Here is a 57671-nt window from a genome sequence, read left to right as displayed (position 1 = left end):
ATAAGCTAGACATGTAGGCTTGTCAACATCAATTCCACCGGTCTTTTTAACAAACTCCATCAGCATATTGTGTCCATTTTTGGAGCCTCTGGCTTTGCCAATAACCTTAACGCCGCCACCTTCTATAGTAATTACAGGCTTTATCATAAGCGCATTTCCTATGAAAGCTGCCGCAGCTGAGATTCTTCCACCAAGCTTTACATACTCAAGGGTGTCAAACACTGCAATTACGTGAGCTTTTGGAATATCTTCTTTCATAATATCCACTATCTCTTTGGCTGTTAGTCCCTGATCACGAAGCTGCACCGCACGCTGAACAATGATGTACTCTGATATACAGAACTGCTTGGTGTCAACTACATACACACAGTCAGAAAATTCCTGTGCTACCATGCATGCAGACTGATAGCACCCTGATACTCCGGATGAAATGGTAAAATAGATAAGCTCATCCCCTGCTTCCTTAGCTGCTCTAAACTCCTCTTCATACTGATAAGGAGGAATCTGGCTAGTCTTAGGAAGCTCATCTGTTTCAATGAGCTTTCTGTAGAAATCCTCACTGGATAAAGTCACTCCATCCAAATACTCTTCATCCCCAAATCGAACAATCAGGGGCATAACCTTTATCCCCCACTCTTTTGCCTTTTCCTGCGTAATATCACTTGCTGAATCTGTTATTATCCTCACTCCCATTTTTAACTCCTCCAATCCGGTAAAAGAAATAGCAAACACGTGCAAAAGGTTGTGTACAACCTTTTATATAATCGCGATTATATTCTTGCGCGCCAGTTTCCTGTATTCTCTGTTATATTCTGACTTATAGTCATTATTATTTTTGTCAGTTCCCAAAACTAGCACCAAGAATAACACAAAAAAATAAGAGCTGCAACTTAATTGCATGCTCTTATTGAATATTTAAAGATATGATTTAATACGATAATAACTGCTATAACAGGCTTAGCCTCTGGGAAAATCATCGTATTTTAGATTGTCCCTCACATCAGAATACTCATCGTATTCCTCATAGCCTACGCCTTCCGATAGCTCTTTTGTAAACCTTGGATCAACTAATATCTGCCTGAACAGTCCATGGCATCCTTCACTACAGTCTATCCAGGTAGCATCAAAGTTCCCTGTATACCAAGGGTCTGCCACATCACCATCTCTGTCAGTAAAGTCCAGCATCTTATAAATCTTTTTATCCGGATCTCCACCAAATAGCCTGTTCAAGTCTCTGATATTGGCACTGTCCATTCCAATAATGAAATCAAACTTATCATAGTCAGTTCTGGAAGTAAGCCTTGCCCTCTTCTGACTAACTCCAAGCTCATTATCATTAGTTCCAATTCCATGTTCTCTAAGCTTGGCTCTGGCCGGAGGATACACCGGGCTTCCCATACCATTCCAAATTTCATCCGTGTGTGTTGCAGAAGACTCAATGTGGAAACAATCAAGTAATCCCTGTTTATTTACAATATCCTTCATAATAAACTCGGCCATTGTTGATCTACAAATATTGCCGTGGCAGACGAACAGTATTCTTATCATCCCTGTATTCTCCTAACTTTTGGCTCAACCATGCGGTCTAGAGCACATTGTTATTTTATAGCTATTTGGCATATCTTTGCAAAAATCGGCATATTTTTGCCTGCAAAAGTTGTAAAAAAGTTGTAAATTAATTGCTCCGTACAACTCAGTATTTATCAGGCATTTGCACAGATTCTTCCCATCTCTTCTTTGGCATCATCGATAGAAAAATGTGTATAAGTATTAAGCGTTACACTCTTCGGTTCGTAAGCCTTGTGTTTATGCATAATTAAGGAAACTATTTCGGTTCAAGTTCCCCTCTCGCTACTAAAAAGGAAGCGTTTATCGCTTCCTTTTTTTGTGTCTTCTGGCGTTGCTAATTTGCATCGCAGCTTGCTCGTCACCCCCGCAATCTCTTCCGCCGGCGTCACTTGGAAATATTTCCTGGAAAAAGAAAAATATTACCTTGTTCCCATCATTTTGAGATAAACAGTACTCCCAATGTTCCTGGACCACAATGAGATGAAACAACGCTTCCTGCGCGGGTTTCAAGAATTTCTTTAAACACGCCGAGGCCGCTAAGATACTCTCTTACAGCTTCAACAACTTCCCTGTCGCATCCTGAATGGGTTATGAACACACGCTCAGGTCTGGCATTCTCTAGATCAGCCTCCATGTCTTTGACATAATCAAGCACATAGCGTCTGCTGGATCCGCGATATTTCTTTTCCGGGTGCATTGCTCCGTCAGTTACTGCAATGCGTGGATGGATCTTTAATGTCGTACCAAAGAAGGCTGCAAGCCCCGAACAGCGACCACCTCTATGAAGGTAGACAAGGGTATCGATTACAAAACTTGCTCTGACCTTATCCCTGGTATTCTCTATCTCTTCAACAATTTCTTTTGCTGCCTTTCCCTCTTTATCCAGTTCTGCCGCATATACTACCAACAGGCCAACTCCGGTGGAAAGATTGGCTGAATCTATGACATGAACTCTGTCAGACATGCCAAGTTCCTGCGCCGCAAGCCTTACATTATTGAAGTTTACTGACATGGACGAAGATATAGTAAAAACAATATATTCATCCGAACCCGCAGGATCCAGGAATTTTGAGATATCTTCAATGCTGGCTGCTGCTGTCTTGGGCGTTTCCCCATGTTCATCAGACCACTTATAGATCTGTTCAGGAGTAATATTGACGCCATCCAGGTACTCCTCATCTCCTAGTCTTACATAAAGCGGAATTATTCCTATGTTGTATCTCTGAACCAGTTCCTTTGACAGATCACAAGTACTATCTGACAGTATTTTTATCATTTTCTTTTCCCCAACAATCAAGCGCCTCTGTTCTCTTTTTTCTTGATTAACAAAGTCTCAGGAAATTCCAACTTCTCGGCGCTTTCTATATTTTCTTTTGCATAGTTTTCGTATGCTTTTCTATAGTGCTTCTGGCGAGCCCAGATATCATCTGCTACAGGTCCCCACTCTTTTGAATAATTATCGCACTTTGCGCAGAGGTGCTCAACGCTTTCCTCTGATTCTTCATTGGTACCATGGGCTCCGGATCTTGCCACCATCTCACGAAGAAGCTCAGGATTTTCAAGCATTGGGCATGGTCTTAAATGGTTCTTATTGAAAGGCTGTCCCTTGTGATATTCCATGAAAAGAGGGCTCTGAAGCATCTCAAGTATTGAATGAGTATGAATATTAGTGTTGGAGAAGTGGATAAATACGCAGGGCTCTGCATCTCCACTTGAATTGATGTGGAAGTAGTTTCTTCCGCCAGCGATACAGCCACCAACTGCCTCTCCATCATTCTGGAAATCCATAGGGAAGAACCCTATATCGCACTTGTCACTTCTAAGGTATCTGATTTGATCTACCATCTTTCTTCTCTGCTCTACAGTAGGCATAAGCTCTGGTACCGCATTATTTCCTACTGGCATATAGTGGAAAAAGAATCCGAATCTTGCGCCTTTTTCAGCTATGAACTCGATGAACTTAGGGTCAGTTACTGCCTCGATATTATTTCTTGTATAGCAGATGGAAGTTCCATAGACAATTCCGTATTTCTTAAACAGGTCCATGGCTTTCATTACAGCGTCATAATGACCAATTCCACGTCTCGCATCATTTGTTTCAGGAGTACCCTCGATAGAAAGCTGGAACGTGATATTTCCAAGTCTTACAACTTCCTTACAGAAGTCCTCATCAATTAAAGTGGAGTTGTCAAAAATAGAGAACTCAACATCATTGTGCTTTTCAGCAAGACGCAGTACATCCTTTTTTCTTACAAGAGGCTCCCCGCCTGTCATCATGTATAGGTAAACACCAAGCTCTTTTCCCTGGGTAACGATCTTATCCATGTCTTCAAAAGACAGGTTGTGCTTAGGGCCATAAGTACCGGACCAACAGCCCTGGCAATGCATGTTGCAGGCACTTGTAGGATCAAAGAGAATAAGCCATGGGATATTGCATCCGTACTTTTCCCTGTTTGCCCTGATCATCTTGGTACCTCTGAAAAAGGCCTCATAACCAAGGTTGAGCATTGTCATCTTGGCAACGTGAGGATCTGTCTCATCAACTACTTTATTTATAAACTTGACCCATCTATTGTCAGGGTCCTTGAAAGCTGCTCTTACCTGATCAAGCTTGTCCTTTCTTGCTCCATCTTTCCCCCAGAATTTCTCTGCCTGATCTACGAGTTTTAAATACGTTTCTGTTCTGTTCTCAGCTTTGTCGAGATTTGCAAGAAATCTATCGATCAATAGGCTAAATGCCTGTCTCTGCGCTTTGTGAGATAAGTTTTCTACTAATTCCATACTTGTTATTCCTCCCCTTTAAGTGTTACAATCGTTTTGATGTTACAAGTGTAACGCCGCAGGAGATGCAATACAACGGCTCTACTCTCGGACATGACAGTAGAAGTGTCAATTGGCGCGGCGTGACATAATCACTTATTTTGTAACAACAGGGGAAAAGAAATATGAAAGCCACTAAAGAGCCTTTGACAGAAATGCAAAAAAAAGAAGTTCTGCGAATGAATAACAAAGAGTCTAACCAGCTGACCAGAGAATGCCTTCAGCTTGCGCTTATGCACCTAATGGGCGAACACCCGTATGAAAAGATCACTGTCAGTGAGATCGTGCGTCGTGCTGGAGTTTCACGTACTGCCTTCTACCGCAACTATACTGACAAGGAAGATATTTTGCATGAACTCGGTAACAGACTGATAAAACGCATAGCAGAAATTTGTGAAAAACCAGAACTGCATGAGAATCCTCATCAGTGGTTTGAAGATGTTTTCCGTACCATCCGCGAGGATAAAGAAACCATTGCCCTGTTTGATCAGGCAGGTATATTGAAACGTGAGCTCTTTTCCGGCAGGGACATATCAGAACTTCTGTATCCTACAACAGATACAGAGATCAAATACATCAAGCTTGCTTCAGAAGCAGCTTTTTTCCAGATACTTATCAGCTGGTTCAGAGAAGGGATGCAGGAAAGCGAACAGCGCATGGCTGATATATGCGTAGAAATGTTTGATAACACATTGAAAAAACTGTCATAAAACAAATGTTGATGATAATTTGATGATTATCATCAGATGATGAAGCTGTAAGCCTTGTGTTTATACATATTTTAGGGAACTGGTTCGATTCAAGTCCCCCTCTCGTAAAAAAAGCATGCCAGTCTGGCATGCTTTTTTATGGTCAGGTTCTTTTCCTAAATATATCTGTCATTTTGTTATAAGTTGTAAATTAGTTGTAAATTCACCATTCAAAGTTTGTTAAACAGCATGAACACAACGTTCGATTCATCAAGTTAGTACCCTGCCGTGGCAGACGAATAAAATTCTTATCATTCATCTTCGCTCCTTGAAATTCTGAGAAATGATAAAAAAACCTATTCCATTCTAATGTTCTTAGCTTCTTTAGAATCCGTAATCATCCCCTTATACTCAAAACCATATAGTCCAGCAAAACGTGACATTGTAAAATCACATGCTTCCAACTGCCATTTCTCCGGAGAAGCACCCTGCATAATGAAATATAAATTGTTGCTGCAACTTATTCGGGATCAGATTCCGCCGATGCCTATTCGGGGGCGTCGACTAATGGTGAGCTGTGTGTTTATTCAGATTACTCAGCTTCCGGTGAATCGGCCGATACGGATTCTGTCAAATACTACCCACTGTTAGCCCATGCCTCATACGCACCACAGAACAGAGTTGGAGTTAATACACATTCCGACTATCTGACATCAAGTTTGCATACGGTCAGGCGATAGTTTTCCCATGACTGACTTCATAACCGGATGCAAGATTGGTTTTAGCGTTATTTAATAATTGTTCACAATAAAATATTGTATAATTATTTTGTCAGTTATTGTACAGTTAAATTCTGTTTTCATGGCTAAAGGAGATAATTATATGACCCCTGACCAGTATGCAAGATCAAACAAAAAAGTATTTCAGATCAACCTTATTATTGCCTTTACTGCGCTTTTAATGGTAGTGCTGGATGCTGCAACACACGGAATGAGCCTGGGGCTTGTCATCGAGATTGTCGCTGTCCTGGCAGGTGTGCTGCAGATGACGGTTGGATTTATCAAATTCAGAGAGACCAGGTTTGGCGCAGTGGTCATTCTGGGAGGTCCGACTCTTTACTATATCATTATCATGATAATACAAAATGATATGATTTTTTATGCATTCGCGATACCGGTAATGCTGTCGTGTATTCTTTATCTGGACTTAAGGCTCTATGTGGTGGGACAGATGACTATGACCATAGGCGGACTTATTGTCCTGGTCAGAAATCTTATTGCTACAGGTTCGATACCCAGGGACCATTTTGTGGACGGTTTCATAATCATTCTTGCGGGAATTGCCGGAATAGAGTCGCTTAAGATGAGGCGGACCCTGGTAAGAGAGGACGACGAGGCCATCAAGAAAGGGCAGGAGACCCAGGAAAAGACCCGTATCCAGATGGTGGAGATTGCCAAGGAAATTACGGGGCTGTTTGATGAGGCCCATGGGGAAGTCGATGAGTTAAAGAGCATCATAGGAAGAAACCACGATGGCATGAGGGAAATTGCGGGCAGCACAGGAAATACCGCAGCTGCCGTGACAGAGCAGTCACATCAGATAGCAGATAACCATGATCAGACGGAAGTGGCTGATGCCAAGAGAAATCAGATGGTTGAGATGTCCGAGAGCACGCAGAAAGCCGTTATTGATGGGACTAAGGTCATCGACCAGCTCAAGGACAAGACCGCAAATGTTGTTGAGATGAGTGATAAGACGGTGGCATCCACAAAAGCTGTCACTGAGAAGGTCGAAAAGGTTGAGAAGATTGTCGGTTCCATCATATCGATATCAAAGCAGACCAATCTTCTTGCGCTCAATGCTTCAATTGAGGCAGCGCGTGCGGGAGAAGCCGGGAAAGGTTTCGTTGTGGTTGCCGATGAGATAAGGCAGCTGTCGGAGCAGACCAGCAATGCTTCAAATCAGATCACCAGCATCATGCAGGAGCTTTCCGCTGATGTTCAGAATGCGGTAGACTCTACCAATGCGGCAGCTGAGTCTGTCAAGGCTCAGGACATTCTTATCAGAGAGACCGCAGATACTTTTGAAGAGATCGGGGAGAACGTTGGAAACCTTATAGGAAGATTTAATGATATCGGTACTTCCATAGAAGCTATAGGAAGAAGTGCAACGGAAATCAATAATAATATTGCGAGCCTCGCCGCCACAAGTGAGCAGGTGGCAGCTTTGTCCAATATGGGCGAAGAGGGAGCAAAGACAGCGGTGGAGAAATTTGATGAGTTTGATATTCTGCTGAAGGGGATATATGATCAGGCGCAGAGGCTGAAATAATGTAATACCGGTCAGGGAAGTCACGGGGACGGGAACGTCCCCCTTGACTCACCATTCGTAATCAGGTGCAAGTACATGCATCAATTCTTCATCATGCCCTACTGTAAGGTAGGACTCAATTTGTTTTTCTTAAACCACTGCGCGCTAAGAGTCAGACTTTTTATCGGATCATTGTCAATCCAGTTTTTATGAGTTTCCAATACAATTGCCTTTACTTTGGCAGCCTCCTGTACAGTCTCCAAAATACTGCCAAGGGCCATATTCCCTGTTCCTAGTTCGGCCGCATCTTCCTTGAGAATAGGCGTAATGAACGGTCCTTGTTTTCTGCAGCCTCTGTCATTTATATGCCACATTACCATTCTGTCTGACAGTTTTTTTACCAGGGCAGTAACATCTGCTCCTCCGTCTGCAAGCCAGTAGGTATCAAGTTCGAAGTTAACATATCCGGGGTCGGTGTTCAGGGCGATAAAGTCCAATGCAGTTTTTTCTTCTGAGACCTTCTGTAACTCGACATTGTGATTATGATAAAGAAGTTTTACTCCATAGGGTAAAAGAGCTTCTCCCGCCTTATTAAGCCTCTCAGCAAGTTTTTTTACCTCAGAAGCATTCCCGTAATCAAACCTGTACATACCGGTTATAACAACGGTATCTGTTCCAAAGTTCATGGCTTCTTTAGCAACAGCCTCAGGGTTTGCTTCAATGCTGTTTAGATAGCTGTGCAGGCTTATTACTTTCAGGCCGCTCTCTGAGATCAGCTTCTTCCAATCGAGTTTTCCGCCATTACCAGTGGGCATACCGGCAAATTTTGTAAGCAGCCTCACAATAAAAGGCGTTGGCTTGATCATGAAGTCATTTAGTTCAATGCCGTCATAGCCGGCACTCTTGATGCTCTGAAGTGTGCTGAGTGCACTCTCATAACTATTGCATCTGCTACCAATCATTATCTGTTGCACACCCGTCAGTACTGTGTCTTTCATTATTTCAAATAGCCTCCAAGATGCTTCAAACTGGGCTTTGGTGCCCTGATCTGTGTTTTCCTGTCAACTGCGCAAAGACCAAATGTCAGCGCATAACCTTTCTGCCACTCAAAATTATCGATAAGTGACCAGTGGCAGTATCCGATGACAGGAATTCCATCATTTATACAGCTCTGAACACCCTCAATTGCCTTGTCGATAAACTCAACTCTCTGCTTATCATCTGCTGTTGCTATTCCATTTTCGGTAACCATGATCGGAACATTTGGCATCTCCTCATGCACGCGTCTAATTACATGCTCAAGAGCCTCAGGATATACTTCATAATCCATCTGTGTCATTGGTGTTTCCTCGGGAACAGGCACAATTCCATCTGGGCCGTAAGTAGTTCTTGTATAATTCTGAAGTCCAAAGAAATCATCATCCTTGATGTAAGGAATGTAATGGCTAAACTCCTCATTCCAGTCGCTGTCTGCGCGCTCCTTGCCACCTTCTATGTACTGGCAGTCGTGCAGGGAAAGCGTAATACCAACCTGAATATCCGGATTAACAGCCTTGATTGCTTCCTTGGCTGCCTGATGCGCCTTTATAACTATCATATCGCCATTTGCATCTGTTGCAGAAACAAATGTATGCGGCTGAGGATCTCCGAATACTTTGGCATTCTCCATTGCTGCCAGCTTCATTTTTTCCATCGGGTCAGAGAGATTAAGTCCAACCTGAACCTGTCCCTCCATGGAGTCACCACTGCTTTTGGCTGCATTTGCCATTTTCGCCATCATCTGCTTCTTAAATCTCTCCATGAGAGCGCCTATCTGAAGTCTCATGTTGGCCTCATTTATGGTGCAGATATACTTTATCTCGCTTCCAAGCTGCTCTGTGACGAACCTTGCATAGTTGGCAAAAAGCTCTACAACCTGCTCATTGTCCCAGCCTCCCAGTTTTATAAGCCACACAGGTGATGTGAAATGCATGAGGGTAATAACCGGTTCAACACCATTGTCCCTGCAGCATTTGATCATCTTCCTGTAATGCTCGATCTCCTTTTCATCAAACTTGCCCTGCTCAGGCTCAATACGTGCCCATTCAACAGAGAATCTGTAAGTGTTAAGGCCTGCATCCGCAAGCATCTTAATGTCTTCTTCGTATCTGTTATAGTGGTCCACAGCATCCAGTGAAGGCTCAACAAACTGTGAATACTCCATATTCTCCATCAACCAGTAATCTGAATTTGTATTGTTTCCTTCAACCTGATGGGCTGCAGTAGAAGCGCCCAGCATAAATCCGTTCTCGAACTTGTTCATTTTCCTATCCTCCATAATTTAAATCTCATAACTTCCGCTTGTCAGAATTCTCTTTTCCTCGCCGGAGAGCTCCAGCTCTGCTTCCATTCCTTCAGGAATTTCAAATCGGTAGGCAAAAGAATCCGTCTCCTCAATATATCTCCATTCAGAAACTATGCGACCTTTCGGTGAATCATAGTAACCCTTTGCAAACTTAAGTCTCTCATCCGGCAGAGGCTTTATCAGGACTTTGTCAAAATCGTATCTGATTCCCAAGACACCGGACAAAAGCCATCCGGAAACAGCTCCGTAGGAATAGTGATTCAGCGAATCATGTACAGTGCCGTCTTCCCTGATACCATCCCACGTCTCCCAGATAGTGGTAGCACCTTTCTCCACCGCATAGAGCCACGAAGGATAGCTTTTTTGCAACAGCAGTCTGTATGCAGTATCCACATAACCGTAATCTGCAAGCACGCTGCACAGGAAAGGCGTTGAAAGGAAGCCTGTATTAAGATGATAGTCATTTTTCACTACCAGCTCATTTAAGTCCTTAGCAGCTTCCACTGCCTCTTTTTCAGGTAAAAGACAAAACGCAAGAGGCCTTACGTACTCGCACTGCCTGTCAGATCTTATATGCCCGTCTTTCAGAACCAGATATCTGTATGCCTCAGTCGCCTTTTCCGAGATCTCTTTATACTTATCCGCATCGGCACCATTTCCGAGAATCTCTGATATTTTGGCGAGAATCCCAGATGAATATGCATAGTAAGCTGTTGCCACTTCAGGCTGGCCATCCTTGAATGCAGCCATCATGGTCTTCATAACATCTGTTCCGGGCTCGCACCACTCACCGTAGTCCATTCCGGTGTCGATGATGTATTTTCTGTAAGGGTTCTTTCCAAAGCGGTTCTTGAGCTTGCTTTTTCCGGCCCTTCTTCCGAGGAAATCCACCCACTTCTTCATCATTTCATAGTTGTCTCTAAGTATCTGCTCATCGCCATATATTCTGTACAGATTCCAGGGCACAATAACCGCCGCATCGCCCCAGCCAACAGACGCCGAAAACATCTCTGCTATCTTGCCCGGATTTGAGTTCTTGGGACAGATATACGCCATCTTGCCATCTGAATGCTGCCCTATCCTCACGTTCGCAAGCCATTTCTCGTAAACTCCCCTGCAGTCCATCAGGTACGCACCGGTCCTCACAAAGACTGCTGCATCGCCTGTCCAGCCTGCTCTTTCCCTTGTGGGACAATCAGTAGGAATGTCACAGAAGTTTGACTTCATAGACCATACACTGTTTTTAAATAGCTTGTTTACTTCATCCACGCCACATTCAAACCTCGCTGTTTCCTTCATGTCCGAATAAACAGCAATGCTCTTTATTTGGATGTCAGACGGCAAAATATCACCCGTTATCTTTGCATATCTAAATCCAAACATCGAAAAATGAGGTTTAAACTCATTCCTGCCCGGCTTGCAGATATAGTTTATTTCCTGCTTTATTCCACCGGATTTGTTTCTGTCTCCGGGCTGGAAGTTTTCTATTGTGAAGTTCCCGTCCTCATCCAGGGTTTCACCGTGGATGAGACAGATCTTCTCACCGCCTTTGGCATTTTCCACGACAAAAGAAGTATATCCGGCCAGGTTCTGCCCGAAATCAAATACGCTTTCTCCATTCGGAGTTGTGATAAGTCTGCCTTCAAACACTTCATGTTCCGTAACAAACGGCGATGTCTGGGCTATAAGATTCCCTTTGTCAAAAGACATCTCTCTTGCCTTATGCCACTCACCAAAGCCCGAACCGGCATCGCAGGTCTCTCCCAGCTCAAGGTCCGTAAGCTTTATAGGTCCGTTTTCACAGGCATCCCAGCTGCAATCCGTAACAAGTAAAGGATTATCTATGTCTCCATCGCCTATTATCGCGCACAGAAATGAAATATCCTCTCCGTACAGATTTCTCACACCGTCAATCCCGTTGCATCCTCTGTACCAGCCATCACCCAGTGTAACGAATATCTCGTTTTCCCCGCATATCAGCGTATCCGTGATCTCATACTCCTGATACTGAAGCCTTTTATCATACTCATCACATCCCGGAGTCAGTCGTGCATCCGTGATACTCCGGCCATTTATAAGTATTTCATACAAGCCGTGAGCTGTGGCAAATATCCTGATCTCTCCCTTTTTATAAGAGAATGTGGCCCTTAAATATCCTGCACCTTTTCTCTTATCAGGTTCTGTCATGTTTTCAGGTGATATCCACTTTGCTTTCTCATAAATCTTAGCCGCTTCCATCTAACACCTCTTGTATTCTTTACCGCTTTTTAATATTCATAAGAGCATTTGAAAGTGCCTTAATCTCGTCAGATTCTATATCCATTCCGCCCTGTTGCAGGAGCTTCTTAAGGGGCTGGCGGGCAATCATCTGCTGCATTGCTTCTGAAATCTCTACGCCTTCTCCCATTCCGCCTGCTGTTCTTGATGTCATTGCTGCCATCATCCTGTCGAGAATTGCTTTTCCTTCAGGTATGGCCTGAATCTCTGCCATTGTACTTGAAAGGGAAAGGTATCCCTCTTTTTCCTCAGGTTCATCTGCCTTATCAAACCAGTTTCTGACCTTTTTGTCGGGAGCAAAGTATGCAGGATTGGGCTCAGAAACCTTTGCTATCTCCATTTCATCAGATAACTCGCCTGAAACAGCCTTTATTGTATGTACTCCGGTTATGGGAACATTAAACTTAAATACGTGTTCTCCGCTTGCATTTCCAACTTCTACACCGTCAACAAAGAGTGTGACGGACTTTTGGTTTGAATATACCTTTATCTCTGTATTATCCTCGATGCGGTCGTGATATCTTTTTCCGCAAAGATGGATGAAAGGCTCATCTGACCACCATGCTTTATAAATGTAATAGGCGTCTTTCTTCTGCTTTCTGTCAAAGGTGATGACACCCTTGTGGTTTTTGCCCGGATCTCCTGCCTCATCTCGTCCTGCTGCAGCAAATTCAAACATATTCCAAAGATATGTTCCCCAGATATATGGACGGGTGCTGAACATTTCAAGCATATGCTCGTGATAAACAGCCTGATAACTCTCTGTATAATCGCCTTTTTCAGGTATTGGAGACTGAAGCGTAATTACTGAATCTGCGCCATACTCCGTAAGTCCTATTGCCACATCGGGATGCTGATTATGGAAATCATCAAACCACTTGTCATTGTCCTCCATCTCGCCTACATACCAGCCATAGTAGAGGTTGTAGCCGCGAATATCAGGCAGTGTTACAAGAGGCGAGTCTGTCTCAAGAAGGAACAGATTTGCCATGGCAGAATATCTGATAGGATCCATCTCGTGGACAATATCATTTAATATCCTGTGGTTCTCCAAAAGATCTTCAGTAACACCCTGCAAAGAGATTTCATTTGAAAGTGCCCAGCACATTATCGATGCATGATTGTAATTCTGGCTTATCAGCTCTTTCATCTGGGATATGGTGTTCTCTCTTCCACTGTCCATATGTACAGTGATATATGGAATCTCAGCCCATACTACTATTCCCTTTTCATCACAAAGATCATAGAAGTATTGATCATGCTGATAATGTGCAAGCCTTATGGAATTGGCACCCATGGAGAGGATGAGATCAATGTCCTCCTTGTGCATTTCTTTTGTCAGTGCATTGCCAACTCCTGCCCTGTCCTGATGTCGTGAAACGCCTCGAAGCGGATAGCTTTCTCCATTGAGGAAAAATCCTTTATGAGGATCAACATGAAACTGCCTTACTCCAAACCTGTCATAGATTCTGTCACACTCTTTTGTTCCATCCAAAAGAGTTGCTGTTATGTTGTACAAGAACGGATCCTTGAGACCGTTCCATAAATGTGGCTCTTTTATCGTGATCTTACCGCAGGCAACATATCCACAGGATGCATCCTCTGCCGGAACCACCTCAAACTCCTGCTCTGTTACACCGTCAATTGATATTCTTACGCGCTCTCCGCCGCTTGTGTATGCCTTTATTTCAATTTCAGCATCATTTCCGTTTAGTCTTGGTGTGACGTACAGTCCTTTTCCACCATAATAGTCCATGTCAAAGTGCTTTTCATCCACAACCACAAGATAAACATCCCTGTAAATGCCACCATAGAAAGTGAAATCCGCTTTCTGTGGATACACCCTTGTATTGGGCTCGTTGGAAACAGAAACTACCATCTCATTTAAATCTGAAAGTGCCTCTGTAATGTCCGTCCTAAAGCAGGAATATCCGCCATCATGGCTCGCTACCTCACGGCCGTTTAAAACAACTTTTGCAGAGGAGTTAGCGCCTCGAAACTCCACAAACACCCGCTGTCCCTCTTCCATTACCGGTCTTTCAAATGTCTTTTTATAAAGGCAGGTTCCTCTGTAGTACTGCTCAGGCCCCGTCTGTCCATCAACAGCATTCCAGGTATGAGGAAGAGTTATGCTTTTGCTCTTTCCCTCTTTTTCAAATATCCAGTTATCATTCCAAAGAATTGTTGTTCGCATGTTTCACCTCTCCAGTTTTTTACTGACCCATTGCAGCCTTTTTCTTCTCGCCGATACTCTTCTGGATCTCTTCCATCTTCTCGTATGTGAGCTCAGAATTCTTCATTGCCAGAAGTGTGCATATCCATCCCACTATAGGGAATCCGATAAGAAGTATTACAGTCATAACTCTGACGCCGAAGGTAAGCGGATCACCCTGCTGAGGCGCAGTAGTTGTATATCCTATAAGTCCGATCATGAGTGTTGCGATAGTTGCACCAAAGGATGAAACTATTTTGTCAATAAAGCTGTAAGTAGCGGATACTGTCGCAGGCATGTATTTTCCTGAGCGATCCATCTCATAGTCAACAACATCCATTCTGAACGCGCTTGTTGATACAGAAACAACCATCTTCATTGCGTTATTTCCAAATGTAAAGAGTACATAAGTGATTGCCATGAGAACTGCTCCGGTTGATAAGTTGCCACCGAATACTGTTCCCACAAGAGTTGTAGGTGTGAATAAAAGATATACCGCAAATGCGATATTCAGTCCGATACAATTCTTGGTCCAGTCGATCATGACCTTTCGGCTACCCTGTTTGCCGGCAATCTTCGCACCTATGATCGCGAAAATAATGGATGGAAGCATTGCCACAGCAGAAAGAATTGATGAAATAGCCATTGATCCAAGCATGATTCCGTTAAGCATCGTGGATACTACCGCTGCAGAGCCTATTGTCTGAGCCAGCTTATCGGATGTTGCAGCCATGATGAATCTCTGAAGCTCTTTGTTTTCTTTGATCAGAGCCAGCATATCCTTAAAGCTTGGCTTTTCATCGGTTTCGCCATCCTTTTTGATTCCTTCGAAATTCTCGGGAATGTCATATGGAGCAATTCCTATGCATGCCAGAATGTAGAAAAAGAGTGAAACAAGTATTACCACTACATTGTAAGTTGCGAAGTATTCTGTTCCCTGAATGTTATTAAATCTTGGGAGAATCACAGCCGATGCCACAACGCTCATGATCATCGGAACCAGATATGAATATGTTGTACTCCAGACACCGATTGTAGGACGCTGCTTAGGATCGTTGGTCAGAATGTTCATGTTGATCTGGCCGGCTATACTTACGAATGTATAACCAATGATATAGATCACATAGCAGAGGACAAAAAATGCTATTCCCGCTGCACCCGTAAGTGACAGCTTTGCCCCTATATTACACATCAGTGTTGTAGCAATGGCCATAAGAAGCCATCCAAACATGATTGAAAATCTTACTTTTCCAAATCTGGAATTAAATCTTTCCAGGAAAAAAGCTATTACCGGGTCTGTAATTCCATCCAAAAGCCTTGATCCTGTGATAATAAGTCCTGTAACTGCAACAAGAATTCCAAAGTTGGAATTTCCAATATATGTTGCACCATTCATCAGCAGATAAAATGCCATCTGCCCTGCACCTGTCATCATTGCAAGCGCAATATGCCAGGTTTTAGCTCTTTTATAGGTTACCCCATTTTCTTCTCTTATCAGAGATTTGCCCTTACCCATTATTATTAACCCCTTTCAGTTGCATGATAATCTTTGAAAGCTTTCCTGTTATGGTCATAGTATCATTTAGTTTTGCAATATGTTAGAATTATTTTATCTCGATTAGTATTATTTTATTGTTTTGAGGAATAAATATGGACCACACTCTTTTTTCAGCTCTTTTAAAAAACCTGCTCTCTGTGGATGTCACGGATGCAACAGACATGGACAGCTCTCTTTACGCCTTTGAAAAGGAATACTGCTTCAGCATAAAGATGCAGCCCATGTTTACAAGCAAGGCGCTTTACTATCTTCTGTCCTCCTCCAAAGAAAGCATGATCTATGAGCTCATAGACCAGCTCGGTATCTGCTTGTCCTTTTTTACGTTTGATAACAGGTTTTATATAATCGGACCTTATGTAAAAGAGAAATATTCAGAGCTTAAGACAGAAACCGTACTTGCAAAAAACGATGAATCCTCATCCAAATCATTGGCGTTTAAGCTGTATTACACAGCATTTCCCATTGTGTATACCGAGCAGATCACCAGTGTTGTAAATAAATGCATAATCTCTTTTTCACCTACGGAAAGTGAGTATTCATACAGAAGACTATCGGGATTTATTCAGGATGTATCTGAAGAAGATGATAAGACAGAACTGTCCGAGAAGAATTACAGTGAAATCTACAGGAGATATGATCAGGAAAAGCAGTTCCTTTCGATGATAAGAAACGGGGATACCAAAAACATCCTGTCCGCATTTGAAAAATTGTCCGGTCCGGAGGCTCTTTCCGATTTTTCCAAAGAGACTCTTAACTACTATGCCTCGGGCTATGGTCTGGCAATACTTAAAGCTCTTTCCAGAAAAGCTGCGGAAGAATCAGGTCTTTCAGTCATTACAATAGATGAGATAACCCAAAAATACACCCAGCTTTCATCCGCTACAAACAATGCAGAACTTCAGACGCGCTATCAGATCGATATGATCGTTGAGCTGACAAAAGCTGTTCACAACCACAAGCTGTCTCTGGACAAGTATTCTCCCCACATTCAGAGGGTAATGGAATACATCAATCTTCATCTGGGGGACCATATATCAAACGATGATCTGGCGGCAAATGCCAGTATGTCCATCTCTCACCTGTCTAAGGTGTTCAAAAAAGAAACCGGCGGGACCATGACGGAGTACATCGCACTTATGCGCTGCAAAAAAGCTGCCGGACTCCTGAAAAAGACAGATCTTCCGGTCCAGGAGATCAGCAGCTACGTCGGATATTCTGACAACAATTACTTTGTGAAAGTATTTAAAAAAATATATGATCTGACGCCCTCAGAATATAGAAAAACGCGTATAGTAAGCCTATAATAGCTTTATCAATTCTTGCTGTACTGCTATTATGAACTGATATAGCCGGAAGCTTCCATCATTCCCTGGAAACACTTTTAACAAAAGCATCGAATCTTGGTAGTTTTACTTTTATGATGCCTCTATCTGAAACATCAATAAGCCCCTTATCTCTGAGTCTCTCCCTATACTGTGAAAACTCATTTTTCTTTTGCTTTGTAATTTCAAGTAGCTCCGCAACGGGCGTGACATCTTTTTTTACTATAAAAGACATAAACCATTTATCTTTTTCAGAAAGTTCTGACCACATCTTTTTATATACATAATGGCTAAGTGCCTCGTCAAATTTGGCCAATACAGTGTCTGTCACTTCATGGTTTTTCTCTTCCCATACATATTTACCCATTGCCTGGTATGCAAAAGGATAGCCCTTTGTTATTATCGCCATATTCATGGCACTTTCCTGGTCAATGCCAAACAATTTTAAATATCTGTCAGCTATGAGCGTAAGGTTTAGTGGTTCCATTTCATACTGCGGTGTCCTGTACAAAAAGGTCAGATTCTTTTCATTTTTCAAATCGCTGATGTTCTCATATAATCCCGCCATAAGCATGAAAATAGGAAGCTCTTCCCTTATCAATATCTGAAAACTACTTGCAAACTCCCTCATAGCCGGAGTGTTTGAAACCTCATCAACTGACACCAGAAGCTTTTTATTCTTCCTTTGGATCTCTTTCATAATTATTTCCAATGCGGATTCGATGTCCGCCACCGGAGACTTGGATCCTATATTAAGGCCTATTCCAAACTTAGAAAGATTAATATTCGCATCAACAAACTTTGTCAAAAACTCCTTACTGTCATAGAGCTTGCCCACCAGACTCTCTAACATATTTCTCTCTGCATTCAGTCTGATTACAATCCACTCATCGGATTCAAGAACCTGCTGTTCGATTGCAGTCATTGTCACAGTCTTGCCGCTTCCTCTTGTGCCGGTTAGCATAAAACAATTATTCTGCGTCCCATCTTCAGTCATTTCTTGAACAATCTCATCTATTATCAACTCACGGCTGATATACTGCTTTGGTACTTTTCCAAAGTTCAAAACAAAAGGATTACGTTCCATCAATTATTCCCCCTAAAGTCAACTGCTCCTACATATTTTTATATACTTCTATATACTTCCAAAGCATGTATATACTCTTATATACTTTTATATACTCTCAAATCAATTATATACTCTTATATACTTTACAACAATCCCTTACTTAAGCTCCAGTTCTTTTCCCGGCCTAAGTACTATCTTTCCGGGAGCTTCAAAGCTTTCCGCTGCCCGAAGATCGAATCCGCTTTTATCCTTTACCGGTTCCATATGATAAGGAATAGTATGCTTGGCGCCTATAACCTCTGCACATCTGGACGCCTCTTTAACATCCATATTGTAAACTCCATCGCAGCAAAGAAACGCATAATCAAGCTTTTTAGCTGCAAATCTTACCATTGATGGTGTTGTTGATGTATCACCGGACAGATAGGTCTTTATGCCATCTGAGAATGTAAGTATGAATCCTACGCATTCCGAAACATGATGGTTCTTGTTGTATCCTGCTTCCACAGTCTCAACATTTACAAATCCAAAGTCAAAGCTCTTATATTCCCCATTTTTAAGCGCATCTGACCATTTTATAAGTTTGCAGCCTTCATTCCTTGCGGTAATCAGATTATCCTGGGTGTGGTCGTAATGCCCATGAGTCATGAGGATAAGATCTGCCGGAAGGTCATAGCCATCTCCCATAAACGGATCAATGTAGATTACTTTCCCTTCTTCTGTAACAATTCTCACACTGCCATGTCCTTGATAAAGTAATTTTGCCGCCATGCTTTCTCCCTCCGTCTCGCGTAATTTCTGTATTTCTTTGATGATACTATATAGAAGCATAGAAAAAAAGAGGCTTTCACGAATTCACTTCGCAAAAGCCTCCATTACTCAAATATTAAACAATATTGGTTTATTTATATACTTCTCTAACATTCTATTAAGGAAATTCTGCCTTTTTTTCTTTTGGCGCTGTTTCTTTATCTCTAGCGCATCCATTTCCTCGATTTCAAACATGCACTCAAGCATGTTCACATAATCTCCGATTACCTTATACTCATACTTGTTTGCACGATAAAGTCTGTATTTTCCCAGGCACTCTACTATATGCCAATGCTGCGATGATTTCTTGGAAATCACCTCGCAGTTTCTCTTGTCTTCTTCAGACATAAGAAAACAATAATCACTCATTTTTAATAACGATTTACCTGTAAACATAACAACTCCTTTTGACACGCAGATGTTAATATACCAAAACTCAAAATAAATGTAAATAGATTTAGAAAAGAACTAAATTTCATTAGTTTCTCATATATATGAAACAAAATTGTCCGGACTGTGGTATACTCTTTTCTGAAAAAAGAATTTGAAAGGGGAATTACATATGATAAACGGAATGGGTCTTATTACCGGTCTGATTATCGGTGCACTTGCAGGATGGATTGCCGGCCAATTTATGAAGTGTGAAGGAGGCCTTCTTCGCAACATTATCCTTGGAATCATCGGAGGCTTCGTAGGAAACCTTGTTCTTGGCCTTGTTGGTATCCATGGAAGCGGCATTGTCGGTAACCTTATCGTTGGTGTTATCGGATCATGTCTCGTAATCTATGGCGGTAAAATGCTTCTTAAGTAAAAGACATAACGCAAATGGCTGTGCATCCTTGATAGACGCACAGCCATTTTTTAATTGTCTATTTGAACTGCAAACATTACAAAGAACAAACTATCTGACTTTGTACAGGTTGAAAGAGTTATGATCTTATCCTCAACAGTTGGTTCAATTCCTGTATCAATGTAGGTCTTGTACTCAATAGTATCAAGGAACTCTCTCATATTAGATGGATTAGCTCCAACAACGTCGTAAATATATGAATGCTGTGGCACATCCATAAATGCAAATATCAAATATCTGGATGTTCCTTCAGGTGTAATAATCTGGAAATACTTGTGACATTCAAGGAACTCAAGGTTCTCTTTGTATGCTCTAAGAGCTCCAAACATAGTACGGTTACGCATGTTGTGCCCATATATTATGGAGTTAGGGTCACTAAAGTCCGCTGATGATCTATAATCCAGGAAAAGAGCTCCTGTGTCTGAATCATTGCCGTCGTAATCCTTAATGGCATATTTGTCATTGTCACCGGCCTGCATAATAGGATAACTTAGAAGATCATCTTCAAACCAAATCCAGCCTACAGCATCAGGATGGTTCTTGATAAACTGCATTAGGCCCTCATCACTGGATTCAGATACCACAGCATTTACTAATGGTTCCTCACTTGAAGCGGATACCGCAGCATTTACTAATGGTTCCTCACTAGAAGCGGATACCGCGGACATCTCTTCAACAGAAACAGTCTCCACAATTTCTTTATCCGGAGCATCAGACTGTTTGCCTGTAGCCTTCAGATGAACTGCGGCAAAAGCAATAGCCACAATAATCACAGCTGTAAGCGCCACCACCTTAAAATTTTTGCGTGCACTCTTTAAAATACTGGCCAGCACAATAGCTGCAATCTCAAAATATATAATAAATGGTACAAGTTTTCTGTGGTTACTATTAAATTTTTTAAATGACGATAAGAGGTTCTGCATGGCTCTTTTTATACCTTATCTGCCGAATTAACAGCACTCGAAAATTTACGCACAGTTAATGATTTTATATAAAAAGCCATGTAAAAGTCAATGATTTTTCTGTGAAATAAAAAAACAAATTAAACCGGATAAATACAATTTATTTGCATAAGAAAAGGCAGCCCTTTCGGACTGCCTCTCCATTATAAATCCCATATTTACTGAACTGTCACATTAACAGATGTTCCAATCACGCCTGAGCCCTGGATTCCGAAATCAACGGAAGCTCCGCTCTCAAGTGAACTATTCCATGACATAGGAGTGATTACATATGTATCACCTTCCTCTGCGATGTTTACACACCAACTTGAATCAATCTTAACTTCGCTCTTTTTAACCTTAACAGTCCAACCATCAACTTTTGAAGTGCCTTCGTTCTTAACCTTGATAAGAACCTGATATCCGCTGCCCCAATTGTTGATTGTGTATTCTGCCTTAAGTTCGCCTGCTACAGGAGTAGGATCTACAGGTGTTGGGTCAACCGGCTGTGGATCTACTGGTGTAGGATCTACAGGTGTAGGATCAACAGGCTGTGGATCAGGATCTACCGGTGTAGGCTCTGGATCAACAGGTGTTGGATCAGGCTGCTCCTGTGATGGAATCTCTTTTCCATTGATAGTAGCAGGAGTTCCGTCAACGTGCTTCATAATTGTGCTGATGATCTCAGGATTCTTCCACTGAAGAGAATTTCTATCAATATACATATGGCACTCACCATCTGAACCAGCTGAATTGTTCTGGTAGATGTTGTTATCCCAGAGAACCATAGCAACATTGCTGTACTTAGAAGCTGTTCCCCAATAATAATCAGCCCACTTAACACGCTCTGCTGTGTTGTTTCTGTTTGTAGCACTTGTCTCGCCTACAACTACAGGAACGTTCTTTGAGAGGAACTTGGAACTAAGATCATTAAAGAATGAATCAATATCATACTTAAGATTATCATCAAACTTTGTAACATAAGTATCACTTGCAAGTGCAAAGTAATAAGGAATGTAAGCATGTACTGAAAGGATCAGTCTGTTGCTAGCTGAATCAGTTGGCATCTTGAAGCCATCTGTCATACAGCCTTCGATAGAAGCATCATATCCTGGAACCATAACGCATCTTGTAGCGTTATTTCCGCCTGTTGCTCTGATTGCATCAAGTGCAACCTGGTTGTAATCATTGATGCATGCAACGGCTTCCCTGATATCATTACTTGGGTTATTTCTTGGGAACCACCACTCTTCGCTATGTCCAACAAGTCTAGGCTCGTTCATAGTCTCAAATACAAGGTGATAATCATAGTTCTTGAATTGTGTTGCAATCTGTGTCCAAACGCACTTGAAGTATTTCTCGGAACGGCTCTTATTGGCATTGTTTGGTACATAGAAGCAATAATCAGAATTGATATCATGGTGAGTATTGAGAATTACATACATATCATTAGCGATACAGTAATCAACAACCTCTTTTACCCTGTTCATAAAGAAATCAGGAATCTTGTAGTCTGAACCGGTTGTATACTGTCCCCATGAAACAGGAATACGAATTGTGTTAAAACCAGCCTTTGCAACTTCGTCGATAAGCGCCTTAGTTGTAGCAGGATTTCCCCAATATGTCTCGTTTGAGCTGGTATAAGGGAAATTGTAACTCTGTCCGTATGAATCCAAACTGTTACCGATATTCCAACCAACTGTCATGTCTGAGACAACCTGTGCGGCTGTTCTGTCTGTTCCTCCGGCAGCATAAACTGATTTAGCCGGTATCGCACAAACACAAATAAATAAAGCTAAAAGAACTGCAAATACCCTCTTAATGCATTTAATATTGTGCATTTTAAGCACCTCCCATTTATTCTGTCGCGACATATATAATTATTATCAAAAAAACGGAATTGTCAATGATTCATTAACAATTCCGTAATAACTTCGTAAATTTTTCAACTTTATTCGTTGTTATCTGAAAATAATCACAATATCAGATATTTATAAACTGCTTAGTACTATCATTCAGCTTAACGGTTACATCATTATCGTACTTTACCAACTATTACAGCCAAGTATTAACCTTGAATACTTAGTTCAAAGTAATAACGCAATATTTCTTAGCATCATCTAGGTTATCTGTTATTGCCTTATTGATACTATTATCGTAGATTCCTGCATCTACCATTGCTGTAGCATCAGACGTCAAAATGCACATCTGGCTGCTTCCAAAGTATCTCTCTTTAAGGCTATCCATTGTATCCTCAGGACTTATGGTACCTTCAACCACATCAGGTCTGTAGTACTGAGATCTGTAATCCAGAGTACTGAAGATAACCACACTCCTGTCCGGAATTTCTGCGTAGTCTCCGTCCCAGTTCATCTGAACAATGTCATAATACGGAAGCTTGTTGGTTCGAATATGCTCTGCATAATCGCTCCAGCCAAAGATACACACAAAGGCTATAACCGCAAGTAATAATCCGTTTCTAAATCTCACATTTCTCATCTTTCCCAGCAAAAGACCTGCAATTCCAAGAGTAAGTAAAAATGATGCAGGTGCAAAAAATCTGTAATAGAAAGTATCCATTGATGAGAAGTAGCGGATAACTATAAACATTCCGTAATAAACAACTCCTGTTGTTACAAAAACAGATTCTCTCGAGAATTTCTTGGCATTTCCCAGCACAAACACAGCCAGGATAACTATAACCAATAATACAATCAGTACACTCTTTCCATAGGACAGGCCTGAAATGTATGATGGAACATCTATATGGAATACATTAAATATCTCAGCCAAAAGAGCCTTCACAAGATCTCCTGTAAGTGTCTGATAATCATCCCACCACATTGACCTTGAGACACCTGATGGCATACCATTCTGGATCTTGTTATTAAGCATATATAAAATGCACATACAGCCTGATATAAAAGCTGTTATGCCCATATATACAATCTTCCTTATATCGGCTTTCTTGCTTCCCCAAATATTATCAGCAATCAACAGGGCCATATATAACCCGATCACGAAATATGTAAATATACCAAAATATCTTGTCAGAAAACATAAAAATGCGCTAATACCCAGGAATGCATAATTCAAAACCCTATTTTCATTATCAACCAGTACTCTGTGAAGGCTAAGGGCAAATAGCACCATAAAGATGATGAATGGCAGTTCACTCCAGGAATACCAGTACAAATACATAAGACCAAGATTGGTCATAAACATAGCATAAAACCATGCATCCTTTTTGTAAGTAATCCTAAGAATAAGTATCAGCACTCCGACAAGTACCATAGAAAGGACCTTGGATGCCGCATATACTTCAAGTCCTGTTATTTTCATCATAAGTGCAATCATAGCCGGGTACAGGATTGGCCAGTTTGCAAACCAGCTACTCTTGTAGCCTGCAATCCCATCGTAGTGGAATCCGTTTCCTGCCGCCATGTTGACAGCTTCTCTAAGGTACCCTGCAGAATCAGCACTGATGTTGATACCCTCAAGATATCCGTTGATCCATATAGAAAAGCAAAGAGTGATGAACAACACTCCTAAAAAGATATCACTGCCAAAGCCCTCTAACACCTTGAGTTCGGGCACTTTCCTAAGAGCCATTACAGATCTGCCATAGCCAAAAACGATGAAACAAATAAGTGCAAGTCCAAGGATAACAGATAGTATTCTTGAATGGTAAAAAACATCTGCATAAGTTAAAGGCTTATCAGAAATCAACGTAGTTCCCAGAGAAATACCTGTATCAACGCCTTCAATGCTCTCGCTAAAAGGTAGCACCTTGTTGGTAGCGTCCAGCTGAGTCTTGATAAAAAACGGATCACATCCGTTAGCAGTAACTAAAAGCCTGTATACTACTCCCTCTTCAAGATAAAAATCGGTGTTTCCAATGCCGGTCCACTCTCCGATTACCACTGAAGACTCACCTAATTCTGCTGTCCATATCTCATTTCCGGATGCATCATCCAACACAAAAGAAATTGTTCCTTTTCCCTCCGGATTGGTATTAACCAAAACAACAGACATACTTCCCATATGGCAGCTTTCCTTAGCAGTCAGCTCTATATTCAGAGTATTTCCATCATACAGTTCCACGTAAGAAGGTGTATCAAAAAGCGGAGGATGTACATCCTCCGACTTATTCTGAAGTCCTGTATTCTTGCCTAGTATAACCTGTACAAAGCATGTCAATAAAACAACCAATGCGCATGCAATTATCTTGGCACTCTTCTTCATATTTTACCCAAGCTCCTCCGCAAGTTTCATGGCTCTTTCCATAACAACATCAGAGTTATAATGTTCATGTTCGCCCCATCTTCCAAGACCAATCACGCCCTTAGATCTGGCCTCATCAAGAATAAACCTGATTTTCTCCGGCTTATCTATAGTATTAAGAGGATAAGCGTACTCATTCATGTAGGCATAATTGCCCTTCCAATCAGAGTTTTCGTACGCCGCTGTTCTCTTTTTGACTGTCTCAACCCAGTAGCCCTTGGAATCGGGACAGAAATTACATCTACACAAAATCCTGTGATAAGGCTTGTTTGAATCCGGAACATATACCCAATGGGCCGGAGTCTTCGGATCCTCATCCACATATCTTATTTCTACGGCAGAATGTTTAAGTGCAGAAACTGCTTCTGCAAACTCATGGGAAACACCGGATAACTCAAAGCTATCCCAAGGAATTGTAGTGATAATTGTATCTGCTTGAATCTCTCTTCCATCCTCACAAGTTACAGTTCTGCTATCCAGGTCAATTTTCTTAACTCCAAGACCACAGAGGACATTTTCCTTCATGCTCTCCGCAATTCTTACAAAGGCCTCACCATATCCATATTCTTTAGGGTAAAAGAACTGGGCATGTCCCGGCTGTGTTCCATACATTCTATGCTCCTGGCATGACCTGAGTGTATCTTCATAGCTCACATTCGGAAGCTTTTCAAGCCAGTAAGTTCCAAGCTCATCCAGTGTATCTGAAAACATCTTGCTATTGTAGGGAAGCATATAGTTTTCTGCTATCTCATCACCAAGCTTCCATCTGATCCACTCGGTAAAACGAACAGGCTTTTCCTTGCCGGTATTGCATCCTGCATTCTTAATCGACTCAAGATATTTATCCTGGTACTCCTTAGGAAGCTGCCAAATATTAGCTTCAAAAGGATGACCAACCTCCATGTCGTGGATACTGATTCTTGAATCCCTGTCAAAACTGTTCCATTCATTTTCAGGAAGAAAGCGAAAAACAAACTCACATACTGCAGGTCTTCTAACATCAAGGAAATGACCTCCACCTATATCAAGAGGCTTACCATCCACTGTTTCAGATCTGCAAAGACCACCAACAGTGTTCTCTTTCTCTATAATAAGAAAATTCTTTTCACCTTTATCAGCCAGCCTTCTTCCAAGTGTAAGGCCTGAAGGTCCGGCTCCAAGGATCAAGTACTTTACTTTTTCCATATGTACCTTTCGTGTTTCTTAAGTTTAAAAAGTATTTCCAAAGCTTCTATTACAGTGCTGGCTTTAAGTCCTGTCGAAGATCCAACATAATGAATTGGAACCTCAACACAATTAAGATTTCTGCAATAGTATCTCATCTCAGTCTGATACATGTGGCCTGTGGACATAATCTGATCCAAATTGATATTCTCCAGTACATGTCTCTGAAATGCTTCATAGCCACTGGTCATATCCTTTAACCTGGTACCAAGAACAAGATTGGCAAGAATCGTTCCGCCGCTGCTAAGAATACGTCTATACAAAGGCAGGTCGCTAACTCCGCCGCCCTTTATAAATCTGGATCCCCAAACGCAGTCATAACCCTCATCCAGCTTGTCCATATACATTGGAATCTGCTTGGGATCATGGCTAAGTCCGCCATCCATCTCGATTATCCTGTCTGCTCCATCCAAGAGAGCCTGTCTGTAGCCTTCCAGATAACAGCTGATAACACCCTTAGATTCCTTATAATAAATAATCTTTATCTTTGGATTGTTTTCAGCTTTTTCTCTGATAATCTTCTCTGTATCATCCTTGGAATAATCATCGATTACCGGATAATAAAACAAATTGTCATAGGGAAGGGCCATTATCTCATCAATGACCTGTGCCATAGTATCTGCCTCATTAGCAACAGGCATAACTATTATGGTCTTAGGATTACTACTCATTATTATCTCGTCATTCCTTTATCAATATTCAACGCTTCATTCTATCATAATGACATATTCATATCAAACTATGCATTCCTGACGAATCAGCCATAAAATCAGCGCCTATATCAGCCAAATACCTTATCTCTAAGCTTCTTACCTGTCGGAGTCATAGCAAGACCGCCCTTAGCTGTCTCTTTAAGCGTTCTGGGCATCGAATCACCTACTTCAGCCATGGCATCAAGACACTCATCGGCAGGAATCTTGGCATCTATCCCTGCAAGAACCATGTCTGCGCTTGAAAAAGCTATCATAAGCCCTGAGGCATTTCTTTTTATACAGGGAATTTCAACCAGTCCTGCTACAGGATCACATACAAGTCCCATCTGACTTGATATTGCAATGGCACAGGCATCCGCACACTGCTTAGGGCTTCCGCCTCCCAGTTCAACCAATGCTGCCGCTGCCATCGCTGCTGCGCTTCCGCACTCTGCCTGGCAACCTCCTGCAGCTCCCGCAATACTTGCTCTGTTTGCAATAACCATTCCAAAAGCTGCTGCCGTAAACATACTCATGACAATATCTTTTTCATCATAACCCTTATCCTCAAAAAGGCTCACAAGACATCCCGGCAATATTCCGCAACTTCCCGCAGTTGGCGCTGCCACAATTTTACCCATACTTGCATTACATCCAGCCACAGAAAGAGCCCTGGCGATAGCTTTCGTCATAAAGCTGCCGCTAAGGCCTCCTTCGCCGGTTGTAGCATATTCATTCATAAGATAGCCTTCTCCGCCGGTCAGGCCTGACGTAGACTTCTGGTCTTTAGCCTGGCCATCCTTAACGGACTCTCTCATAATCTGAAAGCTCTTTGCCATCTTCTCATATATATCCTGCTGGGATTTCTCCATGCTCTTTGCCTGGTCCTCCAAAACGAGCTGACTTATCCTGACATTTCTATTTTCAGCTTCTTTGACCAGTTCATTTATTGATTCATATTTCAGCATTACTACCTCACACACGTCTTATCAATATGGCATTTTTGACATGTTCTATTTTCCTTATTTCATCCACCAGTTCCTCCGGCGGCTGGTTATCAATCTCAATCGTCATGATAGCGTCTCCGCCCTTTTCCTGTCTGGACAAGTGGAAATTGGAAATATTAAGATCCTCATGTTCAAAATGCATCATATGGGTAACATTCGCGATAACACCGGGCTTGTCTTCGTGCATAACAAGAATTGTGTTGTTATCACCGTTGAACTCCACATTCATGCCATTAATCTGATTGACCAGAATATTACCGCCGCCAATGCTGGCACCCTGCATAGTTCCTACAGTGCCATCCTCAAGGTAGAATTTTATCACTGCTGTATTGGGATGCGCATCCTTGATATTCTCTTTGGTAAAGGAATACTCAATGCCCTTTTCATCAGCTATAGCAAGAGCATCTCTTATTTCCGGAGAATAGCTCTTATATCCCATTATTCCCGCAAGGAGAGCTTTATCAGTTCCATGTCCCTTGTAGGTTTGGGCAAAAGAGCCTGATAAAACAATCTCAACCTTTGTAAGCTTTCTATCATCTATCAGCTTATTAACTACTCTTCCAAGCCTCACAGCCCCGGCTGTATGAGAACTTGAAGGCCCAATCATTACAGGCCCTATAATATCAAAAACGTTCATTTAAACCTCTTTGTCAGCACCTCAAAGTGCAATTTACATCGCCCTCAGGCACCGGTTCCATAGCTTTCCGCATTCACATAATCGGAATAGCTCATGCCGGCATATTTTTTAAAGCATCTTCCAAAATAGTTAGGGTCAGGAATTCCAACCTCTGCCGCAGCCTGGTACATTTTGTGGCCCTTCCTTGCTATATCCATGGCTTTGGTCATTCTGACTCCTGTTAGATACTCGATAAAATTCTTGCCTGTATCCTGCTTGAATTTTCTTGAAAGGTAACTTGCGCTAAAACCAAAATGCTGGGCTATAAATGCAAGGTTCAGCTTGGAATCAGCATAGTTTTCTTCCACATATCTCTTAATGGTCTCAGCAGCGTCAGCCTTGGAAACAGATGACCCCTCCATAACCATTTTACTATCTTCCCAAAAATCCGGAGAATTATCAAGCTTTCCTTTAACTCTTTCCAGGACCTCTGTTATCTCAGCTCTGACCATAGGTTTGAGCATATACTCAAACACTGGAAGGCTTACACACTTTCTGGCATACTCAAACTTATCAATGGCAGTCATTATTATTATAATCAGGTTTGGATATCTTCCTGTGGCAACCTGCGTAAACTCGATTCCATCCATAAAGGGCATGGAAATATCAACAAAAGCAATATCCGGCTTATATTCATCAATTGTATTTATTGCCTCTATTCCACTGGCTGCTTCCCCCACAACCTCCATATTAAGACTCGCCCAATCAATTGATGCCCTCATAAGCTTTCTTGCTGACTGCTCATCATCAATTATCATAACCCTGTACTTTCTATCCATATACCTAATCCCCGCTTTTAGCTATATAACGTTATAGTTCTCTTTTTGCCTTAATAATAAACTCGATCTGAGTGTATTCCCCTATCTCACTCTCAATCCTGACTATATCGTCTCTGCCTTCGAAAATCCTGATTCTCTGTATTGTTCCCCAAAGACCGAAGCTGTCTGCTTCCGATCTGTTCTCATTATTCTCTGTTGAAAGAATATCTTCTATCTCCTCGGGACTCATTCCAACTCCCGTATCCCACACGGAAAGATGAAGCTCATCCCCTTGAATCCTACTGCTGATCTTAATTACGCCTCTCTCTCCCTTTTGCCTGATACCATGATATATACTGTTTTCCACCAAAGGCTGCAATATCAGTTTAGGTACCACAATCTGAAGCGTATCCTCGGCAATATCGTATTCATCGTCCAGAATATCACCGTATCGCAGTTTCTGAAGCTGCAAATAGTCTTTTACAATCCATACTTCTCTGGACAGCGGAATCTCCCTGTCTCCCTTACTAAGGAAGTTCCTGTAAAAGCTTCCCAGCGTTTCGAGGGCGTCATGAACCTTGTCAGCTCCTGCATCCAATGCCATAAAACCGATTGTCTCAATAGAATTATAAAGAAAATGCGGCTTGATCTGCTCCTGTAAAACCCTCATTTCCGCTCGCTGAAGCGTTTTCTCTTTTTCTATCAGAGTATCAATAAGCTCATTCACGTGATCTATGAGACTATTATAATCCCCTTTAAGCATTTCAAGCTCAGTAGAGGGCATATCCGCATCTACCTTTTTAAGTTCACCGGTGCTCTTATTCTTGTCCATGGACTCAGAAAGCAAAAGAACCGGATCAGTAATATTCTTCCTGATAAAATTACCCACAAAGAATACCATTATCATGAATATAAGTAGAAGTGCCAAAAGAATATAAATAATGCTAAAGGGAATTCCCTCTGCACTATAGGGTGCAACTCTCAGGATTACAAATGGATATCCACTTACCTTCATCCCAGAAAGAAGCATTCTCTTTCCATCAAGCTTAACATCCCTGTTACTGGTTTTACCGGTAAAAAAATCCTTGTCAAAAAACTGCGCATAGGAGCTGTTGCCGGAAAGGAAAGTACCGTCATCTCCCATGATACAAATATCTCTGTACCCAAGCTTATTAAGCATAATATCAAAAACGCTGGTAGAAATATTCATCAACATGATTCCCTTCCTGTCCTGGGAATCAATATCATAAATGGCACGTCCTATGGTCACCACATTTCTTCCATCGGCCTTGGAGGCCACATTGTTACTGTTTAAAGAGACAACAACACTGCCCTTTCCATCGAGGATATCTCTTTTCCACTCCTCGCTATTCATTAATTCGTAATCATAATTATATGTGAACCTGTTGGTGGCAACCATGATCAGATCTTCTCTAAAGATCATGACACAGTCCACACCTTCTGTAACATTCAAAACATCCATAACACCGTATCTGGCATCGTTGATCATTCCTATATCAACACTGTCAGCATCAGCCCTAAGGAACTTAACCAGGTGATCTTCCGTCATTATGATTCTTGATAATTCTTTGTATTTCCTGATATCTGAATTGATATTACTGGACAGCGTCTTTAATACGCTTTCGGATTCTCTTTTTATATAATTCTTCTGTTCTCTGTCTGCAATGAAGTATGTGGAAATGATAAAAGAAATTGTGACAACAAAAATAAGACCCAGAATCCCCTTCTGCAAACTCGCAGAAAGTGAAACCTTCCTTCCGGTCCTACTGTTAAAGAAATCCCCACTTGAAAACTTTTTCCCCATAAAGCTCTCCCATACCTCTACAGAAAAAAGATACCACTTTTTGGCCGTTTCGCATAGTAAAACAGCACAAAAAGTGGCATCTGTAAACACATTATCCTTTTACGGCACCGGCAATGAAACTGGCCTGTATCTTGCGGCTTAGGAACAAATAAACTATGAGAGTTGGGAAAGTTGCAATCACAAGTGCTGCTCCGATTGGGCCCCAATCCGTGGTATGCTGGCCTGACAGAGCCTTAATACCAACCGGGAGGGTTCTGTGGGCCGAATCAGATATGAATACATTTGCAAACATAAATTCATTCCAGCACTGGAGGTATGAATATATTCCAACCGTAGATACAGCCGGCTTCATCAGCGGTAATATGATGGTAAAAAATGTTCTGAAAAGGCCGCAGCCATCGATTCTTGCCGCTTCATCAAGGGCATAGGGAATCTCTGACATAAAGCCTGTACATATCAGAATTGCCATGGAAAGCGCAAAAGCTGAGTACGGAACAATAAGTGTTGAGTACTTGTTAAGCCAGTGAGCTTTACTCATTACAACATACACAGGAACAATTGATGCCTGGATAGGAATCGTAAGTCCCAGCATAAAGAATGCATTTGTAAGCTTGCTGAATCTCCATTTGATTCTGGTTATGGCATAACAGGCCATCATGGCTGCCATGATTGAAATTGCAATAGCCAGAGTGGTTACCAGCAAACTGTTAAAGAAATATAGTGCCATATTTCCCGTATGAAGCGCCGTGGTAAAGTTTGACCACAGCCATTCTTTGGGAAGACCAATAATGTTTGCTCCAAATATTTCTTCGTTGGACTTAAGTGAAAAAGTAAACATGAAATATATTGGAAACAGATTTATAATAGCCCAAATCACCAGAAAGATATCTATAAGAACCTTGATGACAGGATTTTCTTCTTTTAATGTGTAGCTTTCCATCTTTTAATCATCCTTTTCTTTAAATGCTGCACTTATCAAAAGAGCAAAAGCAAAGCATAGAATAATAAGCATTACCGAAATGGTACTTCCCATTCCGTAGCGGTTTCTAAGGAACAACATATTCTCAAGAAGCGTACTGGGGACTTCCGTAGACTGGAAAGGACCACCCTCAGTGAGGATACGTACAAGGTCATAAGTCTTAAGTGAACCTGTAACCGCAAAAATAACACTAACTCTAATGATTGGCTTGATAATTGGAATTACAACATATCTGTCAACCTGCCACTTAGTTGCACCATCAAGCATTGCTGCTTCTCGAAGATCTAAGTCAACGCCCTTAACTCCTGCAAACATAAGAAGCATATGGTAGCCGACATATTGCCATACTGTCGGAACGATGATACTTCCAAGGGCGGTCTTAACATCACCTACCCAAACATGTTTCCAGCTTTCAAGTCCCACAGCTTCAAGGAATCTGTTCAAAACACCATAATCCGGATTATAGATTTTAAGCCACAGCTGACCAATAACTACTGTAGAAATCAGTACCGGCATAAAGAAAATTGAAAGGAATGTTCTTTCTTTTCTTGTCTCATGTCTTCCCAGCAAAAGAGCTAAAGCAAGTGCCAAAGGGAGCTGGACAAACACAGAAAAGAACGCCAATATAAGTGAGTTTTTAAGTGAATTTATGAACTTGATAGAGCCATTGGTAAACAACTCTACATAATTATCAAAACCAATAAAAGTACCTTCAGAAAAACCGTTCCAGTCGTACATACTCCTGTAAACTGACACTGCAATGGGCGCTATCAGAATACTTACAAACAGCAGTAGTCCCGGCAAAAGAAAAACAAAGATAGCAATCCCCTCTTCTATCTTCCTTTTTCTCTTCTCATTTTTTACATTATTTTCATTCATACCTGGCCTCTCATAACCATTTTTGTAAAAAAGATCCTTCCTCACTTCCCGACTGGGGATGCAAGGAAGGACCCAAGATGGAACTATTTAGATTTAATTAGGAGCGATTACCTTATATCTTTTGCAAGGCCCTCAATAAACTGTGGTCCGTCAAGAAGACATCCGTAAACCTGATCTACATATGAAAGATATGTGTTAGCATCATCAGCTGTCATAGCTGTGTCACCGAAGAGTACAAATGAATCTGCGTTTGCACAAATCTCAGCAACTGTCTGTGTAAGAGGGTTAACTGCACTTGTGTCGCCGTATGGTGTCCAAGCTGGAAGTCCGCAGCCATCAAGATATCCATAGTGGCAGATGAGCTTACCAAGCTCCATAGCGTACTTAGCTGCTACTTCTGCGTTTGGTGAAGATGCTGCTACTGCAAGTGTATCTGAAGGTCCGCCGATAAGCTGACCAAGCTTAGCCTTGTCTGCATTGATTACAGGGAACTCAGCAACCTTAACCTTTGCAAGGAACTCTTCGTTAGCTGCAAAGTCTGCGCAGTTCCATGTACCATTCATATAGAATGCATACTTGCCAGCCATGAAGTTGTTCTTAACTTCGTCGTTTGTAAGGCCGATTCCTGAAGGATCAAAGTAACCGTTGTTAACAAGTGCCTGGAATGTATCAACAGCTGCACCAACATCTGCATTATCCCATGTAGCTCTTCCAAGGAAGATATCGTTGAGAGCATCAGCACCAACGCTCTTCTCAATTACTGACTCAAGGTACTCAGTTACGCACCATGTCTCTTTTCCTGCACATCCGAAAGGAATGATTCCCTTAGCCTTGAGAGCATCACAGCACTCGATGAACTCTTCATATGTTCCAGGAACTTCTGTATATCCTACTTCACCAAGGAGATCCATGTTAGCGAAAAGACCAACGATGTTCATAGTTGTAGGAACGCCGTAGTGCTTTCCATCATATGTTGTGTTACCAAGCATGTTCTCTGGAAGTTCACTTGCAAATTCAGGATAAATATCATCCAGACAGTAAACCTTACCAGCGTCTACGAAGTCGCCAAGGAACGCACATGACCAAGTGAAGAAGATATCAGGCATTTCGTTAGCTGAAACAGCTGCCTTGATCTTGGTCTTGTAAGACTGGTTCTCAAATGCTTCCCAGTTAAGAGTAATGTTAGGATACTTCTCTGCCATCTCAGCGATAGCTGCTTCATAAGCGTGACGGTTTGAGTCACTCTCGGTAGCAATACACCACATGTTAAGTGTGATCTGCTCGTCTGAACCTGCTGATGCTGTCTCTGTTGTCTCTTCCTTCTGAGTAGTCTCTGTAGTTGTCTCTGTCTTGGTTTCTGTGTTAGCAGAACCTGTGTCAGTTGTTGGAGCCGGTGAAGCGCTTCCACATCCAAAGAGTGAAAGTGTCATGATGCCAGCCATAACGATTGAAGCAATACGTCTCTTCATTTCAAACCTCCCTTTTCTGAATAAGAAATGATTTTTTTGCGGCCCCACAAGCCGCTTATCTCTATCTAAAATATAAAATATTTGTAAACTATATTGAATGTAAATCTTTTACTTTATTAAGCACATTTTTTACTTTTTCACAAAAAAAATACCATTATACAAAAGATTTATGGTTTTTTTGCATAATGGTATGTAAATTTTTGACATATTATGTAAAAATATTGAACATTAAAATTAAATCTTTATCTTTCACCATTGTCAATCTGCCTAGTTTCACAACGAATAAGACAAACATGATTAGTTTAGATAAGATATTCATATATTATTTGCAAGAATTTAGGATGTCATAAATTTCATTAAGATTTTTTATCTCATGGTCAATAGAAACACCGAGGTCATTGGTAATATTCTTGGGATTATACCAGCAGGCAATGAGCCCTGCGTTGTTGGCCCCTCTCATATCACTGGTCAGAGAATCCCCCACCATGAGTATTTCTGAAGGCTTAACCTTTCCAAGATACTCTTCTCTGATTTTAGTCTCATTTTCAAGAAGCCATTTATTTACTTCCTCAAGAGCTACGTCAAAAAAGCCTATGGCCGGTTTTTCCACTCCTATCTCCTCAGAAATAAAGCTAAGATCAAAGAGTTTATCAAAACCGGAATTAAGAAGCTTACCTGTCTGCGCTTTTTTTGTTCCGTTTGATGCCATACACTGAAGATATTTACCCTTAAGCTCTTTTACCAATTCATAGGAATTATCCCTGTAGCAGATTGTCTCTCCCAAAAGCTCCTGATATCTGTCATTAAAAGCTGCCGCAATAGAGGTATCAAACCCTTTAAGTCCAAAGAACTCTCTAAATCTTCCCTCAAGAACTTCCTGTTTCTCCATCTCGCCTCTTTCGAGGGCCTGCCAGCGACGTCTGTTGATCACCATATATTCAGAAAGCATATCTTCCGTAAACTCCGGAAGTCCAAATTCCTTAAAATCAGTTGTAAGGGCCTCTTTTTCTGCAACGTCAAAATCAAGCAGCGTATTGTCCAGGTCCCACAGAATTACTCTTATCATTATAAAAACTCCTTCTAAATCAAAAAACAGATTACAACATAATAGCGCAACCATCCTTTCCTTGCAAATGTATATAAAATAAGTAGCTTGAATTTGTATAATCCAAGCGAATTTGCTACACTATTTAAGTTTCGTGTTAAGAAATTCAGTTTCAAATTTCACGAATGTATTAGGAGGAGATATTGTTATGAATGAACCCAAATATGATCCTGTTACAGGGGAACCCACACCTGAAAGGTTACAAGAACTGCTTAATGCCGGATACAAATATGACCCGGTTACAGGAAAGCCTGTAGTTGCACCAAGCCAGCAAACCACGCAGCAGATTCCTGCTCAGGCTCCTGTCATGCCTGCATCAGCAAGTATCAGCGCCGCAGCAGGGGCAACTTCCGGTAATGTTTTCCAGAGATTATGGAATAATCAGGGATCCCGCCTTGCTATTGTTGCAGTTGGAATGCTTACACTCATCCTTATTCTGGTTGGAGTTGCAGGAAATCTGGTAACAAATGGATCTCGTTCAAATAATCATGTTGGAAACGACCCTGATGTAAACAATTCAGATCCCGGAAGGATCATGACCGGAGACCCTGATATCGATTTTGCTGAACCTGAACCCGATGAAGTAACCCATGCTATTCCTGGTTCACAGGCCAGCTCAGATATTGATTATGACGGTTTTACCTCTTTTACAATAAACGGCTACAGCTATGAACTCCCACAAAAAGTTCAGGATTTCCTTGATGACGACTGGGTTTTCAATGACGATAACAAAATGGAAGAAATTTTGTACACCGGAGAATCTACATATGTGGATCTTCATGTTCCAGGTGATATTTCAACCAATACCATAAGCTTTACCATTACTAACTTTTCATTGAATGCACAGCCTGCTAAGGATTGCTATATTACAAAGGTAGAATTCTACGAATCATATGTAACCAGAAAAGGCAACGAAATCTCTATACAAAACGGAGATTTAGTCCTTTGTGAGAGCGATATAGATGATGTTAAAAAAGTCCTTGGTGAACCTGACTACGCTAGTGACTTTGGAACTTCCCAGGCACTTACCTATTATTTAGACCACGACAACAGTAACTACAAATGCCAAGTGTCTTTACACTTTGATGAAGACTCAGATAAGCTCAGCATCATTTCAATAAGAGCTGAAGTTGAGCCTGGAGACTTTGTACAGTCTGATGTTCAGGAAGGTATACCAGAATACCTTACATACTATGAAGCGCCAGCTTCCCTTGGTGACGATCCTCTTTCAGGTAACTTCCAGCTCGAAGGAAAAGTATATAATCTTCCGGTTCCTCTTTCTATCCTTATAGAAGATGGATGGAGCTATGGTGACGACGATCTGGCTGTAGGTGCCGGAGAAGGCTACTCTCTTACCCTTTACAAGGAAGACAAGTATATCTTCGTTGAAGCCTTTAACTTTATAGATAAAGCTGTATACCTTGAAAACACAATGGTTACAAACATATCTGTTTATTCATCAACTCAGGTTGACCTTAAGTTCCCGGGTGGTGTTGATACCTCTATCACAGATAAAGAGTACGCAGCATTTCTTGAAAAAAACGGCCTTTCAAACTTCGAATACAAAAAAGATTATCACAGATACAGAGTCCCTCTTGACCAGTCTGCAAAGGTCGAAAGCAATAATAACATTTACCGTGTCTACTTTGAAGACGACGGCAGCCTTCAGAGCCTTGAGCTTGAACGCCTTGGCTGGTTGGTAGATTAATCCTAACGATACCTAAAAAATGGATGTGCACTATTCTCCTAGGATTGCAGCTATGCAAATCTAAGAAGGTTATGCACATCCATTTTTCAGGTATCTGTCTTTTTTGCTATTTATCTGTATTCAGCATAGTATGGAACAACAAGGTTTTCTCCGGCTTTAATAAGGTTTGAATCAGAGAGCTGATTGATGCTACAGATTTCTGATACATATCTTTCAAAATCATCGTAGTGTTCAGCATCGTAATAATCTCCTGCTATCTCACTGATATTATCTCCAGCATGTACAGTTACAACTTTATAGTATTTGCATTTAGGAACAAAGTTGTCGTTCTGTGCCGAAGTCATAAGTGTATTTCTAAGAAATAGCATCAAGAAAACAACAAGTGCAATACTAAGAATAATTGCCATTTTCTGTCTTCTTACAATTCTCTGACGTCTCTTTTTATTCTCACGAATTCTGATTTCACTTTTTGATAAGAATCTAGGATCGTTATAAAGACTTGCTGCTTCCATCAATGCTCTTGTCATAACACACCTCCGAAAAAAACCACCTTATAGGCATCAACTTGTTTCAACAAGTATAGATTGCCATATAAGGTGGTTCATATTTCGGACAGCTTAGAAACGAACCTGCTTCTCAACCATACGTACAAATTCTGTATTATTTCTAGTCTTGGAGAAGAGGTTGATGCACTGATCTACCGCATCATCAGCCTTCATGCCGTTAAAGCCTTTTCTCAGGCTATTGATTGCTGCAAGCTCTTCTGCAGAAAGAAGAAGATCCTCTCTTCTGGTTGAAGACTTAGGAATATTGATAGCAGGGAAGATTCTCTTTTCCTGGAGCTTTCTGTCAAGAACCATTTCCATGTTACCTGTACCCTTAAATTCCTCGTAGATAACATCGTCCATCTTGGAACCTGTCTCGATAAGAGCTGTAGCAAGGATTGTCAGGGATCCGCCCTCTCTCATGTTACGGGCTGCGCCAAAGAACTTCTTGGGCATGTGGAGAGCTGCAGGATCAAGACCACCGGAAAGTGTTCTTCCTGATGGAGGAACTACTATATTATATGCACGTGTAAGTCTTGTGATTGAGTCAAGAAGGATTGCAACATCCTTGCCGTGCTCAACAAGTCTCTTCGCACGCTCCATAACCATTTCTGCTACTCTCTTGTGATGCTCAGGGAGCTCATCAAAGGTTGAATAGATAACCTCTGCATTTGGTCCTTCGATTGATTCCTTAATATCTGTTACTTCCTCAGGTCTCTCATCGATAAGGAGAATGATAAGGTGAATATTGCTGTCATTCTTGAGGATAGACTTAGCTACATCCTTAAGAAGTGTTGTCTTACCTGCCTTAGGAGGAGAAACGATCATACCTCTCTGTCCCTTACCGATAGGGCTGATAAGATCCATGATTCTCATAGCAACAGAGCTTCCGGGCTGCTCTAGTCTGATTCTGGAATTTGGGAAAATAGGTGTCATGTTCTCAAAATTCCATCTGCCCATAGCTACTTCAGGTCTGTATCCATTAACTGAGTCAAGTCTTGAAAGAGCTGCAAACTTATCTGTTTCCTTTTTGGCTCTGCATCTTCCCTTAAGGATATCTCCGGTCTTAAGGTTAAACTTTCTGATAAGTGAAGGTGCTACATATACATCATTCTCACCTGGGAGATAATTCTCACATCTAATGAAACCATAGCCATCCTGCATAACCTCAAGGATTCCGTTAGCATCATCACCATCGGCAAGATCATCCTCTTCTTTTGCTGCCTCTGCAGGTCTTTCCGGCTTTTCTACTCTCTCAGCCTTGTCATTTCTCTCAGGCTTTCTAGCCTCAGAGCCATTATCTTCTGATTTAGGAGAAGGCTTTCCTGTTGTTACAACAATATTCTTTTTCTTAGGAGCTGGCTTAAGGCTTTCTTCTTTGTCAGCTTCCTTGGCCTTTTGAGCCTGCTTCTGTGCGTTTTCTTTTTCATCCATCTCGCACATAATGTCAATGATCTCAGACTTTTTAAGAGATGTTGCTCCCTTAATACCTCTGGACTTGGCAATTTCTCTAAGGTCATTTAATTTAAGTGTTTCGTATCTTTCTCTCAAAATAGCTCCATTTCTGTACCATACACGGCACTGCTACAACATATAATTAAATCGTAAACAAATAATTAACTGTGGAAAAAATAAACGACCGCAACAAAAAGTGCATTTGTTTAAAGAATTGTATTTCGTAAAAAAACAATTTGTGATTTTTTCAAGAGGTAATATACAATACTTTTTTTCAAAAATCAACCATAATTTTTAATAGGCTCTAACAGATTCTCAGGAACAAATAATTTACCATAGCCAACGCCCAGATCTATAGCGGGTTTGTTGTCACCGTGGAAATCTGATCCACCACTAATAAGAAGGCCATGCTTTTCTGCAAGTTCCTTCATCTGTCTCTCTTCATAAGCTTCATAGGTAGAATAAATAGCTTCCAGTCCAGCAAGGCCTGCATCTATAAGGCGCACCACTAAAGTCTCCAGTTTCTCGTCACTCATGTGATAAAGAACCGGATGGGCCAAAATAGGTACTCCGCCATTTTTAACAATTGTCTCAATAGCCATCTCAGGAGTGATGTTCTCCCTTGGCACATAATATGGGCAGTTATCCCCAATAAATCTGTCAAAAACTTCCTGCTTGCTTGAGCAGTAACCATGCTCAACCATGTATTTGGCAAAGTGCGCTCTTGTTATGACAGTATCAGGGTTAGCCTCCTGCAAAGCTTCAAAGGTGATGTCAATTCCCGCACCCTCAGAAAGCTTTTTGCACATTTTGACATTTCTCTCAATTCGAGAGTTCATAAAGGAGTCTATAGTATCTAAGAGTTCCTTGTCATTGTAGTTCATGTAAAGTCCTACAATATGAACATCCTTACCCTCATTTACTGTAGAAAACTCTATTCCGGGCACGAATTCCATGTCAGGATAGTTTGCCTTCACGTATTCGTCGGCATCTTTTAACCCCTTAACAGTATCGTGGTCTGTAAGAGCAATAGCTGCAAGGCCCTTTCCATATGCATAGTCCATAAGTTTCTGAACTGTATATGTACCATCTGAACAGGTTGAATGTGTATGTAAATCTATTGCTCTCATAAATAATCTCCGTTTAATCTTCAATGGCCTTCAAAATAAAAGGCGCCAGTCCATCATGATCATTGTCATATTCTGTGATCACATCGGCACTCTTTTTAACAATATCTGTTCCATTCATCATGGCAATTCCGCAGCCTGCTGCCTCAATCATGGAGATGTCGTTCTGCTCATCTCCTGCTGCATAGGTATTTGCCACAGGTATTCCAAGAATGTCCGCAAGTCTTATAACTGCACTTCCCTTGCCGGCAGTAGCAGGGAAAATCTCCAAATAATATGGATTAGAATACAAAAGAGTAAGCTCTCCCCCTGTCATCTCATAGAGGGCTTTTCTAAATCTCTCCTGCTTGTCATGATCATGAAGCTCAATAGCAATCATCTTGGACGGTGGCTGAGTAATATGTTCCATCACATTATCTGTAACAATAAGCGGCGTTTTAATAACCCGTCTGTAATAATTCATGCACTCACCATCATGCCTTGAAACTATATGATCTTCATTGTAGGTATGGCAGTGAACCTGATACTCGTCCGCAAGATCCAGTATAGGATTTACCATTTCCATCGGAATTCCGGTTTTAAATACATATCGGTCTTCGTCTACACTGTATATCTCAGTGCCATTTGATCCACACAGGTAGCTACCTTTAAAATCCAGTCCCAGTCCGTCATATACAGCCTTGGCACTGTCTATTGCTCTCCCTGTATTTATGCAAAAATGATTTCCTGCATCAGTAAACTTTTTTAGTGCCTCCAATGTCCCCGGCGTAATCTCTTTTTGCTTGTTCAAAAGAGTTCCATCCAGGTCAAAGAAAAAAATCTTCTTGTTCAATATCAAATCCCCGTGTACATAATAAAATCTTTACCCATATCTGCACGCAAAAATGGGTAAAGATTCCCTAGTCTATTAAGCAAAGATGCATCATCCCTCAACTATCAGGTATCTGCCATCTCCAATATCAAATACTTCGTCAGCATCAAGCACGTTGCCACCTTCGGTATCAACTCCGGATTCCTCGAAATACTCCTCGACCTCGTCAACACCATCCACAACAACAGCCATGCAGTCCTCTAAAAAGGCCTCTGCCTCTTCCATGTTAGAAGCTACATCCTCAGGAAAAAGCTGCCCCTGATTTTCCAAAAAACATCTTAGAACTGCCTCGTCATACTCGTGCATAAAAAATATCCTCCGAAAATCCTTTTATAGAAGTTCATGGGCTTTCAGCTCATGGTAGAGTCTCGCAATTGGAAGCCCAACCACATTGTAATAATCTCCTCTGATGCTGGAAATAAATATCGCAAACTGTCCCTGAACTCCGTAGCCTCCTGCCTTGTCGTCCGGTTCTCCGCTGGCAACATATTTAGCTATTTCATCTTCAGTCATCGAAGTCACATCCACCAGTGTCTCTTCATGGAAGGTAAAAGAATTCTCTTTGCCCTCTTTATCAGTATAAAAAACAGTCACACCGGTATATACTGCGTGGGTATTTCCTGATAAAGACCTAATCATCTGCGACGCATCATCCCTATCAGCAGGCTTACCAAGCACTCTACGATTATATGATACAACGGTGTCTGCGCCGATTACAACTAGTCTATCTGTATCATTCGTAAAAATTTTGTGAAAAATCTCGGAAGCTTTTTTGAAAGAAAGCTCCTCTACCATCTTGTCAGGCTCTGCAGATTCTGCGTTTTCTTCTTCCTGAGCAGGTATTACCTCATACTCCGGAACAACCTTAGCAAGCAGTTCTTTTCTTCTGGGTGACCCGGATGCCAAAACATATCTCATATCATCAAACCTTCATTTCCGGTATGAAAACCCTTGTGTTCTGGGAATTCATGGCCTTTGAATTATTGGCTGCTTCATCGCCAAATACTTTCTGAGAGTTGATTCTATCAGATGGATCAAGCTTTGTGCAATCTATCTTTACATATTTACCCTTGTCATTCATAACATGGGCTTTATCTGTATCAGCCAGTTCCACGTCAAGAATATGCCTTAATTTCTTTCTGAGCTTTTCATTCTCAACCGGGAAAAGAATCTCCACACGTCTCTCAAGGTTACGAGGCATCCAGTCTGCACTGCTGCAGTAATACTCAGGATTTCCGCCGTTTTCAAAATAGAAGATTCTGCTGTGTTCAAGGAAGTTTCCGACTATGGATCTTACGGTAATGTTTTCACTGACTCCCGGTATTCCTGTCCTTAGGCAGCATATTCCTCTTACTATAAGGTCAATCTTAACCCCCATGGAACTTGCCTTATACAGCTCAGCAATAACCTCCTTGTGGCAGATAGAGTTCATCTTGGCCACAATTCTTGCGGGCTCACCGGCCCTAGCATGTTCTTCTTCTCTTTTAATAAGATCAATAACTCTATCCTTGAGCCAAAGCGGCGCAAGAGATAATTTATTCCAGCCAAGGGGCTCTGAGTATCCGGAAAGCATGTTAAACACCGCAGTTGCATCTTCACCAAAGGCAGGTGCACAGGTGAAAAGACCTACATCCGTATACTGCTTGGCAGTGGAGTCATTGTAGTTACCAGTTGCCAGATGGACGTATCTCTTGATACCGTCCTCTTCTCTTCTGACTACAAGCGTGATCTTACAGTGGGTCTTAAGACCTACAAGTCCGTAAATAACGTGACAACCGGCTTTTTCAAGCATCTTGGCCCAAACGATATTGTTTTCCTCGTCAAATCTGGCCTTAAGCTCAACAAGAACCGTTACCTGCTTGCCGTTATCCGCAGCTTTGGCAAGGGCCGCAATAATAGGTGAATTACCACTTACTCTGTAAAGAGTCTGCTTAATAGCCAGTACATTCGGGTCAACCGCTGCATTTTCAACAAATTTAACGACATTTTCAAAAGTCTCGTAAGGGTGATGCATAAGAACATCTCCCCTGGAGATCACATCAAAGAGATTCTCATCATTATTAAACTCAGGAACAGGTTGCGGAGTTTTATATCTGTGTTCCTTAAGCTCGTCAAAGCCCTCAAGCTTGTACATCTTCATAAGGAAGGTCAGATCAAGCGGTCCATCGATATCATATATCTCGTTTTCTTCTACGTTTAATTCACCGGCGATAAGTTTTAAAAGCTTTTTGTTTATTCCGGTGGAAACCTCAAGCCTGATTGCCTGGCCCCACTGTCTTCTCTTTATCTGTTTCTCAATTTCTTTTAAAAGATCTTCAGCCTCATCCTCGTCAATGGAAAGGTCCGCATTTCGTCCTACTCTGTAAGGAGAGCTGGTAAGAACCTCATAGTTGAGAAATAGCTTTGATACATTCTTTTGAATAATGTCTTCCAGGAAAATGACCTTGCGAGCTTCCCTTTCTTTTCCGCTTCCGGGAATTTCAAGAATTCTTGGCAAAACATCCGGAACCTGAACCGTGGCAAAATCCACATCATCCTTGCCCTCTTTTTTCTTAAGAAGAGCTGCAATATTAAGGGTCTTATTTCTGATAAGCGGGAATGGTCTGGATGAATCCACAGCCATTGGCGTAACTACAGGATAAACAAATTCATCAAAATATCTGTCCACATATTCGCTGTCTTTTGCCGTAAGATCCTCAGCCTTACATATCATAAGACCATTTGCCAAAAGAGCCGGCACAAGCTCTTCATTGTAGATTCTATACTGTTCATCAACAAAACTATGTACAGTTGAAAGAACCTCGGTGAGCTGTTCCTTGGCTGTCATCCCGGCAATATCAAGTTTTTTGTAATCAGCATTGATCATGTCCTTAAGGGATGCAACTCTTACCATAAAGAATTCATCAAGATTGCTGGCGGAAATACTCAGAAACTTAAGTCTTTCAAAAAGGGGATTGTCCTTGTCCTCTGCTTCGGACAAAACTCTCTCATTAAACTGAAGCCAGCTAAGTTCTCTATTGATATAGTATTTTGAATCTTCAAAATCAAATTCTTTTTTATTCTTTATCTTTGCCATAAGCCCCTCACTTCGTGCTTCGCTCTACTTTACTATCACCAAATCTTCACATCATCTTTTTCTGTCTGATAACAGGTCTTATTCCAAAAACCTCTTCAAAGAAGGATGCTCTGTTATCAAATAGTCCCTTTTCCAAAGTAATGTCCGCCTTGGTATCCACGTTTATGATAAGTTCTTCGCCATTTAAGCTGACCTTTACGTCCTTAAACTTCTGCTTGTGAGTTCTGTCCAGGCCATTAGCTATCCTAAGGATAGCTGTAAGCTTGGTAACTCTGAGGTAATCCTCTTTGGAAAGGCCCTCAAGATACTGGCTCTGGCCGCCATAATACTCAAATTCCTCGTGGTTATATCTGACCACATTGGCAACAATAAGTCTCTCCAAATGAGAAAGGCCTATGATTTCAGTTGACATTATGATGTTGAAGGAACAGTCACCTAAATAAACTACGCTGATGTACTTGCCGCAATCATGCAGGATTGTAGCAATTGTAAGAAGAAGCCTGTCTCTTTGTGACAGTCCGTGAAGTTCTTTTGTGTTGTCAAATATGTTGAGGGCGATTTTTTGCAGTGTCTCTCTTCTTGACTTGCTTCCCATAAATCTTTTGGAAATATTCTGGGCACAGGCTACAATATCCTGTTCAAAGTCATGTGGGGATTTGATGAAGCTCTTTTGCTCGGCATATTCGTAGGCTATTCCATCGCAAAGAGTTATTCCGGGGGCCCAGATATTGGAAGCCTTGGTTACATCAAGAATACACTTGATAAGAACACCGGATACATACAAAAGAGGCACATTATCCTCGGGAATATTGAGCTTTTTGGCCACAACAATATCGCTGACCTGATTGGCCTGCTCCAAAAATCCCATATACTCCTGCCTTGAAACATATCCCTCATTATCTGTATCTTTTTTAAACCTCTGAATAAGAGGCGATACATAATCATCAATGACAATGATGTTATCTATGGATTTGTCTTTTAGATATAATTTGGAAAAAACCGATAGCTGGGAATTAACCAGCTCTGATACAAGATCCATGTATTTAAGCCTTGTGGCATGCACATGTTCCATGGTTGTATGAATCCTAAGGACACCGGTCCTAAGATTTTGTGTGGCAACCAGGGTGTCCTTTTCAAAAAGTGAAATCTGGATACTGCCACCGCCAATGTCTACGATAGCTGTTGGCTTAGCAATAATGTCCTTGAACTTTTCGTGTTTAAGGGCAATTGATTTGTAATCCAAAAATCTCTGTTCAGAGTTACTAAGAACATCAATGTGTATCCCTGTTCTCTGCTCAATAAGGTCTCTGACTACAACTATATCTTTGGTTTCTCTGACCGCACTGGTGCCATAGGCCTGATAATGTGTGACACCATAACTTTTCATGATCTGCCTGAAGTCGCACAGAATCCTTATCATTTCATCAACATGTCTATGAGAAATACGTCCTGTGGCATAGGTTTCAGTACCAAGATCCATGCGATGTCTGACGTAATCAAGTTCTCTGACACCTTTTCCGGCTGAGAGCTCGAATACTTTAAGAGCCATTTCATAGGATCCCACATCAATTGCTGCAAAAACCTCTCCTGTCATACGATAACCCCTCATCGTTATGTATATTTTTAATCAATAATTACCAAGAATTTTCAGCATCTTAGCTTCTTCTCTCAAACCTCTCAGAGCGTTTTTTACTGCGCTGTCCTGGAAATTGCCCTCGAAGTCGATAAAGAATCGGTACTCAAAGTTTCTGTCCTCAATAGGACGAGATTCGATCTTAGTCATGTTAAGACCGTTATAAATAAAGTGAGACATCATGTGATAAAGGCTTCCCGCCTCATGCGGAATTTCCATGCAAAGACTTATCTTTCCTGCATTCTTAAGGAACACCTTCTGATTTGTAACAATTATGAATCTCGTAGAATTAGAATCGGCCTGATTGATGCCCTCTTCTATTATATCAAGACCATATATCTCTGCTGCATAAGAACTAGCAATAGCGGCTTGAGTCTTATCCTTATCTTCAGCCACTTTTTTAGCAGCAAAAGCATTGTTCTTCATGCTGATCTGCTTAATATCGCTGTGGTCGGATAAAAATCTTGCACTCTGCATAAGTGACTGTGGATGAGAATATACAGTCTTAATATCACTTAAGCTAGCTCCGGGAACACCCATAAGGCAATGTCTGATAGGAATAATCTCCTCACCTATAATGTAATGCTCATATTCCGTAAGAAGATCATATATCTCGCTTACAATTCCCGCTGTAGAATTCTCAATTGGAAGTACCGCATAATCAGCGCTTCCCTCCTCAAGAACTGACATGGCATCTCTAAAAGTATCCACATGGAAACAATTTACCTTGTCGCCAAAAAACTTCTTCATAGCAGCCTCTGAATAAGAACCTTCAGCGCCCTGGTAACAAACTCTTGAGTTAGCTTTATCAATACTATCAATTGGAATAAATGGCAGATTACCCGCAGTTCCTGCAGAAGTCAGCTTCTGATACTGTAGTTTCCTACTCATAGACATAAGGTGTGAAAAGAGTTCCTCCACGCCAACCTTGTTGAAATCAGAGGAAGCCATATCTCTTACAGCCTTGATTTTCTGTTCTTCTCTCTCCTTATCAAAGACCTTTTTACCGTTAGCTATCTTGTAATCAGCTACCTGTGAGGCTATTTCCATTCTCTTTTCAAAGAGATCAACAATCTGCCTGTCTACGCTGTCTATTTCAACTCGAAGCTCCTGTAAATCCATTTATCCAACCCTCTTTTTCCATCCAAATTTATAGATTAAGTTTAAGATAAAAACCGCTTGATAGCAATAAGTGCAGTGCATATAATTAATTTAGAAGCACAATATTTAGTAGCTTGTTTCATATGCGAGGGCACATTATGAACAAACGAACTATTCTTGTTTTTCTCGTAGTTGCACTTTTTTGTGTCATAGTTGTTATCGGTACGATAATTGACAGATGGATTCCAAAGGATCCTTCCGATGTGGGCAACTCTGCGGGCAATCTCCATAACAACGGCCTATTCTTCGAAATGGATGGCAAGGTATATTTTGCCAATCCTTATGACTATAATTGTCTTTACTCCATGAATCCGGATGAAACAAATCCCAAAAGACTTACCAGCATGCGTGTTCAGTACATAAGCGGTGCTAATGGTTTCTTGTATTTCTATATGGATTCCACCGGAAAATCTTCCTCAGTTGCAGGTCTTGGTTCAGTTTCCAATCAATACGGTATCTACAGATGCAAAGTAAACGGAAGCGATCAGACATGTCTTCTAAGAGATTTTGTAGATGAGGTTCAGCTTTGCGGTGAATACTTGTATTACACCACCAAACTTGATGGCGGAGCCCTTAACAAAATTCGCGTGGATAAAAAAAATAAAACCCAGGTTGCTGCGGAGCCCATCTCTCCAGTCTGCTATGACAGAGGAATTATTTATTTCACCGGCGTTTCCGAAGATCACTATATTCACACCCTGGACACCAAAAATGGCGACAGGATAAGCGATTTCCTCCCGGGACATCTCTTTTACCCGGTTGTTAACGGCAATTATATCTACTACATGAACGGCGATTCAAATTACAGTTTGTGGCGCTCCAATCTCTACTCCGGTGAATCAGAGCTTATCACTTCGGATCGCCTTGATTTCTTTACCATGGATAATAATCATATTTACTATGCTTACGCCGGTGGGGACAAGTCAGCTCTTAAAATGTGCGACCTTGATGGTTCTTATAACACAGTCCTTTTCGAAGGTGTGACCAATAATTTGAACGTTACATCTCATTATCTTTACTTTAAGGTTTACGGAGAGGACCAAGTGGTGTATCATATGCCATTGGATGGAACAAATCGAATTTCAGTTTTGTCATTCGACTAATGGGGTAAAAAAGTTCCATTTTGGCAGATAAGTATATTTTCACAACTATTTAATGAGGAGAAGGTATGAATAATTTGCGACACATGATGAATCCTCTGGACTTCTCTGTTGAGGAGCTTGAGGCACTATTCGATGTGGCTAATGACATCGAAAAAAACATGAGGGAATATTCCCACAAATGTGATGGCAAGATTTTAGCCACATGTTTCTACGAACCCAGTACCAGAACAAGACTTAGTTTTGAAACCGCAATGCTCCGTCTCGGAGGCAAGACACTTGGCTTTGCAGATGCAGGATCATCTTCAGCAGCCAAAGGCGAAAGCGTAGCCGATACAATACGTGTTATTTCCTGTTTCGCAGATATCTGCGCGATGCGTCATCCAAAAGAAGGTGCTCCAATGGTAGCAGCTTCCAATTCTCTCATTCCTGTTATCAATGCAGGTGATGGCGGACATCAGCATCCCACTCAGACACTTACAGATCTTTTAACCATCAGATCTTTATATGGCAAACTTGGTGATTTCACTATTGGCCTTTGCGGCGATCTTAAATTCGGACGAACTGTCCACTCTCTTATAAATGCTCTTACCAGATATACTGGTATTCATTTTATTTTCATTTCTCCCAAGGAACTTAAAGTTCCTGACTATATAACAGAAATGCTTGATTCCAAGGGTCTTACCTATGAGGAAGTAATTAAACTCGAGGACGTTATGCCCCGTCTGGATTTCCTGTATATGACTCGTGTACAGAAAGAGCGTTTCTTCAACGAGGAAGACTACATCCGTTTGAAGAACTTCTACATTCTCGACAAAGCCAAGATGGAACTTGCAAAAGATAAAATGTTCATACTCCATCCTCTTCCACGTGTAAACGAGATTTCCGTAGAAATAGATTCAGACCCAAGAGCAGCTTACTTCAAGCAGGTTCAGTACGGTCTATACGTTCGAATGGCACTGATCCTTACACTTCTTAATATGACCGATGCTCATATGAATGAAGGACTGCTTAGAGAATTCTAAGAGCCAAAAACTATGTTAGATAATCAAAGATTCTCAACAATTTACTCGATAATCGCCATATAGAAGCAATTACAAATATTTCTTTTAAATAATTATCTGGAAAGGATGATACCTATGCTGAATATAGGAAAAATCGAAGAAGGCTTTGTTCTTGACCACATTCAGGCTGGAAAGAGCATGCAGATATATAAACACCTTGGTCTTGATAAATTAGATTCTACTGTTGCCATTATCAAAAATGCCAAAAGTAAGGCCATGGGAAAGAAAGACATTTTAAAAGTAGAATGTGATATTAATTCTCTGGATCTTGACGTTCTTGCTTTCATTGACCATAACATCACAGTAAACGTTATAAAAGCCGGTGAAATTATTGAGAAAAGATCACTGGTGCTTCCAAAAGAGATCACAGGAGTTATCAAATGTCATAACCCTCGTTGCATCTCTTCTATCGAGCAGGAGCTCCCCCAGATTTTCTATCTGGCTGATGAAAAGAAAGAAATCTACCGCTGCAAATACTGCGATGAGAAGTACTCTGATGGCGATGCAGCCGCACATGTCTAAAAAGCGTTAACGTAAAAAAGAGGTGACAGGCGTCACCTCTTATCTTTATCAATGAATTCCAGCAATATCACTGCAGCAATAACATACACCATTGTCCAGGCAATGAGCCAGATCCAGCACTTTATCACAATACTCGGATCAAAAGCATATGCCGGGTTTTGGTTCTGCTGAGCACTCAGCATCAAAAGCTCGTCTCTTTGATTGTTGTCTTCAATATATCTAAATGCTTCAAGCAAGGGCTTTTCTCCCTCAACCTCCACGTTCTTAAGCTTAAGAGCACTGTTCCAGATACTCACCATGGGAAGAGAATTATAATCTCCCTGCGCACACAGTGCCGTCAGTCCCCACTTGGTTGCCGTCAGATTAGTCAGGGGCATTGCCTCGTTTGGAAGGTTAAAGAAGGCTCCCGAGAAAAGCAGCTGCACTATCAAAAGAAACGGCATAATAGTCATGGCTGTTGTGGTAGTTCTTGCAAAGGAAGAAACAAGCAGAGCCAGCATATCTGCGCAGTAAGTTATGAGAAACAGCGTAATTCCTATATCCACTATGGAAAGCGGAGTAAAAAGGCTCCTTTCCGGAATCGTTACGCCCATAACAGAACAGACCATCAAAGTAATGACAACCTGAAGGACACACAGAATAGCCTGATAGATCATGTGGGATGCCACGTAAGAGCTAATATGAAGTCCCGCTCTATGCTCTCTTTTGACGATAGCTCTTTCTCTGCAGATCATCTGTATTGAGTTAAAAAAGCCATTCCAAATACAGATACATGACATGGCAAAGGTTCCCATAAGAGTTCCTTCCATGGTCTTATAAAGATTTCCGCCCACTGCAAAAGCTACCAGGCCTGCAATAACTGCAGACATGGGTAAAACCTTCCAGTCATTTTGGAACAAAAACATTCTAAAGAGCTTGCCAAGATAGATAAAGGTCTGGGCTACTCTTCCTCTATGCTTAACTTCATAGTTTTCCATAGCCTCATCCCACCTTCTCTTTCATGCTCTCGGCATATTTCTCAACAAACTCGTCTGCTCTTCCCTCTCCGCCTTCATCCTTCTGATTGATAGACAGCAGAATATCTTCCATGGAATCCTTGCCAAAGAATTCATAGGACTCTTTTACCGAGCCATAATATGCTAATCTTCCTGTTCTGGTAGCATCCTTGGCAAGTACGATAACATCATCAAAAAGATCTATTACTCTGTCGGGAGTATGGGTGATAACCACAACAATCTTGCCCTCGTCCGCAATTCCTCTGAGCTTTTCAAAGAGCTTCCTTGCCACAACTCCATCCAGACCGGAATCAGGCTCATCCAGGATAAAAAGATCCGGATCTGTAATAAACTCCAGTGCAATGGACAGTCTTTTTCTCTGACCACCTGAAAGCTTGTCTACAAGACTAGACTTAACTGCCATAAGACCAAACAAATCAAGAACTGCTGCGATTCTGTTTTCCCTTTCCATTATAGACATTGAAGTAGGGAGCCTTAGAAGCGCTGCGTCAGAAAGAGTAAGCTCAACAGTATCCGTACCTCTCATAAGGTCCTGTTGAGGTACAAATCCGATGTTATATTTCATCTTGGAGTATTCTTTGTACACGTCCGCCTTGTCCAGCATTATACTGGCATCAGCCTTCTCATAGCCTGTAAGAGCATTAAGATAAGTGGTTTTTCCGGCACCTGAACCTCCAAGAAGAAGTACCATATGCCCTTTGGGAATCTGCATATGAACATCCTTTAAAAGAGTCTTTTTCCTAAAGAAATCTATAACAGTCCTCTCCCTGATGTTAACAGTAAGTCCATTGTCGATGGCCGCCATATCCCGTTCAAGGCCCTTGGCACTTTTGGCATCGGAAAGGTTTTCTACAGTTTTAGAAGGAACAAATTTCTTGGAATAACCCCAAATGAGTATTGTGAGACTCTCAAAGAAAATGAACATCCATATCCATCTCTTTTTTCTGTTAAAGACCTTAATAAGGCCCAAATGAATCTTAATGGAGTAAATCACCATTGTCACAAAAAGACCCACAAGAGGAATAAAAAGAAAAAGAACCGCCTCTGTGGAGTATCCCTCTAAAAGCTTCATCACTGCAGTTATAAGATAAATAAAAACATATATAACTGTATAGATTCGACCTTCTTTTTCCTTATCAGCACAAAGACTTATCTGATATTCACGGGCAATAGGAACAAATGCCCATCTTTTCTTGACACCGCACTTTTTAAAGATGCCAATATACCCTAAAGATACCAGTAAATAAGTTAATAACTGAGTATACATGTTCCCAAAGCTGGCACTAAGCGAAGTTCCTTCCATTACCCAACCTCCTGCATTGCTATGGCTTTTTTATCATTAGAACCATCTCTCATTACTACATTCATATAGTTATATGGAATTTCGATTCCGTTTTCAGCAAGAGCCTTAAACACCTTGGTATTTACTTCATCTCTAACAAGCTCTGTACGTACGCCATGGCCATAATACACCGTAGCCCCCATGATAAGTGAGCTGTCCCGAAGTTCAAGAAAATATACCGATCTTGTTTTGGGATCATTTTCCTTGTACTTATCCTCATTCAGGGTAAGTTCACAGGATGCTATGGTTGTCCTGATAACCTCTTTTGCCTTATCAATATCTGAATCATAGCTTATAGGGAAGTGCATTTCTATTGATCTTGGAACCTGCTCCTCGTAGCTATAATTGATGATAACAGCGGTATTAGCTTTACTATTAGGAACAATGAGCCTTGTGGTATCCACCAATTTCAAAACAACATGACGAAGAGTAAGCTTTTCAACAATCCCTGCCGTACCGTCCTCAAACATAATTCTCGATCCCACATCAAAAGGCTTATATATGCTAATTTCAAGACCGGCAAACATATTCTTGATAACATCATTGGCAGCAAGACCTACCACTGCAGCAACAACAGCAGTACTACCAAGTAGTGACTGAGCTAGTTTCTTGCCTCCTAATGGAATTACTCCCCAAACTACGATTATTGCAAGGGAAATAGCTTTCTGAAGAAATTGAACTGTTATACTACTCCCCTTCTTTTTTTCAATTCGCTTAAAAATACGTTTATTGAGTTTGAGCAGCAGAAAAACAAAGAAAATGTAGACCGCCATAAGAACTATGAAAATGAGCGCGACAATCAAAAAAATCGAGGCTAGCTCTTCCTTTGAATAGTTTTGCATTTCATTATCTAGAAAATTCGGCAAAAGACCAAATATGCTTTCCAACACTTTTTAATCTCCTCCAATTATGCATACGCATTATCATACATTTTTAGTCTATAACACATTTATGTATAAATGCCAGTTTTAGAAGGAAATTTATGTAATTTTTATGAAAAGAGGGTGAGCACATGACTTTTGGATCCATCAAAGAAATGACAAAAATAAAGCCCGGATGATTAGCAAGCTATCATCCGAGCTTATTTTCATCATTTTGCACTTCTCATTAGTATCCAAACTCCTGTGCCCAGTACCAGCTTCCGTCGCCTGTCTGGCAGATTGCGATACCAACTGTCTTGTATCCACCATCCATGATGTTAGCGGCATGGGTTGGTGAATTCATCCAAGCTGTATATACGCTGTCAGCTGACTGATACAACTTAGCAAGGTTCTCACCATACTGGCAGTTACTATCAACTGTCCAGAATGCTGAACCATTTGGTCTTGTGTGTGAGAATACTGATGTAATCTCATTAGCACGAACCTGAGCGGCATTTGTAAGTGCATCGCTCCAAATAAGAGCTGCAAGTCCTCTTGCTACTCTCTCCTGGTTCATAAGGTTAAACACTGCCTGGCAAGCATCTAATGCTGCCTGGCTTGATGCAGCTGATCCTGCAAGTGCAATGGCTTCGTCATCGATATAAATCTCGCCGACACCTTCATCTAATCCTCTGACAGCAGCCTGATCATCTATAGTTGAATTGGCTGTTGATCCACACGCTACGAAGGTGAATGCTAAAACAAGCGCCAGTGATGCTGCAAACACTCTCTTGAACTTTTTCATATTTTAGTCTCCTACTCAATAAATCCTTGAGTTAACATGGTGACCCACTTAACTCTTTTCTTACATTAATCCTACAGTAACATATACATCAAATCAATAATGTAAACCCACTTTTTATGCCTATTTCAGTATATTATTTCACTTTCAGGTGTACAAAATTGAAATTATGATTCAGATATGATTGAACATATGATTATAACATTTTATCTTTCCCAGGCTGCGGTTTTATAGGTATGAACCACGAACCTTTTTCCGCTTCCTGACTGGCCGCTACAGGTTGATAATGTTAAAAGACTAGGCCTGTTCGTAAAGTCAGCTTCTGCCGGTCTTGGATAGGATGAATGGTTCTGAATATATTCAAGGAGCTCATCGTAAGCCTCATCCGTTCCTACAACTTTGTACGCCTCACTTCCAACGGTTGTGATGTAATACCCAAATACGCGATATTGGAAGACGTAATCCTTTGTATATACATATACATATGGATTTTCCTGAAGTAAATGCTCATTACCGGTAGCATAGAGTTTTTTAAGGCTTCCGAACATGGATCCGTTTCTCATGTTGTGACCGAATACAATGTCGTGCATTCCCCTGAATTCCCTGTCGGAAAGAACATCCTCAAAAAGACATCCCGCCTTATTCACCTGTTTATCAAAGGTTAGGTGGATATATTCGTCCACCTCATTTTCTTTTACCACAGGATAGCTTATCTCCAGACAAGGGAAGTAGAGCCAAGCTACAATATCAGGATTTATTTCTTCCAGCTTGTCAAAATCGACCTGTATGAGTGGATAATCCACAATCTGTGACTCATCCTCTCCCTTCGGCCATGTCAATGCCAAAGATTTCAGCTCTTCATATTCATCGTCGGCTACTGCGTATTCTCGCTGATCGTCGTAGATTCTATACGCTTCATAGATGATAATGCCGAGGCATAATATAATGGCCAAAATTCTCAAAATTTTAAAAACTTTCTTATTCATAATCTTCCCCTCACAGATTAAAGTATAAAAAAGAAAACCATTATAACAAACATATATTTACTTTTAACAAATTAATATTATCACTTATATTTGCATACTGTATACTAAAGATGTATGAAAAAAATGGGAGGAATTTATAAAATGGAAGAAAAACATAGTATCTTTAAGAAGATTCACACAGATAGATTCAAATGGCATGATGCAATAGTCTTCACCGTGTTTCTTACCTTTTTCCTGATGATTGTAGGTAGCAACATAGGTTATCTTATTACAGGTGAACTTCTAGGCGGTCTTACAGCTAACGACAGAACCGGTTTTGCCACTATTTCCCTTGAATATTTCACTTTTATAGGTCTTTGGATAGCTTTCACTTTATACTGCTTTATTGTCAAAAAAAACAAGCCAATCCTTAAAACAATATGGACAAAGGCCCCGGGAAACACCATTAAAATGCTTCTTATAGGTCTTCTTGTTGGTTTTGGAACCAATTTATTCTGCGCAATATGCGCAATGATCAATAAGGACATTCATATTCATTATGATTCATTCCCAATTCTGCAGCTTATAGTTATTTTCCTGTGCGTGTTTGTTCAGTCCTCAGCTGAGGAGCTTATCTGCAGAGGATTTATGTATCAGAGACTAAGAAAAGCCTATAGACACCCGGCCGTTGCCATAATTGTCAACTCAGCGCTTTTTGCCTTCATTCACATTTTCAACCCCGGTGTAAGCGCCCTTGCTATATTAGACATCTTCATCACAGGTATTTTCTTCTCTCTTGTTGTTTACTACACTGACAGCCTTTGGTGCGCATTTGCCATACATGCTGCATGGAACTACATGCAGAACATTATTCTTGGCCTTCCAAACAGCGGCATTGTTTCGCCTTATTCAATATTCAAGTTAGATGCCACCACTGCCAAAGATTCCTTTGCATATAGCGTAGCCTTTGGACTTGAAGGAACCATCCTGGCTGTTACTGTAATGGCTCTGTGCTGTATCGCAGTATTCCTAATATATCATAAGAAAAACGTAAATCACTATGACCCTTGGAACTAATTTTGCTGACAACTACACAAACATCATATTTCACATAGACGTTAACTCTGCATTTCTATCCTGGTCTGCGGTAAAAAAGCTCAAGGAGGAGCCGGGCAGTATCGACCTTAGAACAGTCCCCTCCGCAGTTGGCGGTGATGTTAAAAGCCGCCATGGCATAATAACCGCCAAATCGATTCCTGCCAAAAAATACGGAATTGTAACCGGAGAACCTGTAGTTAAGGCCCTTCAGAAATGTCCTCAGCTTATACTTGTGCAGTCTGATTTTGGTACCTATAAGGAATATTCAAATGCCTTCATCGAGATAATCAACCGCTACTCTCCTATGATCCAGCAGGTTTCAATTGATGAAGCTTATGTAGATATGACCGGATCCAGAAGCATCTTTGCCGATACGGAAACTGAAGAATATCCATTTCCTCTTAATGTTGCCAAAATGATACGGGATGAAGTAAGGAATTCCTTGGGCTTTACGGTAAATATCGGTATATCCAGCAACAAACTTCTGGCAAAAATGGCCAGTGATTTTCAAAAGCCTGATAAAACTCATACTCTTTTCCCAGAGGAAATAGAAACAAAAATGTGGCCTCTCCCCATCGGAGACTTATATGGCTGCGGCAAATCTACGGCAGCAAGGCTTTCTTCCGTCGGTATAAGGACTATAGGTGATGCCGCCAAGGCTGATCCTGAGTTCTTGTATTCGATTCTTGGAGAAAATGGCGGAAGCTACATCTATGCCAGTGCCAATGGTATCGGAAGCACAAATGTATCCGTTGATTATGAGGACGCCAAGAGCTATTCAAACGAAACTACTCTTAAATCAGATCTTACAGCTGATTCCTATGATAAAGAGATAGTTCCTGTACTCAAACACCTGTCTGCCAGCGTCTCCAGACGTCTTAAAAGAGATCACGTCTACGGTCAGACCATTACTGTCAGTGTGAAGACTGGGAACTTTAAGCGCCACTCCTGTCAGATGAAAGCACAGGACCTTGTGGACGATGAAGCTACAATCTATGAGTACGCAAAGGTACTTTCAGATAAGCTTCTTTTGGGGGATAACGGACTCTTTATAAGAGGTGAGGTAATAAGACTTGTGGGAGTTGGAGTATCAAAGATTGATGATGGTTCATACAGACAGCTGAATCTTTTTGATGTAATGTCAAAAGAGCCACAGAAAACCACCGATAGCTCTGATTTTGACAAGAAATTTGAGAAACAGAAAAAGCTTGATAAAATGTCCGAAGAGATTGATTCAAGATTCGGAAAAGGAACCATATTTAAAGGGAGTAATCTGTAATACCATCAGACTACTCCCTCTTTTATACGTTTAGTTTATTGCTTTATATCTCCAAATTCCTTTTGGAGCTTTTTGATTATTCCAAGTATCGTATTCTCCTCATCAAAAAGATACACATAGCCATGGATTGACTTAGCTTTTTGTCTTAGTATCTTACAATGGCTCCAGACAAAGATTGCTGATCTTCCCTTGCCGTTTTTGGCTTCCTGGATAAGGTTTACACCGGCGCTGTTTCCGTCAAAGGCGATAACCATTGATGGGCGTCTTTCAAAAATCTCATAGTTGAAACTCTTATATATACCCATTCCCTCTGCCTCTGTGGATACCCTTATGGCTACCCCGGCTTTTTTGAATTTATCGATTTCTTTTGCAGACAAA

The 57671-nt window shown here is 41.2% G+C and carries 50 protein-coding genes (2 of these 50 only partly in view); 10 read left to right on the top strand and 40 right to left on the bottom strand.

Annotated elements, in window-relative coordinates; all coding sequences use genetic code 11:
• The 4 genes from G613_RS0101495 to G613_RS0101475 all read right to left on the bottom strand — a co-directional run.
• A protein-coding gene (locus tag G613_RS0101495; RefSeq protein ID WP_029230963.1) for a DegV family protein crosses the window boundary here: on the bottom strand, positions 1 to 693 show its 5' portion. It extends 156 nt beyond the left edge of the window; the window shows 693 of its 849 coding nt (coding positions 1-693); it begins with the start codon at positions 691 to 693; its stop codon lies beyond the left edge, outside the window.
• 264 nt (positions 694 to 957) lie between these two features.
• The gene (locus tag G613_RS0101490) at positions 958 to 1548 is read right to left on the bottom strand and encodes a low molecular weight protein-tyrosine-phosphatase (RefSeq protein ID WP_029230962.1); all 591 of its coding nucleotides are present in this window, start codon (positions 1546 to 1548) and stop codon (positions 958 to 960) included.
• Positions 1549 to 2002: 454 nt separating this feature from the next.
• Positions 2003 to 2845, bottom strand: a complete 843-nt coding sequence (locus tag G613_RS0101480) for a DegV family protein (RefSeq protein WP_029230961.1) — start codon at positions 2843 to 2845, stop codon at positions 2003 to 2005.
• 17 nt (positions 2846 to 2862) lie between these two features.
• A complete protein-coding gene (locus G613_RS0101475; RefSeq protein ID WP_029230960.1) occupies positions 2863 to 4350 on the bottom strand; it encodes a radical SAM protein in 1488 nt (495 codons plus the stop codon).
• A gap of 164 nt (positions 4351 to 4514) precedes the next feature.
• Here G613_RS0101475 and G613_RS0101470 point away from each other — a divergent pair, with 164 nt between their 5' ends.
• Both G613_RS0101470 and G613_RS0101460 read left to right on the top strand, forming a co-directional pair.
• Positions 4515 to 5099 carry a TetR/AcrR family transcriptional regulator gene (locus G613_RS0101470; protein ID WP_029230959.1) on the top strand — a complete coding sequence of 195 codons (585 nt, stop codon included), beginning with the start codon at positions 4515 to 4517 and terminating at the stop codon, positions 5097 to 5099.
• Positions 5100 to 5960: 861 nt separating this feature from the next.
• Positions 5961 to 7409 carry a methyl-accepting chemotaxis protein gene (locus G613_RS0101460; protein ID WP_029230958.1) on the top strand — a complete coding sequence of 483 codons (1449 nt, stop codon included), beginning with the start codon at positions 5961 to 5963 and terminating at the stop codon, positions 7407 to 7409.
• 98 nt (positions 7410 to 7507) lie between these two features.
• Here G613_RS0101460 and G613_RS0101455 read toward each other — a convergent pair whose 3' ends face one another.
• Genes G613_RS0101455 through G613_RS0101435 form a run of 5 tightly spaced genes read right to left on the bottom strand, consistent with a single transcriptional unit; the run spans position 7508 to position 15737 of the window.
• Positions 7508 to 8386: a sugar phosphate isomerase/epimerase family protein gene (locus G613_RS0101455; protein ID WP_029230957.1), complete on the bottom strand. Its 879-nt coding sequence runs from the start codon at positions 8384 to 8386 to the stop codon at positions 7508 to 7510.
• Positions 8386 to 9690 (bottom strand): glycoside hydrolase family 1 protein, encoded by a 1305-nt coding sequence (locus G613_RS0101450; protein WP_029230956.1) that lies wholly within the window; start codon positions 9688 to 9690, stop codon positions 8386 to 8388. The genes G613_RS0101455 and G613_RS0101450 overlap by 1 nt, the downstream gene beginning before the upstream one ends.
• Positions 9691 to 9708: 18 nt before the next feature.
• The gene (locus tag G613_RS0101445) at positions 9709 to 11970 is read right to left on the bottom strand and encodes an alpha-L-rhamnosidase (protein ID WP_029230955.1); all 2262 of its coding nucleotides are present in this window, start codon (positions 11968 to 11970) and stop codon (positions 9709 to 9711) included.
• Between the two features lie 19 nt (positions 11971 to 11989).
• A complete protein-coding gene (locus G613_RS0101440) occupies positions 11990 to 14203 on the bottom strand; it encodes a glycoside hydrolase family 2 protein (RefSeq protein WP_029230954.1) in 2214 nt (737 codons plus the stop codon).
• 19 nt (positions 14204 to 14222) lie between these two features.
• Positions 14223 to 15737 carry an MFS transporter gene (locus tag G613_RS0101435; protein WP_029230953.1) on the bottom strand — a complete coding sequence of 505 codons (1515 nt, stop codon included), beginning with the start codon at positions 15735 to 15737 and terminating at the stop codon, positions 14223 to 14225.
• Positions 15738 to 15871: 134 nt separating this feature from the next.
• Between G613_RS0101435 and G613_RS0101430 the strand changes: the two genes are divergently transcribed.
• Positions 15872 to 17083, top strand: coding sequence for an AraC family transcriptional regulator (locus G613_RS0101430; RefSeq protein WP_029230952.1), 1212 nt, complete (start codon positions 15872 to 15874; stop codon positions 17081 to 17083).
• A gap of 58 nt (positions 17084 to 17141) precedes the next feature.
• On the opposite strand, the gene G613_RS0101425 is transcribed toward G613_RS0101430, so the two are convergent.
• From G613_RS0101425 to G613_RS0101415, 3 genes are all read right to left on the bottom strand, one after another.
• A complete protein-coding gene (locus G613_RS0101425) occupies positions 17142 to 18188 on the bottom strand; it encodes a hypothetical protein (protein WP_029230951.1) in 1047 nt (348 codons plus the stop codon).
• A gap of 138 nt (positions 18189 to 18326) precedes the next feature.
• Positions 18327 to 18941, bottom strand: coding sequence for an MBL fold metallo-hydrolase (locus G613_RS0101420; RefSeq protein ID WP_029230950.1), 615 nt, complete (start codon positions 18939 to 18941; stop codon positions 18327 to 18329).
• Between the two features lie 108 nt (positions 18942 to 19049).
• Entirely contained in the window at positions 19050 to 19376 is a 327-nt protein-coding gene (locus G613_RS0101415) for a hypothetical protein (RefSeq protein WP_155828005.1), read from the bottom strand.
• Positions 19377 to 19542: 166 nt separating this feature from the next.
• Between G613_RS0101415 and G613_RS0101410 the strand changes: the two genes are divergently transcribed.
• Positions 19543 to 19791: a GlsB/YeaQ/YmgE family stress response membrane protein gene (locus G613_RS0101410; RefSeq protein WP_242826114.1), complete on the top strand. Its 249-nt coding sequence runs from the start codon at positions 19543 to 19545 to the stop codon at positions 19789 to 19791.
• A gap of 50 nt (positions 19792 to 19841) precedes the next feature.
• Here the strand turns inward: G613_RS0101410 and G613_RS18300 are convergent, their stop codons facing one another.
• From G613_RS18300 to G613_RS0101345, 13 genes are all read right to left on the bottom strand, one after another.
• Entirely contained in the window at positions 19842 to 20753 is a 912-nt protein-coding gene (locus tag G613_RS18300; protein WP_029230947.1) for a class B sortase, read from the bottom strand.
• Positions 20754 to 20950: 197 nt separating this feature from the next.
• Positions 20951 to 22612 (bottom strand): cellulase family glycosylhydrolase, encoded by a 1662-nt coding sequence (locus G613_RS0101400; protein ID WP_029230946.1) that lies wholly within the window; start codon positions 22610 to 22612, stop codon positions 20951 to 20953.
• Between the two features lie 241 nt (positions 22613 to 22853).
• Positions 22854 to 25016 carry a glycosyltransferase family 39 protein gene (locus G613_RS0101395; RefSeq protein ID WP_029230945.1) on the bottom strand — a complete coding sequence of 721 codons (2163 nt, stop codon included), beginning with the start codon at positions 25014 to 25016 and terminating at the stop codon, positions 22854 to 22856.
• A gap of 3 nt (positions 25017 to 25019) precedes the next feature.
• A complete protein-coding gene (locus G613_RS0101390; protein ID WP_029230944.1) occupies positions 25020 to 26240 on the bottom strand; it encodes a protoporphyrinogen/coproporphyrinogen oxidase in 1221 nt (406 codons plus the stop codon).
• Complete coding sequence (locus tag G613_RS0101385; protein WP_029230943.1) at positions 26228 to 26950, bottom strand: glycosyltransferase; 723 nt, start codon at positions 26948 to 26950, stop codon at positions 26228 to 26230. The genes G613_RS0101390 and G613_RS0101385 overlap by 13 nt, the downstream gene beginning before the upstream one ends.
• Positions 26951 to 27060: 110 nt before the next feature.
• Positions 27061 to 27939, bottom strand: a complete 879-nt coding sequence (gene sdaAA / locus G613_RS0101380; protein WP_029230942.1) for an L-serine ammonia-lyase, iron-sulfur-dependent, subunit alpha — start codon at positions 27937 to 27939, stop codon at positions 27061 to 27063.
• 7 nt (positions 27940 to 27946) lie between these two features.
• A complete protein-coding gene (gene sdaAB, locus G613_RS0101375; RefSeq protein WP_029230941.1) occupies positions 27947 to 28615 on the bottom strand; it encodes an L-serine ammonia-lyase, iron-sulfur-dependent subunit beta in 669 nt (222 codons plus the stop codon).
• A 44-nt stretch (positions 28616 to 28659) separates the two neighbouring features.
• Positions 28660 to 29433, bottom strand: a complete 774-nt coding sequence (locus G613_RS0101370; protein ID WP_029230940.1) for a response regulator transcription factor — start codon at positions 29431 to 29433, stop codon at positions 28660 to 28662.
• A gap of 31 nt (positions 29434 to 29464) precedes the next feature.
• Positions 29465 to 31237, bottom strand: coding sequence for a sensor histidine kinase (locus G613_RS0101365; RefSeq protein WP_029230939.1), 1773 nt, complete (start codon positions 31235 to 31237; stop codon positions 29465 to 29467).
• Positions 31238 to 31328: 91 nt separating this feature from the next.
• Complete coding sequence (locus G613_RS0101360) at positions 31329 to 32177, bottom strand: carbohydrate ABC transporter permease (protein WP_029230938.1); 849 nt, start codon at positions 32175 to 32177, stop codon at positions 31329 to 31331.
• Between the two features lie 3 nt (positions 32178 to 32180).
• Entirely contained in the window at positions 32181 to 33095 is a 915-nt protein-coding gene (locus G613_RS0101355; RefSeq protein ID WP_029230937.1) for a carbohydrate ABC transporter permease, read from the bottom strand.
• Positions 33096 to 33202: 107 nt separating this feature from the next.
• Positions 33203 to 34564, bottom strand: a complete 1362-nt coding sequence (locus G613_RS0101350; protein WP_029230936.1) for an ABC transporter substrate-binding protein — start codon at positions 34562 to 34564, stop codon at positions 33203 to 33205.
• Between the two features lie 322 nt (positions 34565 to 34886).
• The gene (locus tag G613_RS0101345; RefSeq protein WP_029230935.1) at positions 34887 to 35630 is read right to left on the bottom strand and encodes a YjjG family noncanonical pyrimidine nucleotidase; all 744 of its coding nucleotides are present in this window, start codon (positions 35628 to 35630) and stop codon (positions 34887 to 34889) included.
• 187 nt (positions 35631 to 35817) lie between these two features.
• Between G613_RS0101345 and G613_RS0101340 the strand changes: the two genes are divergently transcribed.
• Positions 35818 to 37377: a hypothetical protein gene (locus G613_RS0101340; RefSeq protein WP_029230934.1), complete on the top strand. Its 1560-nt coding sequence runs from the start codon at positions 35818 to 35820 to the stop codon at positions 37375 to 37377.
• A gap of 110 nt (positions 37378 to 37487) precedes the next feature.
• On the opposite strand, the gene G613_RS0101335 is transcribed toward G613_RS0101340, so the two are convergent.
• The 9 genes from G613_RS0101335 to pheA all read right to left on the bottom strand — a co-directional run bounded on the left by G613_RS0101335 (position 37488) and on the right by pheA (position 47206).
• Positions 37488 to 37904, bottom strand: a complete 417-nt coding sequence (locus tag G613_RS0101335; protein WP_029230933.1) for a LysM peptidoglycan-binding domain-containing protein — start codon at positions 37902 to 37904, stop codon at positions 37488 to 37490.
• Positions 37905 to 37994: 90 nt separating this feature from the next.
• Positions 37995 to 39473 carry a transcription termination factor Rho gene (gene rho, locus G613_RS0101330; protein ID WP_029230932.1) on the bottom strand — a complete coding sequence of 493 codons (1479 nt, stop codon included), beginning with the start codon at positions 39471 to 39473 and terminating at the stop codon, positions 37995 to 37997.
• 185 nt (positions 39474 to 39658) lie between these two features.
• Positions 39659 to 40507: a PHP domain-containing protein gene (locus G613_RS0101325; RefSeq protein ID WP_029230931.1), complete on the bottom strand. Its 849-nt coding sequence runs from the start codon at positions 40505 to 40507 to the stop codon at positions 39659 to 39661.
• Positions 40508 to 40520: 13 nt separating this feature from the next.
• On the bottom strand, positions 40521 to 41336 hold the full coding sequence (locus G613_RS0101320) for a Cof-type HAD-IIB family hydrolase (protein WP_029230930.1): 816 nt from the start codon (positions 41334 to 41336) through the stop codon (positions 40521 to 40523).
• Between the two features lie 90 nt (positions 41337 to 41426).
• The gene (locus tag G613_RS0101315; RefSeq protein ID WP_029230929.1) at positions 41427 to 41681 is read right to left on the bottom strand and encodes a hypothetical protein; all 255 of its coding nucleotides are present in this window, start codon (positions 41679 to 41681) and stop codon (positions 41427 to 41429) included.
• Positions 41682 to 41705: 24 nt separating this feature from the next.
• Complete coding sequence (locus G613_RS0101310; RefSeq protein ID WP_029230928.1) at positions 41706 to 42293, bottom strand: Maf family protein; 588 nt, start codon at positions 42291 to 42293, stop codon at positions 41706 to 41708.
• A 4-nt stretch (positions 42294 to 42297) separates the two neighbouring features.
• Positions 42298 to 44451 carry an RNA degradosome polyphosphate kinase gene (locus G613_RS0101305; protein WP_029230927.1) on the bottom strand — a complete coding sequence of 718 codons (2154 nt, stop codon included), beginning with the start codon at positions 44449 to 44451 and terminating at the stop codon, positions 42298 to 42300.
• 46 nt (positions 44452 to 44497) lie between these two features.
• Positions 44498 to 46045 (bottom strand): Ppx/GppA phosphatase family protein, encoded by a 1548-nt coding sequence (locus G613_RS0101300; RefSeq protein ID WP_029230926.1) that lies wholly within the window; start codon positions 46043 to 46045, stop codon positions 44498 to 44500.
• Positions 46046 to 46078: 33 nt separating this feature from the next.
• Positions 46079 to 47206: a prephenate dehydratase gene (gene pheA / locus G613_RS0101295; protein WP_029230925.1), complete on the bottom strand. Its 1128-nt coding sequence runs from the start codon at positions 47204 to 47206 to the stop codon at positions 46079 to 46081.
• A 137-nt stretch (positions 47207 to 47343) separates the two neighbouring features.
• On the opposite strand from pheA, the gene G613_RS0101290 reads away from it, so the two are divergent.
• The 3 genes from G613_RS0101290 to G613_RS0101280 all read left to right on the top strand — a co-directional run bounded on the left by G613_RS0101290 (position 47344) and on the right by G613_RS0101280 (position 49931).
• Entirely contained in the window at positions 47344 to 48348 is a 1005-nt protein-coding gene (locus G613_RS0101290; RefSeq protein WP_029230924.1) for a DUF5050 domain-containing protein, read from the top strand.
• Positions 48349 to 48422: 74 nt separating this feature from the next.
• Positions 48423 to 49370 (top strand): aspartate carbamoyltransferase, encoded by a 948-nt coding sequence (gene pyrB / locus G613_RS0101285; RefSeq protein ID WP_029230923.1) that lies wholly within the window; start codon positions 48423 to 48425, stop codon positions 49368 to 49370.
• A gap of 114 nt (positions 49371 to 49484) precedes the next feature.
• Positions 49485 to 49931 carry an aspartate carbamoyltransferase regulatory subunit gene (locus G613_RS0101280; protein ID WP_029230922.1) on the top strand — a complete coding sequence of 149 codons (447 nt, stop codon included), beginning with the start codon at positions 49485 to 49487 and terminating at the stop codon, positions 49929 to 49931.
• 32 nt (positions 49932 to 49963) lie between these two features.
• Here the strand turns inward: G613_RS0101280 and G613_RS0101275 are convergent, their stop codons facing one another.
• The 5 genes from G613_RS0101275 to G613_RS0101255 form a co-directional block, all read right to left on the bottom strand.
• On the bottom strand, positions 49964 to 50908 hold the full coding sequence (locus G613_RS0101275; RefSeq protein WP_029230921.1) for an ABC transporter permease: 945 nt from the start codon (positions 50906 to 50908) through the stop codon (positions 49964 to 49966).
• A 4-nt stretch (positions 50909 to 50912) separates the two neighbouring features.
• Positions 50913 to 52250 (bottom strand): ABC transporter ATP-binding protein, encoded by a 1338-nt coding sequence (locus G613_RS0101270; RefSeq protein WP_029230920.1) that lies wholly within the window; start codon positions 52248 to 52250, stop codon positions 50913 to 50915.
• Complete coding sequence (locus G613_RS0101265) at positions 52250 to 53176, bottom strand: mechanosensitive ion channel family protein (RefSeq protein ID WP_155828004.1); 927 nt, start codon at positions 53174 to 53176, stop codon at positions 52250 to 52252. Before G613_RS0101265 ends, G613_RS0101270 begins: the two co-directional genes overlap by 1 nt.
• Before the next feature lie 220 nt (positions 53177 to 53396).
• On the bottom strand, positions 53397 to 53954 hold the full coding sequence (locus tag G613_RS0101260; RefSeq protein ID WP_029230918.1) for a CAP domain-containing protein: 558 nt from the start codon (positions 53952 to 53954) through the stop codon (positions 53397 to 53399).
• A 203-nt stretch (positions 53955 to 54157) separates the two neighbouring features.
• Positions 54158 to 54937: a class B sortase gene (locus G613_RS0101255; RefSeq protein ID WP_029230917.1), complete on the bottom strand. Its 780-nt coding sequence runs from the start codon at positions 54935 to 54937 to the stop codon at positions 54158 to 54160.
• 141 nt (positions 54938 to 55078) lie between these two features.
• Here G613_RS0101255 and G613_RS19385 point away from each other — a divergent pair, with 141 nt between their 5' ends.
• Together G613_RS19385 and G613_RS0101245 are read left to right on the top strand one after the other, a co-directional pair.
• A complete protein-coding gene (locus tag G613_RS19385; RefSeq protein WP_029230916.1) occupies positions 55079 to 55993 on the top strand; it encodes a CPBP family intramembrane glutamic endopeptidase in 915 nt (304 codons plus the stop codon).
• Positions 55977 to 57293: a DNA polymerase Y family protein gene (locus G613_RS0101245; RefSeq protein WP_029230915.1), complete on the top strand. Its 1317-nt coding sequence runs from the start codon at positions 55977 to 55979 to the stop codon at positions 57291 to 57293. Before G613_RS19385 ends, G613_RS0101245 begins: the two co-directional genes overlap by 17 nt.
• A gap of 35 nt (positions 57294 to 57328) precedes the next feature.
• Here G613_RS0101245 and G613_RS0101240 read toward each other — a convergent pair whose 3' ends face one another.
• Positions 57329 to 57671, bottom strand: the 3' portion of a protein-coding gene (locus tag G613_RS0101240; RefSeq protein WP_029230914.1) for an adenosine deaminase. 2123 nt of this gene lie beyond the right edge of the window; the window shows 343 of its 2466 coding nt (coding positions 2124-2466); the start codon falls outside the window, past its right edge — the gene reads right to left on this strand; its stop codon occupies positions 57329 to 57331.

The sequence above is a fragment of the Butyrivibrio sp. VCB2006 genome (assembly GCF_000420945.1).
Taxonomy (GTDB): domain Bacteria; phylum Bacillota; class Clostridia; order Lachnospirales; family Lachnospiraceae; genus Butyrivibrio.
This window is presented reverse-complemented; position numbering and strand designations above follow the sequence as displayed.

What these genes read in the sequence shown, in the direction of transcription:
- G613_RS0101315 (WP_029230929.1), bottom strand. Translation starts at nt 41,681, where the DNA reads ATGCACGAGTATGACGAGGCAGTTCTAAGATGTTTTTTGGAAAATCAG.
- G613_RS0101300 (WP_029230926.1), bottom strand. Translation starts at nt 46,045, where the DNA reads ATGACAGGAGAGGTTTTTGCAGCAATTGATGTGGGATCCTATGAAATG.
- G613_RS0101365 (WP_029230939.1), bottom strand. Translation starts at nt 31,237, where the DNA reads ATGGGGAAAAAGTTTTCAAGTGGGGATTTCTTTAACAGTAGGACCGGA.
- G613_RS0101415 (WP_155828005.1), bottom strand. Translation starts at nt 19,376, where the DNA reads ATGTTTACAGGTAAATCGTTATTAAAAATGAGTGATTATTGTTTTCTT.
- G613_RS0101270 (WP_029230920.1), bottom strand. Translation starts at nt 52,250, where the DNA reads ATGGAAGGAACTTCGCTTAGTGCCAGCTTTGGGAACATGTATACTCAG.
- G613_RS0101290 (WP_029230924.1), top strand. Translation starts at nt 47,344, where the DNA reads ATGAACAAACGAACTATTCTTGTTTTTCTCGTAGTTGCACTTTTTTGT.
- G613_RS0101395 (WP_029230945.1), bottom strand. Translation starts at nt 25,016, where the DNA reads ATGAAGAAGAGTGCCAAGATAATTGCATGCGCATTGGTTGTTTTATTG.
- G613_RS0101360 (WP_029230938.1), bottom strand. Translation starts at nt 32,177, where the DNA reads ATGGAAAGCTACACATTAAAAGAAGAAAATCCTGTCATCAAGGTTCTT.
- G613_RS0101440 (WP_029230954.1), bottom strand. Translation starts at nt 14,203, where the DNA reads ATGCGAACAACAATTCTTTGGAATGATAACTGGATATTTGAAAAAGAG.
- sdaAB (WP_029230941.1), bottom strand. Translation starts at nt 28,615, where the DNA reads ATGAACGTTTTTGATATTATAGGGCCTGTAATGATTGGGCCTTCAAGT.
- G613_RS0101385 (WP_029230943.1), bottom strand. Translation starts at nt 26,950, where the DNA reads ATGAGTAGTAATCCTAAGACCATAATAGTTATGCCTGTTGCTAATGAG.
- G613_RS0101390 (WP_029230944.1), bottom strand. Translation starts at nt 26,240, where the DNA reads ATGGAAAAAGTAAAGTACTTGATCCTTGGAGCCGGACCTTCAGGCCTT.
- G613_RS0101255 (WP_029230917.1), bottom strand. Translation starts at nt 54,937, where the DNA reads ATGAATAAGAAAGTTTTTAAAATTTTGAGAATTTTGGCCATTATATTA.
- G613_RS0101310 (WP_029230928.1), bottom strand. Translation starts at nt 42,293, where the DNA reads ATGAGATATGTTTTGGCATCCGGGTCACCCAGAAGAAAAGAACTGCTT.
- G613_RS0101245 (WP_029230915.1), top strand. Translation starts at nt 55,977, where the DNA reads ATGACCCTTGGAACTAATTTTGCTGACAACTACACAAACATCATATTT.
- pheA (WP_029230925.1), bottom strand. Translation starts at nt 47,206, where the DNA reads ATGGATTTACAGGAGCTTCGAGTTGAAATAGACAGCGTAGACAGGCAG.
- G613_RS0101355 (WP_029230937.1), bottom strand. Translation starts at nt 33,095, where the DNA reads ATGAATGAAAATAATGTAAAAAATGAGAAGAGAAAAAGGAAGATAGAA.
- G613_RS0101455 (WP_029230957.1), bottom strand. Translation starts at nt 8,386, where the DNA reads ATGAAAGACACAGTACTGACGGGTGTGCAACAGATAATGATTGGTAGC.
- G613_RS0101480 (WP_029230961.1), bottom strand. Translation starts at nt 2,845, where the DNA reads ATGATAAAAATACTGTCAGATAGTACTTGTGATCTGTCAAAGGAACTG.
- G613_RS0101470 (WP_029230959.1), top strand. Translation starts at nt 4,515, where the DNA reads ATGAAAGCCACTAAAGAGCCTTTGACAGAAATGCAAAAAAAAGAAGTT.
- G613_RS0101445 (WP_029230955.1), bottom strand. Translation starts at nt 11,970, where the DNA reads ATGGAAGCGGCTAAGATTTATGAGAAAGCAAAGTGGATATCACCTGAA.
- G613_RS0101370 (WP_029230940.1), bottom strand. Translation starts at nt 29,433, where the DNA reads ATGGATAGAAAGTACAGGGTTATGATAATTGATGATGAGCAGTCAGCA.
- G613_RS0101280 (WP_029230922.1), top strand. Translation starts at nt 49,485, where the DNA reads ATGCTGAATATAGGAAAAATCGAAGAAGGCTTTGTTCTTGACCACATT.
- G613_RS0101475 (WP_029230960.1), bottom strand. Translation starts at nt 4,350, where the DNA reads ATGGAATTAGTAGAAAACTTATCTCACAAAGCGCAGAGACAGGCATTT.
- G613_RS0101450 (WP_029230956.1), bottom strand. Translation starts at nt 9,690, where the DNA reads ATGAACAAGTTCGAGAACGGATTTATGCTGGGCGCTTCTACTGCAGCC.
- G613_RS0101425 (WP_029230951.1), bottom strand. Translation starts at nt 18,188, where the DNA reads ATGGAACGTAATCCTTTTGTTTTGAACTTTGGAAAAGTACCAAAGCAG.
- G613_RS0101260 (WP_029230918.1), bottom strand. Translation starts at nt 53,954, where the DNA reads ATGAAAAAGTTCAAGAGAGTGTTTGCAGCATCACTGGCGCTTGTTTTA.
- G613_RS0101400 (WP_029230946.1), bottom strand. Translation starts at nt 22,612, where the DNA reads ATGCACAATATTAAATGCATTAAGAGGGTATTTGCAGTTCTTTTAGCT.
- G613_RS0101460 (WP_029230958.1), top strand. Translation starts at nt 5,961, where the DNA reads ATGACCCCTGACCAGTATGCAAGATCAAACAAAAAAGTATTTCAGATC.
- G613_RS0101410 (WP_242826114.1), top strand. Translation starts at nt 19,543, where the DNA reads ATGATAAACGGAATGGGTCTTATTACCGGTCTGATTATCGGTGCACTT.
- G613_RS0101275 (WP_029230921.1), bottom strand. Translation starts at nt 50,908, where the DNA reads ATGGAAAACTATGAAGTTAAGCATAGAGGAAGAGTAGCCCAGACCTTT.
- G613_RS0101420 (WP_029230950.1), bottom strand. Translation starts at nt 18,941, where the DNA reads ATGGCGGCAAAATTACTTTATCAAGGACATGGCAGTGTGAGAATTGTT.
- G613_RS18300 (WP_029230947.1), bottom strand. Translation starts at nt 20,753, where the DNA reads ATGCAGAACCTCTTATCGTCATTTAAAAAATTTAATAGTAACCACAGA.
- G613_RS0101325 (WP_029230931.1), bottom strand. Translation starts at nt 40,507, where the DNA reads ATGAGAGCAATAGATTTACATACACATTCAACCTGTTCAGATGGTACA.
- G613_RS0101350 (WP_029230936.1), bottom strand. Translation starts at nt 34,564, where the DNA reads ATGAAGAGACGTATTGCTTCAATCGTTATGGCTGGCATCATGACACTT.
- G613_RS0101345 (WP_029230935.1), bottom strand. Translation starts at nt 35,630, where the DNA reads ATGATAAGAGTAATTCTGTGGGACCTGGACAATACGCTGCTTGATTTT.
- G613_RS19385 (WP_029230916.1), top strand. Translation starts at nt 55,079, where the DNA reads ATGGAAGAAAAACATAGTATCTTTAAGAAGATTCACACAGATAGATTC.
- G613_RS0101430 (WP_029230952.1), top strand. Translation starts at nt 15,872, where the DNA reads ATGGACCACACTCTTTTTTCAGCTCTTTTAAAAAACCTGCTCTCTGTG.
- sdaAA (WP_029230942.1), bottom strand. Translation starts at nt 27,939, where the DNA reads ATGCTGAAATATGAATCAATAAATGAACTGGTCAAAGAAGCTGAAAAT.
- G613_RS0101340 (WP_029230934.1), top strand. Translation starts at nt 35,818, where the DNA reads ATGAATGAACCCAAATATGATCCTGTTACAGGGGAACCCACACCTGAA.
- G613_RS0101490 (WP_029230962.1), bottom strand. Translation starts at nt 1,548, where the DNA reads ATGATAAGAATACTGTTCGTCTGCCACGGCAATATTTGTAGATCAACA.
- G613_RS0101305 (WP_029230927.1), bottom strand. Translation starts at nt 44,451, where the DNA reads ATGGCAAAGATAAAGAATAAAAAAGAATTTGATTTTGAAGATTCAAAA.
- G613_RS0101335 (WP_029230933.1), bottom strand. Translation starts at nt 37,904, where the DNA reads ATGACAAGAGCATTGATGGAAGCAGCAAGTCTTTATAACGATCCTAGA.
- G613_RS0101435 (WP_029230953.1), bottom strand. Translation starts at nt 15,737, where the DNA reads ATGGGTAAGGGCAAATCTCTGATAAGAGAAGAAAATGGGGTAACCTAT.